Annotated in this window: 51 protein-coding genes (1 of these 51 running past the window's edge); 37 read left to right on the forward strand and 14 right to left on the reverse strand. The window is 69.8% G+C overall.

The window, feature by feature from the left end:
- Positions 1-35: 35 nt before the first annotated feature.
- Together ACWEPG_RS12015 and ACWEPG_RS12020 are read left to right on the forward strand one after the other, a co-directional pair.
- A complete protein-coding gene (locus tag ACWEPG_RS12015) occupies positions 36-1,034 on the forward strand; it encodes an NAD(P)H-dependent glycerol-3-phosphate dehydrogenase (RefSeq protein WP_450112207.1) in 999 nt (332 codons plus the stop codon).
- Between the two features lie 34 nt (positions 1,035-1,068).
- Positions 1,069-2,175, forward strand: a complete 1,107-nt coding sequence (locus ACWEPG_RS12020) for a D-alanine--D-alanine ligase family protein (protein ID WP_450112208.1) — start codon at positions 1,069-1,071, stop codon at positions 2,173-2,175.
- Between the two features lie 108 nt (positions 2,176-2,283).
- Here the strand turns inward: ACWEPG_RS12020 and ACWEPG_RS12025 are convergent, their stop codons facing one another.
- On the reverse strand, positions 2,284-2,919 hold the full coding sequence (locus ACWEPG_RS12025; protein WP_450112253.1) for a DUF3515 domain-containing protein: 636 nt from the start codon (positions 2,917-2,919) through the stop codon (positions 2,284-2,286).
- A 68-nt stretch (positions 2,920-2,987) separates the two neighbouring features.
- On the reverse strand, positions 2,988-3,221 hold the full coding sequence (locus ACWEPG_RS12030) for an Lrp/AsnC ligand binding domain-containing protein (RefSeq protein ID WP_450112209.1): 234 nt from the start codon (positions 3,219-3,221) through the stop codon (positions 2,988-2,990).
- A gap of 182 nt (positions 3,222-3,403) precedes the next feature.
- Between ACWEPG_RS12030 and ACWEPG_RS12035 the strand changes: the two genes are divergently transcribed.
- From ACWEPG_RS12035 to ACWEPG_RS12045, 3 genes are all read left to right on the forward strand, one after another.
- A complete protein-coding gene (locus tag ACWEPG_RS12035; protein ID WP_450112210.1) occupies positions 3,404-4,336 on the forward strand; it encodes a thiamine-phosphate kinase in 933 nt (310 codons plus the stop codon).
- Positions 4,337-4,404: 68 nt separating this feature from the next.
- Positions 4,405-4,926 (forward strand): gamma carbonic anhydrase family protein, encoded by a 522-nt coding sequence (locus ACWEPG_RS12040; protein WP_450112211.1) that lies wholly within the window; start codon positions 4,405-4,407, stop codon positions 4,924-4,926.
- The gene (locus ACWEPG_RS12045; RefSeq protein ID WP_450112212.1) at positions 4,926-5,621 is read left to right on the forward strand and encodes a uracil-DNA glycosylase; all 696 of its coding nucleotides are present in this window, start codon (positions 4,926-4,928) and stop codon (positions 5,619-5,621) included. Before ACWEPG_RS12040 ends, ACWEPG_RS12045 begins: the two co-directional genes overlap by 1 nt.
- Before the next feature lie 80 nt (positions 5,622-5,701).
- Here the strand turns inward: ACWEPG_RS12045 and ACWEPG_RS12050 are convergent, their stop codons facing one another.
- Positions 5,702-6,499 (reverse strand): enoyl-CoA hydratase/isomerase family protein, encoded by a 798-nt coding sequence (locus tag ACWEPG_RS12050; protein ID WP_450112213.1) that lies wholly within the window; start codon positions 6,497-6,499, stop codon positions 5,702-5,704.
- 121 nt (positions 6,500-6,620) lie between these two features.
- A complete protein-coding gene (gene rpmB, locus ACWEPG_RS12055; RefSeq protein WP_378483851.1) occupies positions 6,621-6,812 on the reverse strand; it encodes a 50S ribosomal protein L28 in 192 nt (63 codons plus the stop codon).
- A gap of 214 nt (positions 6,813-7,026) precedes the next feature.
- Between rpmB and ACWEPG_RS12060 the strand changes: the two genes are divergently transcribed.
- The 7 genes from ACWEPG_RS12060 (at position 7,027) to ACWEPG_RS12090 (ending at position 17,136) form a co-directional block, all read left to right on the forward strand.
- Positions 7,027-8,661, forward strand: coding sequence for a DAK2 domain-containing protein (locus tag ACWEPG_RS12060; RefSeq protein WP_452594436.1), 1,635 nt, complete (start codon positions 7,027-7,029; stop codon positions 8,659-8,661).
- A 29-nt stretch (positions 8,662-8,690) separates the two neighbouring features.
- A complete protein-coding gene (recG, locus tag ACWEPG_RS12065) occupies positions 8,691-11,027 on the forward strand; it encodes an ATP-dependent DNA helicase RecG (protein WP_452594437.1) in 2,337 nt (778 codons plus the stop codon).
- A 67-nt stretch (positions 11,028-11,094) separates the two neighbouring features.
- Entirely contained in the window at positions 11,095-11,628 is a 534-nt protein-coding gene (locus ACWEPG_RS12070; RefSeq protein WP_450112216.1) for an Rv2732c family membrane protein, read from the forward strand.
- Between the two features lie 151 nt (positions 11,629-11,779).
- Positions 11,780-15,193, forward strand: a complete 3,414-nt coding sequence (locus tag ACWEPG_RS12075; RefSeq protein WP_450112217.1) for a pyruvate carboxylase — start codon at positions 11,780-11,782, stop codon at positions 15,191-15,193.
- 25 nt (positions 15,194-15,218) lie between these two features.
- Positions 15,219-15,782 (forward strand): 16S rRNA (guanine(966)-N(2))-methyltransferase RsmD, encoded by a 564-nt coding sequence (gene rsmD, locus ACWEPG_RS12080; RefSeq protein ID WP_450112218.1) that lies wholly within the window; start codon positions 15,219-15,221, stop codon positions 15,780-15,782.
- Positions 15,779-16,270, forward strand: coding sequence for a pantetheine-phosphate adenylyltransferase (gene coaD, locus ACWEPG_RS12085; protein WP_450112219.1), 492 nt, complete (start codon positions 15,779-15,781; stop codon positions 16,268-16,270). The genes rsmD and coaD overlap by 4 nt, the downstream gene beginning before the upstream one ends.
- 101 nt (positions 16,271-16,371) lie before the next feature.
- Positions 16,372-17,136, forward strand: coding sequence for a DivIVA domain-containing protein (locus ACWEPG_RS12090; RefSeq protein ID WP_452594438.1), 765 nt, complete (start codon positions 16,372-16,374; stop codon positions 17,134-17,136).
- A gap of 38 nt (positions 17,137-17,174) precedes the next feature.
- Here the strand turns inward: ACWEPG_RS12090 and ACWEPG_RS12095 are convergent, their stop codons facing one another.
- Positions 17,175-19,961, reverse strand: a complete 2,787-nt coding sequence (locus tag ACWEPG_RS12095) for a cation-translocating P-type ATPase (protein WP_450112221.1) — start codon at positions 19,959-19,961, stop codon at positions 17,175-17,177.
- An 8-nt stretch (positions 19,962-19,969) separates the two neighbouring features.
- Positions 19,970-20,863 carry a polyphosphate kinase 2 gene (gene ppk2 / locus ACWEPG_RS12100; RefSeq protein ID WP_450112222.1) on the reverse strand — a complete coding sequence of 298 codons (894 nt, stop codon included), beginning with the start codon at positions 20,861-20,863 and terminating at the stop codon, positions 19,970-19,972.
- 315 nt (positions 20,864-21,178) lie between these two features.
- Between ppk2 and ACWEPG_RS12105 the strand changes: the two genes are divergently transcribed.
- Genes ACWEPG_RS12105 through mutM form a run of 4 tightly spaced genes read left to right on the forward strand, consistent with a single transcriptional unit; the run spans position 21,179 to position 23,589 of the window.
- Positions 21,179-21,757, forward strand: coding sequence for a YceD family protein (locus ACWEPG_RS12105; RefSeq protein WP_450134734.1), 579 nt, complete (start codon positions 21,179-21,181; stop codon positions 21,755-21,757).
- A gap of 2 nt (positions 21,758-21,759) precedes the next feature.
- Positions 21,760-21,942 (forward strand): 50S ribosomal protein L32, encoded by a 183-nt coding sequence (rpmF, locus tag ACWEPG_RS12110; RefSeq protein ID WP_450112223.1) that lies wholly within the window; start codon positions 21,760-21,762, stop codon positions 21,940-21,942.
- Positions 21,943-21,947: 5 nt separating this feature from the next.
- Positions 21,948-22,718, forward strand: a complete 771-nt coding sequence (rnc, locus tag ACWEPG_RS12115) for a ribonuclease III (RefSeq protein WP_450112224.1) — start codon at positions 21,948-21,950, stop codon at positions 22,716-22,718.
- A gap of 4 nt (positions 22,719-22,722) precedes the next feature.
- Entirely contained in the window at positions 22,723-23,589 is an 867-nt protein-coding gene (mutM, locus tag ACWEPG_RS12120; RefSeq protein ID WP_452594439.1) for a bifunctional DNA-formamidopyrimidine glycosylase/DNA-(apurinic or apyrimidinic site) lyase, read from the forward strand.
- On the opposite strand, the gene pdxR is transcribed toward mutM, so the two are convergent.
- On the reverse strand, positions 23,525-24,997 hold the full coding sequence (gene pdxR, locus ACWEPG_RS12125) for a MocR-like pyridoxine biosynthesis transcription factor PdxR (protein WP_452594440.1): 1,473 nt from the start codon (positions 24,995-24,997) through the stop codon (positions 23,525-23,527). The genes mutM and pdxR overlap by 65 nt on opposite strands.
- Before the next feature lie 77 nt (positions 24,998-25,074).
- On the opposite strand from pdxR, the gene ACWEPG_RS12130 reads away from it, so the two are divergent.
- The 14 genes from ACWEPG_RS12130 to ACWEPG_RS12195 all read left to right on the forward strand — a co-directional run bounded on the left by ACWEPG_RS12130 (position 25,075) and on the right by ACWEPG_RS12195 (position 39,552).
- Positions 25,075-25,734: a pyridoxamine 5'-phosphate oxidase family protein gene (locus ACWEPG_RS12130; RefSeq protein WP_450112227.1), complete on the forward strand. Its 660-nt coding sequence runs from the start codon at positions 25,075-25,077 to the stop codon at positions 25,732-25,734.
- Between the two features lie 286 nt (positions 25,735-26,020).
- Entirely contained in the window at positions 26,021-26,119 is a 99-nt protein-coding gene (locus ACWEPG_RS12135; protein ID WP_450112228.1) for a potassium-transporting ATPase subunit F, read from the forward strand.
- 4 nt (positions 26,120-26,123) lie between these two features.
- On the forward strand, positions 26,124-27,824 hold the full coding sequence (gene kdpA, locus ACWEPG_RS12140) for a potassium-transporting ATPase subunit KdpA (protein ID WP_452594441.1): 1,701 nt from the start codon (positions 26,124-26,126) through the stop codon (positions 27,822-27,824).
- Positions 27,821-29,932, forward strand: coding sequence for a potassium-transporting ATPase subunit KdpB (gene kdpB / locus ACWEPG_RS12145; protein ID WP_452594442.1), 2,112 nt, complete (start codon positions 27,821-27,823; stop codon positions 29,930-29,932). The genes kdpA and kdpB overlap by 4 nt, the downstream gene beginning before the upstream one ends.
- A gap of 6 nt (positions 29,933-29,938) precedes the next feature.
- Positions 29,939-30,583 (forward strand): potassium-transporting ATPase subunit C, encoded by a 645-nt coding sequence (locus ACWEPG_RS12150; RefSeq protein ID WP_450112231.1) that lies wholly within the window; start codon positions 29,939-29,941, stop codon positions 30,581-30,583.
- A 7-nt stretch (positions 30,584-30,590) separates the two neighbouring features.
- Positions 30,591-33,143 (forward strand): DUF4118 domain-containing protein, encoded by a 2,553-nt coding sequence (locus ACWEPG_RS12155; protein ID WP_452594443.1) that lies wholly within the window; start codon positions 30,591-30,593, stop codon positions 33,141-33,143.
- Between the two features lie 20 nt (positions 33,144-33,163).
- Positions 33,164-33,844 carry a response regulator gene (locus ACWEPG_RS12160; protein ID WP_450112233.1) on the forward strand — a complete coding sequence of 227 codons (681 nt, stop codon included), beginning with the start codon at positions 33,164-33,166 and terminating at the stop codon, positions 33,842-33,844.
- Between the two features lie 54 nt (positions 33,845-33,898).
- Positions 33,899-34,342, forward strand: coding sequence for an OsmC family protein (locus tag ACWEPG_RS12165; protein ID WP_450112255.1), 444 nt, complete (start codon positions 33,899-33,901; stop codon positions 34,340-34,342).
- A 13-nt stretch (positions 34,343-34,355) separates the two neighbouring features.
- Positions 34,356-35,540, forward strand: a complete 1,185-nt coding sequence (locus ACWEPG_RS12170; protein ID WP_450112234.1) for an SMP-30/gluconolactonase/LRE family protein — start codon at positions 34,356-34,358, stop codon at positions 35,538-35,540.
- 2 nt (positions 35,541-35,542) lie between these two features.
- Positions 35,543-35,833, forward strand: coding sequence for an acylphosphatase (locus ACWEPG_RS12175; protein WP_450112235.1), 291 nt, complete (start codon positions 35,543-35,545; stop codon positions 35,831-35,833).
- A 360-nt stretch (positions 35,834-36,193) separates the two neighbouring features.
- Positions 36,194-36,694: a hypothetical protein gene (locus ACWEPG_RS12180; protein ID WP_452594542.1), complete on the forward strand. Its 501-nt coding sequence runs from the start codon at positions 36,194-36,196 to the stop codon at positions 36,692-36,694.
- Between the two features lies 1 nt (position 36,695).
- On the forward strand, positions 36,696-37,862 hold the full coding sequence (locus tag ACWEPG_RS12185; RefSeq protein WP_450112236.1) for a glutathionylspermidine synthase family protein: 1,167 nt from the start codon (positions 36,696-36,698) through the stop codon (positions 37,860-37,862).
- Between the two features lie 42 nt (positions 37,863-37,904).
- On the forward strand, positions 37,905-38,360 hold the full coding sequence (locus tag ACWEPG_RS12190; RefSeq protein ID WP_450112237.1) for a DUF350 domain-containing protein: 456 nt from the start codon (positions 37,905-37,907) through the stop codon (positions 38,358-38,360).
- Positions 38,361-38,559: 199 nt separating this feature from the next.
- Positions 38,560-39,552 carry an alpha/beta hydrolase gene (locus tag ACWEPG_RS12195; protein ID WP_450112238.1) on the forward strand — a complete coding sequence of 331 codons (993 nt, stop codon included), beginning with the start codon at positions 38,560-38,562 and terminating at the stop codon, positions 39,550-39,552.
- A 63-nt stretch (positions 39,553-39,615) separates the two neighbouring features.
- Here ACWEPG_RS12195 and ACWEPG_RS12200 read toward each other — a convergent pair whose 3' ends face one another.
- Positions 39,616-41,193, reverse strand: a complete 1,578-nt coding sequence (locus tag ACWEPG_RS12200) for an APC family permease (protein WP_450112239.1) — start codon at positions 41,191-41,193, stop codon at positions 39,616-39,618.
- Positions 41,194-41,393: 200 nt separating this feature from the next.
- Here ACWEPG_RS12200 and ACWEPG_RS12205 point away from each other — a divergent pair, with 200 nt between their 5' ends.
- From ACWEPG_RS12205 to smc, 5 genes are all read left to right on the forward strand, one after another.
- A complete protein-coding gene (locus ACWEPG_RS12205; RefSeq protein WP_450112240.1) occupies positions 41,394-42,323 on the forward strand; it encodes an ABC transporter ATP-binding protein in 930 nt (309 codons plus the stop codon).
- Positions 42,320-43,171 carry an ABC transporter permease gene (locus ACWEPG_RS12210; RefSeq protein ID WP_450112241.1) on the forward strand — a complete coding sequence of 284 codons (852 nt, stop codon included), beginning with the start codon at positions 42,320-42,322 and terminating at the stop codon, positions 43,169-43,171. Before ACWEPG_RS12205 ends, ACWEPG_RS12210 begins: the two co-directional genes overlap by 4 nt.
- Positions 43,161-43,403, forward strand: coding sequence for a helix-turn-helix transcriptional regulator (locus ACWEPG_RS12215; RefSeq protein WP_450112242.1), 243 nt, complete (start codon positions 43,161-43,163; stop codon positions 43,401-43,403). Before ACWEPG_RS12210 ends, ACWEPG_RS12215 begins: the two co-directional genes overlap by 11 nt.
- Positions 43,404-43,511: 108 nt before the next feature.
- The gene (locus ACWEPG_RS12220) at positions 43,512-44,291 is read left to right on the forward strand and encodes a VOC family protein (RefSeq protein ID WP_452594444.1); all 780 of its coding nucleotides are present in this window, start codon (positions 43,512-43,514) and stop codon (positions 44,289-44,291) included.
- Between the two features lie 54 nt (positions 44,292-44,345).
- Positions 44,346-47,960 carry a chromosome segregation protein SMC gene (smc, locus tag ACWEPG_RS12225; protein WP_450112244.1) on the forward strand — a complete coding sequence of 1,205 codons (3,615 nt, stop codon included), beginning with the start codon at positions 44,346-44,348 and terminating at the stop codon, positions 47,958-47,960.
- A 102-nt stretch (positions 47,961-48,062) separates the two neighbouring features.
- On the opposite strand, the gene ACWEPG_RS12230 is transcribed toward smc, so the two are convergent.
- Genes ACWEPG_RS12230 through ACWEPG_RS12255 form a run of 6 tightly spaced genes read right to left on the reverse strand, consistent with a single transcriptional unit; the run spans position 48,063 to position 55,934 of the window.
- On the reverse strand, positions 48,063-48,842 hold the full coding sequence (locus ACWEPG_RS12230; RefSeq protein WP_450116912.1) for an SDR family NAD(P)-dependent oxidoreductase: 780 nt from the start codon (positions 48,840-48,842) through the stop codon (positions 48,063-48,065).
- 37 nt (positions 48,843-48,879) lie between these two features.
- Positions 48,880-50,637 carry an N-acyl-D-amino-acid deacylase family protein gene (locus tag ACWEPG_RS12235; RefSeq protein WP_450116911.1) on the reverse strand — a complete coding sequence of 586 codons (1,758 nt, stop codon included), beginning with the start codon at positions 50,635-50,637 and terminating at the stop codon, positions 48,880-48,882.
- 49 nt (positions 50,638-50,686) lie between these two features.
- Complete coding sequence (locus ACWEPG_RS12240) at positions 50,687-52,345, reverse strand: class I adenylate-forming enzyme family protein (RefSeq protein WP_450116910.1); 1,659 nt, start codon at positions 52,343-52,345, stop codon at positions 50,687-50,689.
- A gap of 29 nt (positions 52,346-52,374) precedes the next feature.
- Positions 52,375-53,415: an NAD(P)-dependent alcohol dehydrogenase gene (locus tag ACWEPG_RS12245; protein ID WP_450116909.1), complete on the reverse strand. Its 1,041-nt coding sequence runs from the start codon at positions 53,413-53,415 to the stop codon at positions 52,375-52,377.
- On the reverse strand, positions 53,415-54,554 hold the full coding sequence (locus ACWEPG_RS12250; RefSeq protein ID WP_450116908.1) for a serine hydrolase domain-containing protein: 1,140 nt from the start codon (positions 54,552-54,554) through the stop codon (positions 53,415-53,417). The genes ACWEPG_RS12245 and ACWEPG_RS12250 overlap by 1 nt, the downstream gene beginning before the upstream one ends.
- 12 nt (positions 54,555-54,566) lie before the next feature.
- Positions 54,567-55,934 carry a flavin-containing monooxygenase gene (locus ACWEPG_RS12255; RefSeq protein WP_450116907.1) on the reverse strand — a complete coding sequence of 456 codons (1,368 nt, stop codon included), beginning with the start codon at positions 55,932-55,934 and terminating at the stop codon, positions 54,567-54,569.
- 198 nt (positions 55,935-56,132) lie between these two features.
- Here ACWEPG_RS12255 and ACWEPG_RS12260 point away from each other — a divergent pair, with 198 nt between their 5' ends.
- Positions 56,133-56,780 (forward strand): TetR/AcrR family transcriptional regulator, encoded by a 648-nt coding sequence (locus tag ACWEPG_RS12260; protein WP_450134405.1) that lies wholly within the window; start codon positions 56,133-56,135, stop codon positions 56,778-56,780.
- Positions 56,781-56,844: 64 nt separating this feature from the next.
- A protein-coding gene (gene ftsY, locus ACWEPG_RS12265; RefSeq protein WP_450116905.1) for a signal recognition particle-docking protein FtsY crosses the window boundary here: on the forward strand, positions 56,845-57,671 show its 5' portion. Its footprint extends 682 nt past the window's final position; only the first 827 of its 1,509 coding nucleotides appear in the window; the start codon lies at positions 56,845-56,847; the stop codon falls past the right edge of the window.

Raw genomic sequence — 57,671 nt, forward strand, 5'->3', positions numbered from 1 at the left:
GCCAAACAGTTGGGGCGCGAACGGTCGGAGGGCAGATGGTCAGGGCGGCAGTACTGGGTGCGGGATCGTGGGGGACGGCGTTCGCGAAGGTGCTGGCCGATGCCGGAACCGACGTGACGATGTGGGCGCGCCGGCCCGAGGTGGCCGCGACGATCACGAACGACCATGCCAACCCCTACTACCTGGACGGCATCGAGCTGCCCCCGACGCTGACCGCGACCAGCGACCACGAGACGGCGCTCGCCGGGGCGGACCTCGTCGTGCTCGCCGTCCCGTCCCAGTCGTTGCGCGAGAACCTCGCGGGATGGGCGCCGTCGATCGGGACGGACGCGACGCTGCTGTCGTTGGCGAAGGGCATCGAGTCCGGCACCCTCATGCGGATGAGCGAGGTGATCGTCGAGGTCGCCGCGGTCGCACCGGAGCGGGTCGCGGTGCTGTCCGGACCGAACCTCGCGCGCGAGATCGCGATCGGGCAGCCGTCCGCGACGGTCGTCGCCTGTGTGGATCACGAGCGTGCAGTCGCCGTTCAGAAGGCTTGCGCCACAGGCTATTTCCGTCCGTACACGAACGTCGACGTGGTCGGCTGCGAGATCGGCGGGGCCTGCAAGAACGTCATCGCGCTGGCCTGCGGCATGGCATCAGGACTCGGATTCGGCGAGAACACCAATGCCTCGATCATCACCCGCGGACTCGCCGAGATGATCAGACTCGGCGTCGCACTCGGGGCCAATCCCGCCACGCTCGCCGGCCTGGCCGGGATCGGCGACCTGGTTGCCACCTGCTCGTCGCCACTGTCGCGGAACCGGACCTTCGGTGCACATCTCGGGCACGGGGGAACCCTCGCCAGCGCCCAGGCCGCGACCAAGGGGCAGGTGGCCGAGGGCGTCAAGTCGTGCACCTCCGTGCGGGCGCTGGCCGCACAGCACGGTGTCGAGATGCCGCTGACCGACGCCGTCCACAAGGTCTGTCACGAGGGCCTGTCCGTGCCGGAGGCGGTCGGGATGCTGCTCGGGCGGCGCATCAAACCCGAGTGAGTCCGCGGTGCCCGTACAACGGTAGGGTTTCCGGGTGAACAATCCTCGTACCAGGGTCGCTGTCGTTTTCGGTGGCCGGAGCAGTGAGCACTCGGTTTCGTGCGTTTCCGCCGGTAGCGTGCTGCGCAATCTCGACCCGGAGGTCTACGAGGTGGTGCCGATCGGCATCACCCCGGACGGTGCGTGGGTGCTCGCGTCCACCGACGCCGACGCGCTCACCATCGACGGCCGCGCGCTTCCGACCGTCGACGCGTCCGGAGCCGCACTGACCCTGACCGCCGACCCCACCCGCTCCGGTGCGGTGGTCGCGCTCGCCGCGGACCAGGCCGGTCAGGTCCTCGCGTCCGTCGACGTGGTGTTCCCCGTCCTGCACGGCGCGTACGGCGAGGACGGCACCATCCAGGGACTGCTCGAACTTGCCGGCCTGCCCTACGTCGGTCCCGGCGTGCTGGCCAGCGCCGCGGGCATGGACAAGGAATTCACGAAGAAGCTCCTCGCCGCGGAGGGTCTGCCGATCGGGCACCAGGTCGTGCTGCGGCCGGGGGTCGACACCGTGTCCGCCGAGGACCGTGAGGCGCTGGGCCTGCCGGTGTTCGTCAAGCCCGCCCGCGGCGGATCCTCGATCGGCATCACCCGGGTGACGAGTTGGGACGGCCTCGACGCGGCCATCGCCCACGCCCGCACCCACGACCCGAAGGTCATCGTCGAGGCCGCGATCGTTGGGCGCGAGGTGGAGTGCGGCGTCCTCGAGTTCCCGGACGGCACCGTCCGCGCGAGCGTTGTCGCGGAGATCCGGATGCCGGAGATCACCGAGGACGAGGGCGCCTTCTACGACTTCGACACCAAGTACCTCGACGACATCTGCGAGTTCGACGTGCCGGCCAAACTGGACGACGACGTCAGCGACGAGATCCGGGCGATCGCGGTCCGCGCGTTCGAGGCGCTCGACTGCCAGGGCCTCGCCCGGGTGGACTTCTTCGTCACCGAGAACGGCCCGGTCATCAACGAGATCAACACCATGCCGGGCTTCACCTCGATCTCGATGTTCCCGCGCATGTGGGACGCCGCCGGGATCGACTACCGGACGCTCGTGTCCACCCTGGTGGACACCGCTCTCGCGCGCGGCACCGGCCTGCGCTGACCGCCGGTCACCGGTAGGCCGGTCGCCGGGAAGCCTGCCGTCACGATGCGAAAAGGGCGCCGCCGTCGAACTGTCGACGGCGGCGCCCTTTCCGGTGCGACGAAGGGGTCAGGATCCCGGGGCAGGGGCCGGTTCCGGTGCAGGGGCTGCAACCGGCGCCGGGTCGATCGGCTTGGCCTCAAGTGCGCCGGACACTGCGGCGGACGCGTCCTGCAGCGGTGTCGGGCCCAGGCCGTGCGGGACGGTCAACGCCACGTAGACGCCGCGATCGACCGCGAACCAGGTGCTCGCATCGACGCCCTCGCCGCCGGGGATCTCCAGCCACTGCACGTCGTCGACGACCTGCAGCGCGCTGGCGGCATCGAATTCCGCCGGACGGTCCAGGCCGCAGCGCAGCACGATCTCCTGCGCGTCAGCCGACTGCCACGCGGCGGCGCCCTCGGGTGCGGGATCGACGAGCTCGGCGCGACCGAAGTCGCCCACCTGGTCCGGCAGGTTCTCGAGCAGTGCGGTGCATTCGGCGGACCCGGCGGCAGGCGCGGGGACCGGACCGAGCGCGACCGGATCGAGCGCGGGGTTGCGGTTCGCCACGATCGCGGCGGCGACGATGCCGGCGACCAGCGCGACGGGGAGTGCGACCGCCGCGGCGATCAGGGCGGGGCTGCGGCGGGCGTCGGGAGCGTCCGTGTCGGTGCCGGTCGTGCTGTTGGGGGATTCTTCGCTGTTCTGGGCTTCTTCGTTCACGAGGTCGGTGCTGTCGTTTCGGTAGTCGGGTGCGGCCGTGTCTGAGTCCGGGTTCGGGGTCGGCGATCTCACGCGCTCGCGGCCACCTCACAGGTGAGGGTCCGGGTGATCCCGGCGACCTGCTGGATTCCCTTCACGACCGGCGCGAACCCGGAGCCGTCCTGTCCCTCGATCCGCACGACCACGTCGTACGGGCCGATGACGTCCTCGGCGGTCAGCACCCCCGGCAACTGCCGGATCTGATCGGCGATCACTGTGGCCTTGCCCACCTCGGTCTGGATCAGTATGTATGCCTGCGCCACCGGTGGGCCCCTTCCCGGCACAGCGCCGCCGCGGTCTCGGTAGAGTCGCGGTGGCTCTGGCTCTGTCATGCGCGGCCGGGTCGTTTCCCGGCCGCCTTCCCAGGGTACCGCGACCGATTTCGACGAAAGGCCCTGTCATCGACACACCGGATCCGGCCCGGGACCCGGACATCGGACCCACCGTGGCCGACATCGGGGAGTTCGCCGTCATCGACCGCGCGGTGGCCGGTCGCGCCCAGCCCCGCACCACGCTGCTCGGCCCCGGTGACGACGCCGCGGTGGTGCGCGCCGCCGACGGCCGTGTCGTGGTGTCCTCGGACATGTTGGTGCAGGGCAGGCATTTTCGGCTGGACTGGTCGACACCTGCGGAGGTCGGCCGCAAGGCGGTGGCGCAGAACGGCGCGGACATCGTGTCGATGGGTGCGTGGCCGACCGCGTTCCTCGTCTCGCTCGGATGTCCGCCCGACACCCCGGTCGCGGTGGTCGACGCGCTGACCGAGGGAATCTGGGCGGAGGCGTCCGCGCTCGGTGCGGGTGTCGTCGGAGGCGACACCGTGCAGTCCGATCAGGTGGTGCTCTCGATCACGGTGCTCGGCGACCTTCAGGGCCGTGCCGCGGTGCTGAGGTCAGGGGCGCGGCCCGGGGACCAGGTCGCGGTGGCGGGTCGGCTGGGGTGGTCGGCGGCGGGTCTGGCGCTGCTGTCGTCGGGAGACGAGAGTTTTCCGGAAATCGTTGCAGCGCATCGTGTTCCGACTCCTCCGTACGGGAGTGGGCTGGATGCGGCACGGGCGGGAGCGACCGCGATGACGGACAACTCCGATGGTCTGATCGCCGATCTCGGTCACCTCGGCGTCGCCTCGGGCGTCCAGATCGACCTCGAACCGGTCGCGTTGGACCCGGATGCACCACTGCACGCCGCTGCCGAGGTGCTCGGCGCGGATGCACTGCACTGGGTGCTGACCGGGGGAGAGGACCACTCCCTTCTCGCCGCCTTCCCGAGCCGCGCCGCACTGCCCGACGGCTGGCGCCGGGTCGGAGTCGTCCGCGAGGGTTCGGGGGTCCTCGTCGGCGGCCGTGAGTGGACCGGGCCCGGCGGCTGGCAGAGCTTCGACTGACGGGTGGGCGGTACGCACCGATCCGACACCGTCATCCGGCGTGAACCCCGCATGGTTAGGTGGCACCCATGGCCATTTACGCACTCGGCGATCGCGAGCCCGACATCCATCCCGACGCCTACGTCCATCCCGATGCCGTGGTGATCGGCGCCGTGACCCTCGGGGCGGGGGCGTCGGTGTGGCCACAGGCCGTTCTGCGCGCCGACTACGGGACGATCACGATCGGTGAGCGGACCAACATCCAGGACGGCACGGTCATCCACTGCACCGCACTGGAACCGACCGTTCTCGGGGCCGGGTGTGTGGTCGGTCACAGCGCCCACATCGAGGGTGCGACCATCGGAGACGAGTGCCTGATCGCGTCCGGATCCGTGGTCCTGAACGGGTCGACGATCGGCGCCGGTTCGATCGTCGGGGCGGGGGCGGTGATCCCGTTCAAGTTCGAGGTGCCGCCGCGCCGAATGGCGCTGGGCGTGCCCGCGAAGATCCGGGAGGGCTACGAGGTGCCTGCCGGTCACCTGGAGCTGAACGTGAAGATGTACGCCGCGAACGCGGCGTACTACCGCGACGCACTGCGCAGGCTCGACTGATGGCCGCCCGCCCGCTCACCGAGCTGGTCGACCCCGGTTGGGCCCAGGCGCTGGCGCCGGTCGCCGACCGGATCGCCGCGATGGGGGAATTCCTGCGCACGGAGAACGACGCCGGTCGCGGCTATCTGCCCGCCGGAGAGAACGTGCTGCGCGCGTTCAGCCAGCCGTTCGACGACGTCCGGGTCCTGGTGGTCGGCCAGGACCCGTACCCGACACCGGGTCACGCGGTGGGGCTGAGCTTCTCCGTCGCCCCCGACGTGCGGCCGGTGCCACGGAGTCTGACCAACATCTTCACCGAACTGGGCACCGATCTCGGGCTGCCGACGCCGGCGAACGGCGACCTCACACCGTGGGCGCAGCAGGGGGTGCTGCTGCTCAACAGGGTGCTGACCGTGCAGCCAGGGCAGGCCGCGTCGCACCGGCGCAAGGGCTGGGAGGAGGTCACCGAGCAGGCCATCCACGCGCTCGTGGCCCGAACCGACCCGAGCGGTCGGCGTCGACCGCTGGTTGCGATCCTGTGGGGCCGCGACGCCGGGACGCTGAAGCCGATGCTCGGTGACACCCCTTTCGTGGAGTCCGCCCACCCGTCGCCGCTGTCGGCGTCGCGCGGCTTCTTCGGGTCGCGGCCCTTCAGCCGCGTCAACCGGCTCCTCGAGGAGCAGGGCGAGAAGCCGGTCGACTGGAGCCTCGCCTGACCGACCGTGACCGCATGAACGGAACCGTTCAGTCGATCAGATCGAATGAACGGTTCCGTTCATGCCGCTGGGGGAGAGGGTCAGCGGACGGAGGTGAAGTCCGGCTTGCGCTTACCGACGAAGGCGTCGACGCCCTCGCGGCCTGCGGCGCTGCCCGCGGCCGAGGAGATCGACGCGGCCTCGGCGTCGAGCTGATCCGACAGGGTGGACTCCTCGGACCGCGCGAGCAGGGTCTTGATGCCGGCGTACGAGCTGGTCGGGCCCGCGGCGAGGCCCTGCGCCACCTTCAACGCCTCCGCCTGCACCTCCTCGTCCGCGACGGTCCGGCTGAGCACCCCGAGCCGGACGGCTTCCTCGGCGTCGAGGATCGCGTCGGTGAGGATGATCTCGCGGGCGCGGCGGGCGCCGACGATGCGCGGCAGGCTCCAGGACATGCCGCCGTCCGGGGTGAGCCCGATGCCGGGGTAGGCGGGCCGAAGCTTGGTGGAGACGCCGCCGATGGCGATGTCGGACGCGCAGACCAGGCTCATGCCCGCGCCGGCAGCCCAGCCGTGCACGGCCGCAACGACGGGAACGGTGACGTCGGCGACCAGACGGACGAAGTCGTGCAGTTCGTTCGCGATCTCGAGAAGGTAGGCGGAACGATCCGGCGCGCCCGCGAAGGCTCGGACGTTGCCACCGGCGCAGAAGTTCGCACCCTCACCGACGAGGAGTACCGAGCCGGCGGCGATCTCGCCCGCTGCGAGCGCGCGCAGCGCGGTGGTGCCCTGGTTGACGCCGGTGAAGTCGAGGGAGGTGCCGTTGTCGGCGGTGGCAATGGCGATGCGGAGGACGTCGCCGTCGAGGCGGACGTGGCTGAGGCCGTCGAGTGAAGTCACCGTTAAACCTTATCCGTGCGCACGATTCGCCTGTGGCGCAGCTCCCATCAGGTGACCGGATGCGCAGACGACTGTGCCCCCGACACCGGATGGTGTCGGGGGCACAGTCGGTGCTGAAAAATCAGCCGCGGACGACCTTGCCGGCCTTCAGGCAGGAGGTGCACACGTTGAGCTTCTGACGCGTACCGGATCCGACCTGGGCCCGGACAGTCTGAATGTTCGGGTTCCAGCGACGGTTGGTACGCCGGTGCGAGTGCGAGACCGACTTACCGAAGCCGGGTCCCTTGGCGCAAACGTCGCAGACGGCAGCCATAGTCGCGAACTCCTTGATGTGATGCGGATGGTTTTCAGTCGCGGGCAGGGGACAATGGTGCGGCCCTTGCCAGGCAACCGTGTCAGATTAGCCGGAACAACCTCGTTTGGCCAAACCGGCGTCCTGAGGTGCTGCGAGGTGAGCGGGCTGTCGGGCCCTGCCGCTAATCTTGCGGAACCGACGATACCGAACCGGGGCGGAGGACGGAACCGAGGTGCTCGAGGCCCTGCAGAACGTGGACGGCACGGCGTTGCGCCGCTGGGCGAGGGTCTGTGTCGACGGACTGACCAGCCGCTGCGACGACATCAACCGACTGAACGTGTTCCCCGTTCCCGATTCGGACACCGGCACCAATCTGCTGTTCACCATGCGCGCGGCAGCCGACGAGGCATGTGCGACGGATCCGGATGCCCCGGCCTCCGAGGTCGCGGCGGCGCTCGCACGCGGTGCGGTGACCGGTGCGCGCGGCAATTCCGGGGTAATCCTCTCGCAGGTGCTGCGGGGGATCGCCGAGGTCGCCCGCGCCGGGTACCTCGACGCCGACACCGTCCGTAGCGCACTGAACGAGGCCGCGGTGCTGGCGACCGAGGCGATCAGCATCCCCGTCGAGGGCACCATCGTCACGGTGCTGCGCCACGCGGCCGCCGCCGCGGACGGATGTCCCGCCGGCACGCCGCTGGCCGGGGTCGTCACCGTGGCCGCGGAGGGTGCCGTCGAGGCCCTCGCCCGGACGCCCGCGCAGTTGGCCGAACTCGGCCGGGCCGGAGTCGTGGACGCCGGTGGATTCGGCCTGGTCGTCATCCTCGACGCCCTGGTCGGAGTGGTCACCGGTGTCACACCCGACCGGGCCGGTCTTTCGTTGGTCGCGCCGCAGGTCTCCGTGACGGCGCCCGAGCCGGTGTCAGGCGTGTGCACCGACGAGGCCGGCGACCAGGACTACGAGGTGATGTACCTGCTGGCCGGCAGCGACGAGCGGCGGGTGGGGGAGTTGCGCCGGAGTCTCGACGGCCTCGGCGACTCGGTGATCATCGTCGGGGACGGGGCGGGAGCGTGGTCGGTCCACGTGCACTGCACCGACCCCGGAGCGGCGGTGGAGGCCGGTCTCGAGGCCGGCGCCGTGCACCGCATCCGGATCTCCTGCTTCGCGCTCGACGCGATTCGTGCGCTACCCGGCGCGACCGTCCCGGTGCCCGGGAAGCGGCGCATCCTCGCGGTCGTGTCCGGGGACGGCGCCGCCGACCTGTTCGCCGTCGAGGGCGCCGAGGTCCTGCGCAGCGACGAACCGGTCACCCCGCAGCGGCTGCTTGCCGCGATTCGCGGCCTCGACTGCGCGGAGGTCCTCGTGCTGCCGAACGGGGCGCTGCCGGCGCAGGAACTGGTGACGGTCGGCGTCGCCGCCCGCGACGACCACCGGGCCGTGCACCTGTTGCCGACGTCGTCGGCGGTGCAGGGGCTCGCCGCGCTCGCCGTGCACGACGACGGTCGCGCCGCCGTCGACGACGCGTTCGCGATGTCCGAGGCGGCCGCGTCCACCAGGTGGGGTTCGGTGCGGGTCGCGGAGGAGCGGGCGCTGACGCTGATGGGCACCTGCGATGCGGGGGACGGGCTGGGGCTGATCGGACACGAGGTGGTGGTCATCGCCCCGGATGCGGCCGAGGCCGGGCGAAGGCTTCTCGACCAGGTGCTCGGGGTCGGCGGCGAACTGGTGACGCTGCTGGTCGGGGTGCGGGCGCCGACAGCCCTGGCCGACGCCCTCGCCGACCACGTCACCCGCAACCATCCCGGTGTCGAGGTGCACGTGTACCCCGGCGGACAGGACGGCGACCTGCTGCAGGTCGGCGTCGAGTAGGACTTCCAGGCAGGACGAGAGACGCACCGATGGCAACCCTGAACGACCGCATCGACCACCTGCTCGGGACGAAGGTCGCCGCGCCGCTGGCGCAGGACTTCGAGATCCACACCGTGGAGGATCTGCTGCGGCACTACCCGCACCGGTACGCGACGCAGGGCGCGGACCTCGGCGAGAGCAAGCCCCCCGAGGGTGAGCACATCACGATGGTCGCGACCGTCGTCAAGGCCGACGTCGTGTCGTTCAAGAACCGCAACGGCAAGATGCTCCGCACGGTGCTCGCCGCGGACACCCAGCGGGTCGACGCCACCTTCTTCAATCCGCAGAAGGTGGCGCATGTGATCAAACCGGGTGTGCGGGCGATGTTCTCGGGAACCGCCAAGTACTTCCGGGAGCAGCTCCAGCTGACCCACCCGAGCTATCTGATCCTGCCGACCGGCGACGGCGAGCCGGTCGTCGGCGGTCGGGTTCGTGGATCCGGCGAGCTGGCGGACATGGCCCGCAGCGCCCAGGGCTCCGACTCGGCCGTGGACATGGAGATCTTCGACCGCGCGCTGATCCCCGTGTACCCGTCGACCCGCGACGTGCAGAGCTGGACGATCGCGAAGTGTGTGCGGCAGATCCTCGACCAGCTCGATCCGGTGCCCGACCCGCTGCCCACCGCGACCCGCACCGAGCTCGGCCTGATCGGTCTGGACGAGGCGTTGCGGCTCGTCCACCAGCCCGACACGAAGCAGGACGTCGAGCGGGCGCGCGAGCGACTGCGGTTCGACGAGGCGGCGGCCCTGCAGCTGGTCCTGGCGCAGCGCAGGCACGCCGTGGACGAGCGAGTCGCGCCCGCATGCCCGCCGAAACCCGGCGGGCTCGCGGCGGCATTCGACGCGCAGTTGCCGTTCACCCTCACCGACGGCCAGCTCGCGGTGGCCGAGGAGATCTCCGCCGACCTGTCCCGTCCGCACCCGATGAACCGTCTGCTGCAGGGTGAGGTCGGCTCGGGCAAGACGATCGTCGCACTTCGGGCGATGCTGCAGGTGATCGACGCCGGGTACCAGTGCGCGCTGCTGGCGCCCACCGAGGTGCTCGCCGCCCAGCACGCCCGGTCGCTACGACAGATGCTCGGAAGCCTGGCTCTCGCAGGCGAACTCGGAGCCGCTGACGGTGCCACCCGGGTGACGCTGGTGACCGGGTCCATGTCGGTGCCGGCCAAGCGGGCGGCGCTCAACGAGGTGATGGTCGGGGACGCGGGCATCGTGATCGGTACCCATGCGCTGATTCAGGACAAGGTCGAGTTCTTCAACCTCGGCATGGTGGTCGTCGACGAGCAGCATCGCTTCGGTGTCGAGCAGCGGGACGCCCTGCGCGGTCGGGCCAGGGAGGGACTGAGCCCGCACGTGCTGGTGATGACCGCGACCCCGATCCCGCGGACCATCGCGATGACCGTTCTCGGCGACCTGGAAACGTCCGCGCTGCGGGAGCTTCCGCGCGGCCGCTCGCCGATCGTCAGCAATGTGGTCTCGGCGTCGGAGAAGCCGGCGTGGGTGGACCGGGCGTGGGCGCGGATCTGCGAGGAGGTGGCCGCCGGTCGTCAGGCGTACGTCGTGTGCTCCCGGATCGGGGAGGGCGACGAGGACGCCGAGGACGGTGGCGAGCTCGAACTCGACCCCTTCTCCGACGACCTCTTCGCCGACCGCGCCGCGCCGCAGCCGCGCAAGCCCGCCCGTAAGGCGAAGCCGCCCAAGGGTGGTGAGCCGCCGCAGACCGCGGCCGCGCTCGCCGTGTTCGAGGAGTTGCGCCACGGCGCGCTGGCGTCGGTGCGGGTCGGGTTGCTCCACGGCAGGCTGCCGTCGGACGAGAAGGACTCGGTGATGCGCGATTTCACCGTCGGCGACATCGACGTCCTGGTCTGTACGACCGTCGTCGAGGTCGGTGTTGACGTGCCCAACGCCACCGTCATGGTGATCGTGGACGCGGATCGGTTCGGTGTCAGTCAATTGCACCAGTTGCGTGGCCGGGTGGGCCGCGGCGCCCACCAGGGGCTGTGCATCCTGATCACCGGGTCGCGGCCCGAGTCGCCGGCGTTCCGGCGGCTGAGTGCGGTTGCCGGCACCAACGACGGCTTCGAACTCGCGCAACTGGATCTGGCGCAGCGCCGCGAGGGCGACGTGCTCGGCGTCGCCCAGTCCGGCACCTCCACGAAACTGCGTCTGCTGTCGCTGCTCGATCACGAGGAGGTCATCGAGACGGCCCGCGAGTTCGCTCGGCAGGTCGTCGCAGAGGACCCCGACCTGTCCGCGCACCCGGGTCTGGCCTCGATGGTCACCGCGGGCCTGGATGCCAGGGGCGTCGAGTTTCTGGACAAGTCGTAGGTTGGTCGCGGCGGTGGTCATCGGGCCCCGCCCGCCGAAGCCCGCAACGCAGACCCGAGGAAGAGTCATGACCGACGACCTGTCCGCTCCGTCCGACGACCTGTCCGCGTACGAGGACGACCTGTCGGCAATCGAGCGGCGGGTCACCCGGGAGTTCTCCTTCGGCAGGCTGCGCCCTGTCGTCGTGGGGCTGATCGCGACACTGGTGGTCGCGCTGTTCCTGCCGCACGCCGGCGGGCACTCGGCGGTCGCGGTCATCGGTGGCGCGGGCGGTGCCGGAGTGACGGTGCCGCTGCGGCTGTTCCTCGGGTTCGTGGTCGTGTTCGGCATCGGGGTCGGGGCACTGGCGGTCGTGACCCGGCGATGGGCGTTGTCCTGGCTGGCGATGATCGGCACGTCGATGGGCATCGTGTTCGGCATGCTGGCGTGCTGGTCGCAGCAGTCACTGCCCGCCGAGACGCGACCCTCGGGACTCGGTGCGGGGCTGCTGCTGGCGTGGGCGGCGACGACGCTGCTTGCGATCCAGTGGGCGTCCGTGACGTGGAGTCGCGCGAACGTCATGCAGGCCCGTCCGAAGCGCGGTACGGGCCTCCGGAAGTAGCGGAATCTGCAGCTCACCGTGGGTGCCGTGGTCGTGTGAGGTGGGGCACGGTAGCGTACTGCATCGTTACAGGCGTCCGAACGTCCGGGGGTTTCCCGGATGTTGGAACGTTCAGCCGTGTTGGCCGTGAACGCAAGGGTAGTTTTCAGCGATGTTCTCAAAAGTCTTGGTTGCCAATCGCGGTGAAATCGCGATCCGGGCATTCCGTGCCTCCTACGAGCTGGGTGCGGGCACCGTCGCCGTCTTTCCGTACGAGGACCGCAACTCGGTCCACCGGTTGAAGGCAGACGAGAGTTATCAGATCGGCGAGCAGGGGCACCCGGTGCGGGCGTACCTGTCGATCGGCGAGATCGTCTCGGCGGCGAAGAAGGCCGGTGCGGATGCCATCTATCCGGGCTACGGGTTCCTGTCGGAGAACCCGGACCTGGCGGCGGCGTGCGCGGCGGAGGGCATCACCTTCGTCGGCCCGTCCTCGGAGATTCTGGAGCTGACGGGCAACAAGGCCCGCGCGATCGCCGCGGCGAAGGCCGCGGGATTGCCGGTGCTCGCGTCGTCGGCGCCGTCGGCGGATGTCGACGAGTTGGTCGCGGCATCGGAGTCGATGGAGTTCCCGATCTTCGTCAAGGCGGTCGCCGGTGGCGGTGGCCGCGGCATGCGTCGCGTCGCCGAGCGGGCCCAGTTGCGAGAGGCGATCGAAGCCGCGGCCCGCGAGGCGGAGTCCGCATTCGGTGACCCGACGGTGTTCCTCGAGCAGGCCGTCGTCGACCCGCGGCACATCGAGGTGCAGATCCTCGCCGATCAGCAGGGCAACGTCATCCACCTGTTCGAGCGCGACTGCTCGGTGCAGCGCCGCCACCAGAAGGTGATCGAGCTCGCGCCCGCGCCGAACCTGCCGGAGGAGCTGCGGCAGAAGATCTGTGCGGACGCGGTCGCGTTCGCCAAGCAGATCGGCTACTCGTGCGCCGGCACCGTCGAGTTCCTGCTCGACACCCGGGGCAACCACGTCTTCATCGAGATGAACCCGCGAATCCAGGTCGAGCACACGGTCACCGAGGAGATCACCGACGTCGACCTGGTGCAGGCGCAGCTGCGGATCGCGTCGGGCGAGACCCTGGCCGATCTCGGTCTGTCGCAGGATTCGATCACGATCCGCGGTGCGGCACTGCAGTTGCGGATCACCACCGAGGATCCGGCGAACGGGTTCCGTCCGGACACCGGCCGGATCACCGGCTACCGCACCCCCGGCGGCGCCGGTGTGCGCCTGGACGGCGGCACCATGGTCGGCGCGGAGGTCGGCGCCTACTTCGACTCGATGCTCGTCAAGCTGACCTGCCGCGGGCGCAGCCTCGAAGCAGCCGTCGCCCGCGCCCGCCGCGCGGTCACCGAATTCCGCATCCGTGGTGTCGCGACGAACATCCCCTTCCTGCAGGCCGTTCTCGACGACCCGGATTTCATCGCAGGCAACGTGACCACCTCGTTCATCGAGGAGCGGCCGCAGCTGCTGACCTCCCGCGCCTCGGCGGACCGCGGCACCAAGATCCTGACCTACCTCGCGGACGTCACGGTCAACAAGCCGCACGGCGATCGGCCGTCGACGGTGTACCCGCACGACAAGTTGCCTGCCATCGACCTGAAGGCGGCCCCGCCGTCCGGGTCGAAGCAGCGTCTGATCGAGCTCGGCCCGGAGGGATTCGCCGCGGCGCTGCGCAAGCAGGACGCCCTCGCCGTCACCGACACCACCTTCCGCGACGCGCACCAGTCGCTGCTGGCCACCCGGTTGCGCACCCGCGACCTGCTCACCGTCGCCGGGCACGTGGCCCGCATGACGCCCGAGTTGCTGTCGGTGGAGGCGTGGGGCGGCGCGACCTACGACGTGGCACTGCGGTTCCTGCACGAGGATCCGTGGGAGCGGCTCGCGGCGCTGCGTGAGGCGATGCCGAACATCTGCCTGCAGATGCTGCTGCGCGGCCGGAACACCGTCGGCTACACCCCGTACCCGGAGACGGTGACCCGCGCGTTCGTGCGGGAGGCCACCGCGACCGGTGTCGACATCTTCCGGATCTTCGACGCACTCAACAACGTCGACCAGATGCGGCCGGCGATCGACGCGGTCCGCGAGACCGGCACCGCGGTCGCCGAGGTCGCGTTGTCCTACACCGGCGACCTGTCGAACCCGAACGAGGATCTCTACACCCTCGACTACTACCTCAAGCTGGCCGAGCAGATCGTCGACGCCGGTGCGCACGTGCTGGCGATCAAGGACATGGCGGGCCTGCTGCGTGCCCCGGCGGCCGCGACCCTGGTCACGGCGCTTCGCTCGAACTTCGACCTGCCGGTGCACGTGCACACCCACGACACCCCCGGCGGGCAGCTCGCCACCTACCTCGCCGCCTGGCAGGCGGGTGCGGACGCCGTCGACGGTGCCAGCGCCGCCATGGCGGGCACCACCAGCCAGCCGTCGCTGTCCGCGATCGTCGCCGCGGCCGCGCACTCGCCGCGGGACACCGGCATCGACCTGCAGGCCGTGTGCGACCTCGAGCCGTACTGGGAGGCGCTGCGGAAGGTGTACGCGCCGTTCGAGTCCGGGCTGCCGTCGCCGACCGGACGCGTCTACACCCACGAGATTCCGGGCGGTCAGCTGTCGAACCTGCGCCAGCAGGCCATCGCGCTCGGACTCGGCGACCAGTTCGAGGAGGTCGAGGCGAAGTACGCGGCCGCGGACCGAATGCTCGGCCGCCTGGTCAAGGTCACCCCGTCGTCGAAGGTGGTCGGCGATCTCGCGCTGCACCTCGTCGGGTCGGGCGTCGACACCGACGAATTCGCCGCGAACCCGGCCGGTTACGACATCCCCGATTCCGTCGTCGGGTTCCTGCGCGGCGAGCTCGGCACCCCCGCCGGTGGCTGGCCGGAACCGTTCCGTACCAAGGCCCTCGAGGGCCGCGGCGCCGCGAAGCCGGAGACCCCGCTCAGCGCCGACGACGAGGCCGGTCTCGCCGGCGACCCGCAGGAGCGGCGCGCCACCCTCAACCGGCTGCTGTTCCCCGGTCCGACAAAGGAATTCGGCGAGCACCGCGACAAGTACGGCGACACCTCGAGGCTGTCCGCGAACCAGTTCTTCTACGGTCTGCGCCGGGGCGAGGAACACCGCGTCCAGCTCGCGAAGGGTGTCGAACTGCTCATCGGCCTCGAGGCCGTCTCCGAGCCCGACGAGCGCGGCATGCGGACCGTGATGTGCATCCTCAACGGCCAGTTGCGGCCGGTGTCGGTTCGCGACCGGTCGATTGCCAGCGAGGTTCCCGTCGCGGAGAAGGCGGACCGCGCCAACCCCGGCCACATCGCGGCACCGTTCGCCGGCGTGGTCACCCTGGTGGTCGCCGAGGGTCAGAAGGTCGCGGCCGGGGACACCGTGGCCACCATCGAGGCGATGAAGATGGAGGCCGCGATCACCGCGCCCCGTGGGGGCACGGTCTCCCGCCTGGCGATCACACCCGTTCAGCAGGTCGAGGGCGGCGACCTGCTCGCGGTGATCTCCGTCGTTGCCGCGGAGGAGGACGGCCCGCAGTGACACTGTTCGTCGCCAGGGCCCCGAAGTGACCCGGATCGTCGCCGGCGCCGCGGGTGGGCGCCGGCTCCGGGTGCCCTCCCAGGGCACCCGCCCGACCTCCGAACGGGTGCGGGAAGCGCTGTTCAGCGCGCTCGACGCGCGGATCGACCTCGACGGTGCGCGGGTGCTCGACCTCTACGCCGGTTCGGGAGCGCTTGGGCTCGAAGCGCTTTCCCGGGGCGCGGGCCACGTGCTGCTGGTCGAGTCGAACGCCCGCGCCGCCGCCGTGGTGCGGGAGAACATCGCCGAGGTGGGCCTGCCCGGCGCGGTCGTCACGACCGCGCCGGCGGCCGCCGTCGTCGCGGGCACCCCAGACGGGGAGTACGACATCGTCATGCTCGATCCGCCGTACGCGCTGGGGGAGAACGAACTCGGCGCGGTCCTCGCCGACCTCACCGCGAAGCGGTGGATCGGGGAGGGATCGCTGGTCGTGGTCGAGCGGGCCAGCCGATCGCCGGAGACGGTGTGGCCGGACGGATTCGAGGTCGAGCGGGCCCGCAAGTACGGTGACACCCGCGTCGAGATCGCCTGTTACCGTCTGCAGACATGAGCAAGGCGGTCTGCCCCGGTTCCTTCGATCCCGTCACCAACGGTCACCTCGACGTGATCTCGCGTGTCGCGGTGCAATTCGACGAGGTCGTCGTGACCGTCGTCATCAACCCGAACAAGCAGGGCATGTTCACGATCGAGGAGCGGCTCGAGATGCTGCGGGACGCGACGGCGGATCTGCCGAACGTGACCGTCGACTCCTGGCAGGGCCTGCTCGTCGACTACGCGACCGCGAACGGCGCGACCGCGATCGTCAAGGGACTGCGCGGCGCCAACGACTTCGACTACGAGCTGCAGATGGCGCAGATGAACCACAAGCTCACCGGCGTCGACACGCTCTTCGTCGCCACCAACCCGCGGTTCAGCTACCTGTCCAGTTCGCTGGTCAAGGAGGTCGCCACCTACGGCGGCGACGTCGCGGACATGCTGCCCGCTCACGTGCACGCCCGGCTCATCGAGCGGATCGCCGAGCGCAAGGCCGCAGGCTAGATCCTCGACACATCCGCATGCCCGTGGGCGTGGCGTCGCGCCGCGCTCGCGGGCTGCGGCAAGATTGACGTGAAAGCCGCTGTCGAGGATTGGGGTGTGGCGTGTACCGGGTATTCGAGGCGCTGGACGAGCTCGTCGCGATCGTGGAAGAGGCCCGCGGTGTCCCGATGACCGCCGGTTGTGTCGTCCCGCGAGGTGACGTCCTCGAACTGCTCGACGACGTGCGCGACGCGATCCCGGGTGAACTCGACGACGCACAGGACGTGCTCGATCACCGCGACAAACTCGTCGGTGACGCGCGCACGCACGCCGAGCAGACCGTGTCCTCCGCCAATGCCGAGGCCGACGAGACACTGACGAGCGCGCGGGACAACGCCGACCGGATCCTGGCCGACGCCAAGGACAAGGCCGACCGGATGGTCGCCGAGGCACAGGCCCACGCCGAGCAACTGGTCGCCGACGCCCGCGACGAGGCCGAGCAGACCGTCTCGGATGCGCGGCGCGAGTACCAGGACGTGACCGGCCGCGCGGCGGACGAGGCGGAGCGCATGGTCGAGTCGGGGCGCGCCTCGCAGGAACGCTTCATCGCCGAGGGGCGGGCCGAGCAGGAACGTCTCGTGTCGCAGACCGAGGTCGTGCAGGCCGCGCACACGGAGTCGGCGCGGGTGATCGATGCCGCGCACGCCGAATCGGACCGCCTGCGCAGCGATTGCGATCTCTACGTCGACAACAAGCTCGCCGAGTTCGAGGAGTTCCTCACCGGCACCGTCCGTTCCGTCGGCCGGGGCAGGCAGCAACTGCGCACCGGTTCCGGCACTCCGACCTACGACGAGCCGGAGGACCGGCGCTCCGACCGCAGGCGCTGAGGGATCGCCCGCGCCGACCCACCGCCGCGGGCGCCGCGTCAGTGCACCCGTGCGCGGACGGGCGTGACGGCGTCGGCGGCGGACATCGGGGCGGGCGCGTGTGCCCGACGGCGACGGCGCACGGCCTTCTCGGCCTCGACGACGACCGGGACGATCAGTGACCAGCCCAGGCACGCCAGCCACTGGCGACCGGTCAGGGACGTCGTCATCAAGAGGTCCTGGAGGAAGCCGAGTTCCACCGCGAACACCGTGACCACCACTGGCACGGACAGGATCTTCAGCGCGCCGAGCACCGGCGCGGTGACGCCGGACTCCGGATCGCGTCGCATGACCAGTCCCGCGAAGATCGACGCGAGCGAGAGCACCACGAACGCCATCGTCATCGGAACGTTCGCCTCGGTGGTGCTCATCTCGCCGGGGGCGAGGAGCATGGCCGCGAGGGTGACCGCAAACTGCAGAACGCCGTAGGCAAGCCACTGGATGAACGCGGGCCGGTTGGCGATGGGCAGCGCGGGATCGCGCGGCGGCTTGTTCATCAGGTTCGGCGGCGCCGGGTCGACCATGATGACCGCGACCGGGAACAGGGTGATGAAGAAGTGCTGGAACAGCACCATCAGCGGGGTCAGCGCGACGCCGTCGTTGATGTTGAAGATGCTCGCGACGAGGAACAGCAGCACCAGTGAGAACAGCTTCGACATCTGGTAGCGGATGTACGAGACGATCTTCTCGTAGATGCTGCGGCCCAACCGGATCGCGGTGATCAGCGTCCCGAAGTTGTCGTCGGTGAGCACCATCTTGCCCGCCTGCTTGGTGACCTCGCTTCCCGAGCCCATCGCCACACCGATGTCGGCCTTCTTCAGCGCGGCGGCGTCGTTGACGGCGTCGCCGGTCATCGCCACCACCGCACCCGAGCGCTGCATGATGTCGGCCAGGCGCAGCTTGTCCTGCGGGGTGACCCGGCCGAACACGTGCAGGTTCGGTAACGCCGCCGCCAGTTCCTCGTCGGTCATGCCCTGCAGTTCGGCTCCGCCGATCGCGCCCGGACCGAGTCCGAGTTCCGCGCCGATCGCCGAGGCGGTGATCGCGTGGTCGCCGGTGATCATCCGGACGTCGATGCCGGCCTCGTGGGCGGTGCGCACCGCGTCGACCGCCTCCGGTCGCAGCGGGTCGATGATACCGACCATGCCGATGAAGGTGAGATTCCCGACGTGCCCCATGGGATCGGCGCGGACCGCGTCCTCCTGTCCGTCGAGGTCGCGCGCGGCGAACGCGAGCACGCGCAGGCCCTTCTCCGACATGGCCCGGTTCGCCGCAAGCAGCTCGTCTCGGACCTCGTCGATCGGGACCTGCTGCCGGCCCGGCCGGAACGCGGTCGTGCACCGGTCGATCACGACGTCGGGTCCGCCCTTGACCACCTCCACGAATCGGGTGGCGCCGTCGATCTCGAGGTGGTGGAACGTCGCCATGAACTTGTAGGCGGAATCGAACGGCACCTCGGCGACGCGGGGGTAGGCCTGCCGGGTGAGCGGGGCGTCGACGCCGATCTTCGCGGCGAGCACCACCAGTGCCGCCTCCGTGGGGTCGCCGACGACGTCCCCGGCATCGGAGACGGTGGCGTCGCTGTCGAGGCAGAGCCCGTAGGCGAGCATCGTGAAGTCGGGCGCCTCCTCGCCGGCGGCGTGGGTGATCTTCCCGGACTTGCTGTAGCCCTCGCCCTCGACCGTGTACCAGCGGGTGTGGAAGTACAGCGACCGCACCGTCATCTGGTTCATCGTCAGGGTGCCGGTCTTGTCCGAGTTGATCGCGCTGGTCGCGCCGAGCGTCTCGACGTCGGTCAGGTTCTTCACGACGGCCTTCGCCTCGGCCAGTTGACGTGCCCCGTACGCGAGCATCGCCTGGACGAAGGTGGGCAGACCGGTCGGGATCGCGGAGACGCCCATCGAGATGCCGAGCAGCAGCACCGTCGTGACACTCTGTCCTCGGACCACTCCGATGACGACGATGATCGCCACCGCGATCCACGCGATCAGGCCGAGGACCTTGGTCAGCGAGTCCAGTTCGCGCTGCAACGGTGACTTGCTCGGCGCCACTGCCGAGAGCATCGAGGCGATCCGGCCCATCTCGGTGTGCATCCCGGTGTCGGTGACCACCAGGGTGGCGGTGCCGCGGGTGACCGAGGTGTTCTGGAAAACCATGTTGCTGCGGTCGCCGAGGGGCATGTCGGCGTCGGGCAGTCTCGCGGGATCCTTTCCGATGGGGGCGCTCTCGCCGGTCAGCGCGGCTTCCTGGGTTTCCAGGGTCGCCGACCGGATCAGCCGCCCGTCCGCCGGCACGATGTCACCGGCCTCGAGCTCGACGATGTCGCCCGGCACCAGTGCGGTCGCATCGAGTTCGACGAGCGTCCCGTCGCGGACGACCCGCGCCTGCGGGGTCTGCATCTTCGCCAGCGCGTCCACGCTGGCGCGGGCCTTGAGTTCCTGCTGCGTGCCCAGGACCACGTTCAGGACTACCAGTGCGGCGACGACGATCGCCGTCGGAATCTCGCCGATGACGATGCTGACGACGGCCACCGCGACCAGCATCAGGTTCATCGGGTCCCGCAGCTGCCTCAGCGCGGTCGCCCACAGGGAGGGGGAGGGTTCGGCGGCGATCTCGTTGACGCCGTAGCGCTGGGTGCGTTCCGTCGCGTCGGCCGTCGTCAGTCCCGACCGCAGGTCGGACGACAGCGCCGTGACGACGGCATCGGCCTCCTGCGTGTGCCACGGCGGCGAAGGCGGGGTGACGACGGCGGCCTGGGGAGCGGAGTGGTGCTCGGTGGTGGACATGGGACTCCTCAGTACGGGGTGGGAATCCAGTGCAGCGGCTGGTGGGTGGGCTGATAACCGTGTGGGGACTGCCGCGGCGGCAACTCGACGTCGCGATGCTCCGGCGTTTCGTAGGGCACCTGGTCGAGCAGGTGGCTGATCACGTTGAGCCGGCCCCGCTTCTTGTCGTCCGTGTTGACCAGGAACCACGGCGCCCACCCGGTGTCCGTGAGCCGGAACATGTCGTCGCGGGCCCGCGAGTAGTCGTACCAGCGGGTGTACGACTCGAGGTCGAGGTCGGAGAGCTTCCAGATCTTGCGTGGATCGTCGATGCGACTCTGCAGCCGCAGGGTCTGCTCCTCCTCGCTGATCTCGAGCCAGTACTTGAGCAGGATCACGCCGGATTCGACGATGGTGCGCTCGACCGCTGGTATGGCCTCGAGGAACTGAAGCGACTGGTCCTCGGTGCAGAAGCCCATCACCCGCTCGACCCCCGCGCGGTTGTACCAGCTGCGATCGAAGATGATCACCTCACCGGCCGCGGGCAGGTGCGGCACATATCGCTGGATGTACATCTGCGATTTCTCGCGTTCGGTGGGGGCGGGCAGCGCGATGACACGGAAGACCCGGGGGCTGACCCGTTCGGTGATGGCCTTGATGACCCCACCCTTGCCCGCGGTGTCCCGGCCCTCGAACACGATGCAGATCTTGGCGCCCGAGGTCCTGACCCATTCCTGCATCGCGACGAGCTCGGCCTGGAGCGGCACGAGCAGGCGGCGATACTCCTTGTACTTCATCCGGTCGGGTGGCGGCTCGGCGCCCGGCGCGAGGAGCTCGTCGCCGTTGGAGTCCGGGGTCCCGTCGTGCTTCTTGCCGCCGCCACCGTGGTTGTCACCGTGCTTGCCGCCGTGCTTCTTTCCCACCGAACACCCCTCGACCTCGTCGGCCCGGTGGGGGACCGTCTGCCGGGACCCGCGTCGGGACCGGTCGACTGCGCCCTCGCCGCGCGGCTCGGATGAATCGCTGGTGACATCATGCTCCCGGTCGCGGGACGGCGCAGGTCGAACCGTGCCGCCCCCGTGGGGGCACGGTTTCGTGTGCGCGTGGACATCGCGTACCCTGGGGTGGTTGCCCGTTGCGGGCCTTGTCCGCCTCGACGACCTGTCCATCTCGACGAAAGAGTGCTTCGCGTGTCCTCCCACAGCTCCACCGCGCCCCGTCCGCATGACGGTGGCTTCGTGCTGGACACCCGCAAGCTCGGTCGCCGACCCGGGTCGATGACGACGCTCACCCGGACGCTGCCCGCGCCGGCGAGGATCGGTCTCGACCTGATCGCGGTACCGGAGGGTGCCGACGTCGAACTCGATCTGCGGCTCGAGTCCGTCTCCGAGGGTGTGCTGGTCACCGGTACCGTGCGCGCCGCGACGAAGGGGGAGTGCTCGCGCTGCCTCGAACCGTTCGACGGCGAGCTCGACCTCTACCTGACCGAACTGTTCGCGTACCCGGACAGCGTCACCGAGGAGACCACCGAAGAGGACGAGGTCTATCGGATCGTCGACGACCTGATCGACCTGGAGCCGGTCGTCGTCGATGCCGCCGGGCTCGAACTTCCGCTGCAGCCCTTGTGCAGCGAAGATTGCCAGGGACTGTGTCCCGAATGTGGGATTCGCCTGGCGATTGCAGAATCCGGGCATGGGCATGAGATACTGGATCCTCGCTGGGCTGCCCTCGCGGGGAAGTTGGTTGACGCCGACGGTGTCGATGCCGATGCAGAGTCCAGCACGAGTCGTGTGAACACCGAAGCCGAGGAGAAGTAGAAGTGGCTGTCCCCAAGCGCAGAATGTCGCGATCCAACACCCGGTCGCGGCGCAGCCAGTGGAAGACCACTGCGCCCACCCTCATCACCTGCCCGAACCGCGCCTGCGGCGAGAAGACCCTTCCCCACATCGCGTGCCCGTCCTGCGGCACCTACAAGGGTCGTCAGGTCACCGCTGCGGTCTAGTCGCAGTGACACGCAGTACGAGCCCTACAGCTCCCGCCGGCGGCGAGGAGGGACAGCATGCTTCCCTCCTCGCCGCTCTTGGCGTTGAGTTGGCCGAACCACTCCTGACGCTCGCGCTGACCCACCGGTCGTACGCGTACGAGAACGGTGGCCTGCCGACGAACGAACGGCTCGAGTTCCTGGGCGACTCTGTCCTCGGACTCTCCGTCACCGAGCGTCTGTACACAGCGCACCCGGACAAGTCCGAGGGTGAGCTGGCGAAGATTCGCGCGAGCATCGTGAACATGCACGCCCTGGCGGAGGTCGCGCGCGGTCTCGGCGAGGGCGGTCTCGGTGCCCATCTCCTGCTCGGCAAGGGCGAGGAGATGACCGGCGGCCGGGACAAGGCCAGCATTCTCGCCGACGGTATGGAGTCGCTGCTCGGCGCCGTGCACCTGCAGCACGGCATCGACACCGCCCGCACCGTCGTCCTGACCCTGTTCGCGGACCTGCTCGAGCGGGGACCGAAGCTCGGCGCCGGCCTGGACTGGAAGACCAGCCTCCAGGAACTGACCGCCGAACGCGGTGACGGTGTACCCACCTACGAGATCACCTCCACCGGGCCCGATCACGACAAGGAGTTCACCGCGACGGTCCTCGTCGCCGGTGCGCCTCTCGGTGTCGGTATCGGCCGGTCGAAGAAGGAAGCCGAGCAGAAGGCCGCCAGCACTGCCTGGAAGGCGCTGACGGACGTGCAGTCGGACTCCTCCGGCGGCGACTCCGACGCGAGCGAGTAGCCCCGTGCCGGAGCTGCCCGAGGTCGAGGTGGTGCGTCGTGGGCTCGATGCCCACGTCGTAGGTTCCCGCGTCGACTCCGTAGAGGTGTTGCACCCCAGGGCGGTTCGCCGGCACCTGCCCGGCGGACCCGACCTCGTCGCCCGGCTGACCGGGCTCTCCGTCACCGCCGCGCGTCGTCGCGGCAAGTACCTGTGGCTCGAGGTCGACCCGGGGGACCTCGCCGTCGTCGTGCATCTGGGGATGAGCGGGCAGATGCTCGTGCAGTCGCCGGAGGTCGCGCGCGAGAAGCACCTGCGGATCCTCGCGGAACTCGACAGCGGCCGGCAGCTGCGGTTCGTCGATCAGCGCACGTTCGGGGGCTGGGCGCTGGCGCCGCTCGTGGAGGTCGCGGGCACCGCCGTCCCGGAACCGGTCGCGCACATCGCTCGCGACCCCCTGGACCCGCTTTTCGACCCGGACGCCACGATCGCGGCCATCCGGGGCAAACGCTCCGAGATCAAACGGGTGCTCCTCGACCAGACCGTGCTGTCCGGGGTCGGCAACATCTACGCCGACGAGGCGTTGTGGCGCAGCGGGATTCACGGCAATCGACCCTCGGACCGGCTGACCCGACCCCAGGTGCGGTCCCTGCTCGACTCGGTCACCGAGGTGATGTCCGAGGCCCTCGCGCAGGGCGGCACGTCCTTCGACGCCCTTTACGTCAACGTCAACGGCGAATCCGGTTACTTCGATCGTTCGCTGTCCGCCTACGGTCGCGAGGACGAGCCCTGCCCGCGGTGCGGGGCGCCGATCCGGCGGGAGAAGTTCATGAACCGCTCGTCGTACAGCTGCCCGAAATGTCAGCCGCGCCCGCGGTCCGTGCGCGGATGACATCCGCGATCACCGCCGCGGCATCGTCGGCGCGCGATTCCGGTAGCCGCGCGTAACCGCACAGCAACCCTCGGGGGCCGGTGGTGTCCACCCGGTACGCGGCAAGCGCCCGAACCGCGAGACCTCGCCGCGCGATCGCCTCGGCGACGGCGCCGTCGTCCGCCACGTCGGGCAACCGCAGTGCGACGTGCAGTCCCGCCTCGACGCCGAGTGGGTGCACGTCCGGCAGGTACGCGCGCAGCGCCTCGACGAACGCGTGCCTGCGCGCCGCGTAGGTCCGCGACGACCGGGCGAGATGCCGGGTGAGCGCACCGGATTCGATGAATCCGGCGAAGGCGTCCGCGGTGATCGCGCAGACCGCCTCGCCGCTGACCGCCAGTGCCTCGTGGATCCGGGGCAACAGCCTTGCGGGTGGGACGAGCCACGCCAGGCGCACCGACGGCGTGAGGATCTTCGATGCCGTTCCGACATAGGCGACGTGGTCATGTCCGCCCTCGATCGCGCGCAGGGCGGGCAATGTCGCCACGCCGTACCGGAACTCGCCGTCGTAGTCGTCCTCGATGAGCAGTCGCCCGGCCTCGGCCGCGTCGGACACCAGCGCCGCACGCCGTGTCGCAGGCATCCGGGCACCCAGCGGGTACTGGTGCGCGGGAGTGCAATACACCGCCACATCCGCCGCGCGGATCGTCTCCGGGTCGAGTCCGTCGGCATCAACCGGTACCGGCCGGATGCGGCAGCCCGCCGCCTCGATTGCCAGCCTCGCCTTCGTGTAGCCGGGATCCTCGAACGCGACCTGCCGTCCCGCGAGGCCGGCCGCCGTGACCAGAGTTCGCAGCGCAGCGGCGACGCCGGGTACCACGACGATCTCGTCCGCACTCGCCGCGATGCCTCGGGTACGGCGGAGGTGCCCCGAGAGTGCCTCGCGGAGCCGTCGATACGAGTTCGGCCCGGGTACTCCGTTCGGAACCGGATCGGCTGCAACCGCACGCCACGCCGCCTTCCAGTCGCGGGACGAGACCAGGGTGGTGTCGGGGTAGCCGGGGGACAGGTCGAGCATCGTGTGGGGGAGTCCGGTGCGCGGAGCGGATTCCCGCGCGGCCCCGCCGGTGACGTGCGGGGTGACGCCGGCGCGGGCGGCGGTGTCCGCGCCCACGGCGACGCGGGTTCCTGATCCCGCACGGGTGTCGACGAATCCCGCGGCGGCCAGTTCGTCGTAGGCGTCGACGACGACCGTGCGCGAGACGCCGAGTTCGACGGCGAGCACTCGGCTCGACGGCAGCACGTCCCCTGGCCCGAGCGTGCCGTTGCGCAACGCGGTGACCACGGCACCGGCGATGCGGCGGCGGAGCGGTTCGCCGCTGTCCTCCAGTGTGAGGTGCAGTGTCGAGGGCGTCGCTGTCCGGCTCACTCCCGCAGGATACTGGTCTGCGAATATCCGTAGAACTGGATCTGGAGCGCGGACCGGTATCGGGCGACAGTGGAGGCATGACGACCGACCTCGAACTCTCCCGTATCCGCAGACTGCCCGAACGCGCGAGCGCCGACCGCGCCGACCTCGACGCGGTCCTGGACGCCTCTGCATTCGGCACGCTCGCCACCGTCGTCGACGGACTTCCCTGGGTGGTGCCGATGCTCTACGCCCGGACCGGCGACCGGATCCTGCTGCACGGATCCACCGGCGCCGGGGCACTGCGCCACGTCGCGGCGGGCGCCCCGGCGTCACTGTGCGTGACGCACCTCGACGGAATCGTCCTGGCCGACAACCTGTTCAACTCGTCCGCCAACTACCGGTCCGCCGTGGTGCGCGGCCGACTCGTCCCGGTCGGGACCGACGACGCGGAAGCCGCCCTGATCGCCCTGTCGGATGCGCTGATCCCGGGTCGCAGCGGCGAGGTGCGGCCGTCGACGCGGAAGGAGCTCGCCGCGACACTGACGATCGCGCTGCCGATCGAGAACGGGAAATGGACGGTCAAGGTGCGGTCCGCGCCCCCGAGCGAAGGCGACGCGGATCCGGACACCTGGGCCGGCGTGGTGCCGCTGCGCACGGTCGCGGACGCCCCGATCCGGGCGCCCTGGGTCGGCGACGACGCGACCGTACCGCCGTCCGTCCACAGGCTCGTCCGCGGCCGCGCCGCCCGTGAGTGAACGGCCGTCGGGGTGAAAATCGCGCACGGGCCGGGGAGGACGTAAGGATCGCGTAAACGTCCCCTGGTCGCGGTGTCAGCGACTCGTCAGGGGCGAGGAAATCGGGCAATTCCGGGAGCACTCTGCACTGTGGCCCTTGAACGGGTCGGGCGCGCCGACGGACGGCGGCCCTTTTGCAGTGTGAAGAGGAATGCGTGATGGCTGATCTGGCCTACGTGCTGCTGATCATCGGCACCTTCGCCGTCTGCGCGGCCGTGCTGCGCGGGCTGCAGACGAAGGCGAACCGGTGACGGCCGCGGGCGTGCTGAGCGTGGTGCTGATCGTGCTCGCGGCCGCCCTGGTGCTCTACCTGCTCGTCGCGCTCGTCGACCCCGAAAGGTTCTAGACCTGTGAATCCCGCACTCGCAGCGGGACTGCAGATCGCGTTCGTCGTCGGCGTGCTCGCGATCGCATACGTCCCCGTCGGTGACTACATGGCCAAGGTCTACACCACCGATGCAAACCTGAGATCCCGCGACCTGCGGATCGAGACGGTCCTCTACCGGCTCTGCCGGATCAATGCCCGCTCCGACCAGACCTGGTACGGCTACGCCGGTTCGCTCCTCGGCTTCTCCGCCGCGAGCGTGCTCTTCCTGTACTTCCTGCAGCGCATCCAGGGCGTGCTGCCGCTGAGCGGCGGACTCGAGGGGGTCAGCCCCGCGGTCGCGTTCAACACGGCGGCCTCGTTCGTGGCGAACACCAACTGGCAGTCCTACGCGCCCGAGACCACGATGAGCAACCTCACCCAGCCGCTCGGGCTGGCGGTGCAGAACTTCGTGTCCGCCGGGGTCGGCATGGCCGTCGCGGTCGCCCTGATCCGCGGCTTCGTCCGGGTGTCCCGGGGCGGCGAGATCGGCAACTTCTGGGTCGACCTGACCCGGGGCTGCCTGCGGATCCTGCTGCCGATCTCGTTCGTCATCGCGCTGATCCTGTTGAGTCAGGGCGTGATCCAGTCCTTCCGGACCGGATTCGAGTCCACCGGACTGGACGGGAACGTCGTCACCAACGCCCTCGCGCCGGTGGCCTCGCAGGAGGCGATCAAGGAACTCGGCACCAACGGCGGCGGCATTCTCGCCGCGAACTCCGCGCACCCGTACGAGAACCCGACCCCGGTCACCAACATCGTCGAGATCCTCGCGATCCTGCTGATCCCGGTGTGCCTGACCCGGACCTTCGGCACCATGGTCGGCGACCGGAAGCAGGGACTGACCCTGCTCGCGGTGATGGGCGTGCTGTGGGGCGGCCTGCTCGCGGTGACGCTGGCCGCCGAGTCCGGCACGCGCGGCGTGGCCGCGACCGCGGCCGGCGCGATGATGGAGGGCAAGGAGGTCCGGTTCGGGATCCCCGGCAGCGCGCTGTTCGCGGTCACCACGACCGGAACATCCACCGGCGCGGTCAACTCCGCGCACGACAGCATGTCGCCGCTCGGAGGCGGTGCGGTCCTGCTGAACATGCTGCTCGGCGAGATCGCCCCCGGCGGTGTCGGCACCGGCCTGTACGGCATCCTCGTCCTGGCGATCATCGCCGTGTTCGTCGGCGGACTGCTCGTCGGTCGCACCCCCGAGTACCTCGGCAAGAAGCTCGGCAGGCGGGAGATCACCCTCGCCGCACTGTCGGTGCTGGTGATGCCGGCCCTGGTGCTGATCGGCACCTCGATCACGGTGATCCTCGGCTCGACCATCGGATACCTCGGCAATTCCGGGGATCCCGGCACCCCGCAGGCAATCCACGGCTTCAGCGAGGTGCTCTACGCCTTCGCGTCGGCGTCGAACAACAACGGCAGCGCCTTCGGCGGGCTCACCGTGACCAGCGACTGGTTCCAGTCCTCGCTCGGGGTCTGCATGCTGCTCGGCCGGTTCCTGCCGATCCTCTTCGTCCTGGCTCTGGCCGGATCGCTTGCCGCACAGAAGCGTTCCGAACCCAACGCGGGCACACTGCCTACCTCCGGACCGATGTTCGCCGGACTGCTCACCGGCACCGTCGTTCTGGTGGCTGCACTCACCTTCTTCCCGGCCCTGGCGCTGGGCCCGATCGCGGAGGCTCTGCAATGAGCGTGAAGATCCAGGAACGTCCCCGGACGTTCCCCGGACCCGACGGTGGTCCGGATTCCACGCCGGTCAAGGCCGGCCTGTTCGACCCCCGGCAGATGGTGACCGCGCTGCCGGGCGCGGTCCGCAAGCTCGACCCCCGCCACCTGGCCCGCAATCCCGTCATGTTCGTGGTATTCGTCGGCTCGGTGGTGACGACGGTGATGGCGCTCGCCGACCCGTCCGTGTTCGCGTGGGTGGTCGCCGGCTGGTTGTGGTTCACCGTCCTGTTCGCGAACCTCGCCGAATCCGTCGCCGAGGGCCGCGGAAAGGCGCAGGCCGCCAGCCTGCGAAAGGTCAAACAGGACACCACCGCCCACCGGATCACCGACAGTGGGTCGATCGAGTCGATCCCGGGGACCGATCTGCGGGTGGGGGACCGGGTGGTCGTCGTCGCCGGTGAGGTGATCCCCGGTGACGGCGACGTCGTCGAGGGCATCGCCACCGTCGACGAGTCCGCGATCACCGGTGAGTCCGCGCCCGTGGTCCGCGAGTCCGGCGGCGACCGCTGTGCCGTCACCGGCGGCACCGTGGTGCTGTCCGACCGGATCGTCGTCGAGATCACCGCCGCCCCCGGGCAGTCCTTCGTGGACCGGATGATCGCTCTCGTCGAGGGCGCGGCCCGGCAGAAGACACCCAACGAGATCGCGCTGAACATCCTGCTCGCGTCGCTGACGATCATCTTCCTGCTCGCCGTCGTCGCGATCGGGCCGATGGGTCTGTACGCGGGCCACGAGCAGGACCCGATCAAGCTGATCGCCCTGCTGGTGTGCCTGATCCCGACCACCATCGGCGCGTTGCTCTCGGCGATCGGCATCGCAGGCATGGACCGGCTGGTCCAGCGCAACGTGCTGGCGATGTCCGGCCGGGCGGTCGAGGCCGCAGGCGACATCGACACCCTCCTGATGGACAAGACCGGCACCATCACCTTCGGCAACCGTCGTGCCACCGCCCTGTACCCGGCACCGGGCGTCGACGCCGTCGACCTCGCGGCCGCGGCGCGGCTGTCCAGTCTGGCCGACGGCACCCCGGAGGGGCGCAGCATCGTCGAGTTGTGCGCCACCGAGTTCGGCCTGTCCGCGGACCCGACCGAGGCCGAGAAGGCGGCGGAGTTCGTGCCGTTCACCGCGCAGACCCGGATGAGTGGGCTCGACATGCGGGACGACACGGATGAGGTCCGGCAGATCCGTAAGGGTGCCGGCGACGCCGTCCTCGGGTGGGTGAGCGCGCAGGGCGGAGCCGCCGACGTCGCAGTCACCGACACGGTCGGCGACATCGCCGCAGGCGGTGGCACCCCGCTGGTGGTGGCCGACGCGTCGCCGGACGGGGTGCGGGTGCTCGGCGTGATCAAGCTCGCCGACGTCGTGAAGCCCGGTATCGCACAGCGGTTCGCCGAACTCCGGGCGATGGGCATCAGGACTGTGATGGTCACCGGCGACAACCCGTTGACCGCCAAGGCGATCGCGGCGGAGGCCGGGGTCGACGACTTCATGGCCGAGGCCACCCCGGAGGACAAGCTCGCGCTGATCCGCCGCGAGCAGAGTGGTGGCCGGCTGGTCGCGATGACCGGCGACGGCACCAACGACGCGCCCGCGCTCGCGCAGGCCGATGTCGGGGTCGCGATGAACACCGGAACCTCCGCCGCCAAGGAGGCGGGGAACATGGTGGATCTCGACTCGGACCCCACCAAGCTGATCGAGGTGGTCGAGATCGGCAAGCAGTTGCTGATCACCCGCGGCGCGTTGACCACCTTCTCGCTGGCCAACGACCTGGCGAAGTACTTCGCGATCCTCCCCGCGCTCTTCAGCGTGATCTATCCGCAGCTGGATACGCTGAACATCATGCGTCTGGCCACGCCGGAGTCGGCGATCGTGTCCGCGGTGGTGTTCAACGCGCTGGTCATCATCGCGTTGATCCCGTTGGCGCTCAAGGGTGTCCGCTACCGGCCGGCGACCGCCTCGAAGCTGCTCGGACGGAACCTGTTGGTGTACGGAATCGGCGGTGTCGTCACGCCGTTCATCGGCATCTGGCTGATCGACCTCGTCGTCCGACTGATCCCCGGGATTGGGTGAGTGACCATGCGATTCACGATCGGATTTCTGCGTCAGGTCGGAGCGGGACTTGCCGTCCTGCTCGCATTGACCGTGGTACTCGGCATTGCGTACCCCGCCGCCGTGTGGGGGATCGGGCGCCTGTCGTCCGGATCGGCTGAGGGCTCACCCGTCCGCGACGCCACCGGGTGTGTGGTCGGCAGCCGGTGGATCGGCATCGACCCGCAGGTGTCCGCCGGGGAGCCGGACCGGTTCTTCCATCCCCGGGTGACCGGGTCCGTCTCCGACGACGACCCGTTCGCGCCCGGTGACCCCGCCGTCGCCCTACCCACCAATCAGGGGCCAAGCAGCGAGATCCTGGCCGGTTTCGTCGATGCCCGGCGCACGGCGATCGCCGACCGCGAGGGCGTGTCGCCGGATCGGGTACCGGTCGACGCGCTGACGGGGTCCGGTTCCGGTGTCGACCCGCACATCAGCCCCGCGTACGCGGAGCTGCAGGTGCGCCGCGTCGCCGAGGTCAACGGGTTGAGCGAGGACAGGGTGCGTGCCCTCGTCGACGCGCACACCGACGGCCGCCAGTTCGGCTTCCTCGGCGCGGAGCGGGTGAACGTGCTCGAACTGAACCTCGCGCTCGGGCTCACGGCACCGGATTGTGCGACCGCGGGTGGATGATGGCGGGGTGAGTGGTATCGAACCCGTGCCGCGGTCTGCGACGAGCGGCAGCGACACCGCCCGCAAGCGCGGCGAACTGCGCATCTACCTGGGCGCAGCGCCGGGCGTCGGCAAGACCTACGCGATGCTCGGTGAGGCACACCGGCGACGCGAGCGGGGCACCGATGTGGTCGCGGCCGTGGTGGAGACGCACGGCCGCGCCCGCACCGCCGCGCAGATCGGTGATCTCGAGGTGATCCCACCGAAGATCATCGAGTACCGGGGCACACGGATGGGGGAGCTGGACGTCGATGCGGTCCTGCGTCGGCGGCCCGCCCTCGTCCTCGTGGACGAGCTCGCCCACACCAACACCCCGGGCAGCCGGAACGAGAAGCGCTGGCAGGACGTCGAGGAATTGCTCGCCGCGGGCATCGACGTGCTGTCCACGGTGAACGTGCAACACCTCGAATCGCTGAACGATGTCGTCCAGCAGATCACCGGGGCGGTGCAGCGGGAGACGCTGCCCGACGAGGTGGTGCGTTCGGCCACCCAGGTCGAGTTGGTGGACATCACCCCGGAGGCGTTGCGGCGCAGGCTCTCCCACGGAAACGTCTATGCGGCGGAGAAGGTCGACGCCGCGCTGAGCAACTATTTCCGGCGGGGGAACCTCACCGCGCTGCGGGAACTGGCGTTGCTGTGGGTGGCCGACCAGGTGGACGCGGCGCTGGCGAAGTACCGCGCCGAGAACGCGATCACCGACACCTGGGAGGCGCGGGAGCGGGTGGTCGTCGCGGTCACCGGTGGCCCGGAGTCCGAGACGCTGATCCGGCGGGCGAGCCGGATCGCGTCGAAGGCCAGCGCCGAACTGATGGTCGTGCACGTGGTCCGTGGCGACGGGTTGGCCGGGGTGTCGGCGCCGGAGATGGGGAAGGTGCGCAAGCTCGCGGCGAGCGTCGGCGCCAGCCTGCACAGCGTCGTCGGCGACGACGTCCCGGCGACACTGCTGGATTTCGCCCGCTCGGCGAACGCAACCCAGTTGGTGCTCGGCACCTCACGCCGGTCCCGGTGGGCGCGCATCTTCGACGAGGGCATCGGCGCGACCGTCGTGCAGCAGTCCGGCGGCATCGACGTGCACATGGTCACTCACGGCGAGACGAAGCCGCCCCGCCGGTGGCTACCCACCGGGTCCCGGCCCCGCCGCGCGGTGTCGTGGATCGCGGCGCTGCTGGTGCCGTCGTTCGCCGCGCTGCTGATGTGGGCGATCAATGCCAGATACGACGTCGGCGGCGAGAGCGCGCTGTTCTTCGTCGTGGTGCTGATCGTGGCGCTGCTCGGCGGGGTGGCGCCGGCGGTGCTGTCGGCGCTGATCTCCGGGCTGCTCCTCAACTACTTCTTCACGCCGCCGCTGCGCAGTTTCACGATCGCCGAGCCGGACAACTTCATCACCACCGTGGTGCTGCTTGTCGTCGCGGTCGCGGTCGCGGTGCTCGTCGACGCGGCCGCCAAACGCGCGAGGGAGGCCCGCCGGGCGTCCCAGGAAGCCGAGCTGCTCGCATTGTTCGCGGGATCGGTGCTCCGCGGTGCGGACCTACCCGCGCTCCTGGACAAGGTCCGGGAAACCTACGGACAGCGGGCCGTCAGCGTCATCCATCGGGAGGGCGGGGTGGTCAGCGCGGTCGGGGAGGACCCGCCGCGCACGCTCGACGCCGCGGACACGGTGTGCGAGGCGGGCGATACCGATTACGCGTTGGCGCTGAGCGGATCCGACGTGGCGGCGCGGGACCGGCGGGTACTCACCGCGGTCGCGAATCAGGCCGTCGGGCTGATCCGGCAGGAACAGTTGGCGGCGGAGGCCATGCAGGCGCGGGCACTCGCCGAGGCCGACCGGCTCCGGCGGGCCCTGCTGTCCGCGGTCAGCCACGACCTGCGCACCCCGCTGGCCGCGGTCAAGGCGGCCGTGTCGAGCCTGCGCAGCGACGACGTCGAGTTCTCGCCCGAGGACACCGCGGAACTGCTTGCCACGGTGGAGGAGTCGACCGACCAGCTGACGAACTTGGTCGGCAATCTTCTCGACTCCTCGCGGCTCGCCGCAGGTGTCGTCCGGCCCGCCCTGCGGCCGGTGTACCTCGACGAAGTGGTACACCGGGCGCTCGTCGGTGTCGGTGTCGGCGCCACGGCGGGCTCCGCACGGGCACTGCGGGACCGGGTCCAGGTGGACGTGGGTGGTCACGCCGTCCTCGCCGACAGCGGACTCCTCGAACGCGTGGTGGCGAACCTGGTGGACAACGCACTGCGGTACGCCCCGGAGGGAGTGGTGCGGATCGGCGCCGGGGCGGTGAAGGATCGGGTGCTGATCACCGTCACGGATTCCGGCCCGGGCATCCCTCGCGGGGCCGAAGAGCAGATGTTCGACTCGTTCCAGCGACTCGGCGACCGGGACACCACGACCGGCGTCGGGCTCGGGCTGTCGGTGGTGCGCGGCTTCGTCGACGCGATGGGTGGCACCGTCGGCGCCACCGACACACCGGGCGGGGGACTGACCATGGTGGTGGATCTGGCCGGAATCGGAAAGGCTGACTGAGTGACGGAAAGGCTCGCCGCATGACGCGGATATTGGTGATCGACGACGAACCGCAGATCCTTCGCGCGCTGCGGATCAACCTGAGTGTCCGCGGATACGACGTGACGACCGCGGCCAACGGCGCCGCCGCGTTACGGGCGGCCGCCGAGCGGCATCCCGACGTGATCGTGCTGGACCTCGGCCTCCCCGACATGGACGGCATCGAAGTCCTTGCCGGGCTGCGCGGTTGGTCCACGGTGCCGGTGATCGTGCTGTCCGCGCGTACCGACTCGTCGGACAAGGTCGCCGCACTCGACGCCGGCGCCGACGACTACGTCACCAAGCCGTTCGGCATGGACGAGTTCCTCGCCCGCCTTCGGGCGGCGGTCCGGCGCGGGGCGGCCGCCTCGGACGCCAACGACCCGGTGGTGGTGACCGATTCGTTCACCGTCGACCTCGCCGCGAAGAAGGTGACGAAGGCGGACGCGGAGGTCCATCTGACCCCCACCGAGTGGGGCATGCTGGAAATGCTGGTGCGCAACAAGGGCAAGCTCGTGGGGCAGAAGGAACTGCTCCGGGAGGTGTGGGGACCGGCGTACGCCACCGAGACCCACTACCTCCGGGTGTATCTCGCGCAACTTCGCCGCAAACTCGAGGACGACCCCTCGAGGCCGCGACATCTCATCACCGAGGCCGGGATGGGATACCGCTTCCAGGAGTGACGTTGCGGACGGGTGCACGACCGCCGGTCGCGGCGGCAATGGCAGGATTGGGCCATGACTGATCAGAGCCCCGAGAACAGCCACGCCACGACCGAGCTGTGGGTCGAGCGAACCGGCACCCGCCGCTACACGGGCCGCAGCTCCCGCGGGGCCGAGGTGCTGATCGGGTCGGAGTCCGTCGAAGGCGTGTTCACCCCGGGCGAGCTGCTCAAGATCGCGCTCGCGGCCTGCAGCGGAATGAGTTCGGACCTTCCGCTGTCGCGGCGCCTCGGCGACGACTACGACGCCACCGTGCGGGTCTCCGGCGCGGCCGACCGCGAGAACGAGGTCTACCCCCTCCTGGAGGAGGTGCTCGAGCTAGATCTCAGCGAACTCGACGCGGACGCACAACAGCGGCTGATCACGGTGGTCGAGAAGTCGATCGACAAGGTGTGCACGGTCGGTCGTACCCTCAAAAGCGGCACTGTCGTTCGGCTTTCGATTGAAACCGATTCGTGATCTGATAGGCGCCATGACTCTGTCCCGCGTTGCGATGGTCGGCGCCGTGGTGGCTGCCGGCGTGGTCGCCGGTGCACCACTCGCCGCCGCTCAGCCCAGCTCGGTCGCGCCCACGAGCACCGCGCCCACGAGCACCCTGCCGGTGCCCCCGCTTCCGGCTGCCGAGCTCCCGGTACAGATTCCGACACTGCCGCCGCTGCCGGTCCCGTCGCTGCCCGCCCTTCCTGCGCTGCCCGGCGCGGAGCAGACGACCGGCGCCGCCCCGACCACCACCGCCGCACCCGCGTCGTCCGCGGCCCCCGCCGCGCCGATGTCTGCCGTGGCGACCACCACCACCGCGCCGACGACAACACCGGTCGCGCCGCCCGCGTGCACGACGTGGCGGGTCAGCACCGTCGCGAGCGGATTCGGTGTGCTCGAGAACCTCGCGTTCGACGGAGACGGCGGCCTGCTGCTCTCGGAGAGCCCGGCCCTCGGCGAAGGCGCCATCCGCACCCTGACTCCCAGCGGCGAGAAGGGCACGCTGGTGTCCGGAGTGCCCTCTCCCGGCGGCATCGTCGTGGACGACGACCGCGTGGTGTTCACCACCGGCAACAACGTGATGGCCGGTCTGTACAACGGCACCAACGGCACCGTCGAGTCGGTCCGCCGCGACGGCGGGGACCGCACCACACTGGCCAGCGGGCTGACGATGCCGAACGGTCTCACCCGGCTCGAGAGCGGCGACCTGCTGGTGACCCACGCGCTGGGCCGGGACCCGGGGCTGACCCGCGTCCCCGCCGGGAGCACGGACAAGTCCGAGACCGTGCGCAGCGACATCGGTTCGGCCAACGGCATTTTCACCTCGGGCTCGCGCGTGTACATCGGCAACACCTTCGAGAAGACCACCGAGGTGCGCATCCTCGACGCGGCGGACCTCGACGGCGACATCACGACCGTCTCCCTCCCCGGGAACGGTCAGACGAACGCCGGAGACGACCTGACCGTCGACGCCGACGGCCGGGTGTACATGGCTCTCAACGGCGCAGGCAAAGTCGTGCGCCTCGACCCCGCGACCGGCGACAGCTGCGAGATCGCGTCAGGTCTGCCGCTGACGTCCTCGGTCCGGTTCGGCGCCGGACCCGGGTGGGACGCGGCGTCGCTGTACACGACCGGTTTCGACGGCACGGTGCACCGCCTCACGCCACCGACGAACTGACCGTGGCCGCAGTGGACGCGCAACGGGTTCGGTTGACCGCGTGGGTGCACGGCACCGTGCAGGGCGTCGGCTTCCGGTGGTGGACCCGTTCGCGGGCACTGGAACTCGGCCTGGTCGGGCACGCAACCAACCGACCCGACGGTCGCGTCCTGGTGATTGCCGAAGGACCACGCCCGGAGTGCGAAAGGCTGCTGGACCTGCTCAGATCCGGATCGACCCCCGGCGTCGTCGACCTCGTCGTCGAGAGCTGGTCGGATGCGGCCGGGAACCTGGTCGGATTCGTCGAGCGCTGACCCCGTCCAGAGGGTGGGGGTGCCGCGCGGGGATCTGTACGACGTGACCTAGGGTCGGTGCGAGTGTCGACACACAGGGGGGAGGGGCCGATGGGACCCGAGGAACAGCACCCGGATGCCGGCGCCGCAGGTGAGTCCGGCTCGGGCGGATCGCAGCCCCGGTCGGGTGGTGACGACGTCCGTCCTCCGGCCGGCGGTGACGAGGTCCGTCCTCCGGCCGGCGGTGACGAGGTCCGTCCTCCGGCCGGCGGTGACGAGGTCCGTCCTCCGGCCGGCGGTGACGAGATCCGTCCTCCGGCCGAAGGTGACGAGATCCGTCCTCCGGCCGAAGGTGACGAGATCCGTCCTGCGGCCGGACGTATCCGCCGCCAGGAACCCGGCAAGACCGCTCCTCGACCGCCGACCGTTGCAGAGGCGCGCGCCCGGGACAAGGCGCGCCGCACCCGCGAGGAGGAGGAGCGTCTCGCCGCCGAGCAGGCCGCCAAGGACGAGGCGAAGCGGCGAACCCGGCGCAAGGCCATGATCGGTGGCGTCGCCGTCGTCGGGGTCGTCGGCCTGGTCGCCCTCGGCTACTCGGTGTTGTCCTCGGACGAGGTCGAGGCCACCTGCATCGACCCCGACACCGAGGTCGTGGTCGACGAGTCCTACTGCACCACCGGTACTCCCGGGGCGGGCGGGGTCTTCATCTACGCCGGGTCCACCTATCGCTACTACTACGGCGGCAGCACGGGACCGGTCGGCACCAAGGTGTCGGGCGGGACCGTGGTCACACCGAAGGGGACCACCATCAAGACCAAGTCCGGCACCACCATCCAGCGGGGCGGCTTCGGCAGCAAGAGCAGCGGAAGCGTCGGCACCTGACGTGAGGCGACTGCGAAGCACCCCCCGTCCGCGCTGGAAGGAAACCGTCGCCGCGCAGGGCATGGTGTTCGGCACTCCGGCGCGGATGGCCGACGGCACCGACCGCCCGTACTGGGACGAGTCCGTCCACTACGAGTTCGAGATGGACGAGATCCTCGCCCTCGAAGCGGATGTCGAACTGCTGCACTCGATGTGCCTCAAGGCCGTCGACCACGTCATTCTCACGGAACGCTTTCGCGACTTCGGGCTGCCGGAGTGGACGTGGGAGCCGATCGCACAGTCGTGGCGCCGCGGCGACCCACACGTGTACGGGCGCTTCGACCTGCGCTACGACGCGCGGCGGCCGGCGAAGCTCCTCGAGTACAACGCCGACACCCCGACCACGCTGCTGGAGGCGTCGATCCTGCAGTGGCACTGGCTCACCGACACCCATCCCGGTGACGACCAGTGGAACTCGCTGCACGAGAAACTGGTCGCACGATGGGCCGAGATCCGAAGCCAACTGCCCAGTGCCGAACTGCATCTGGCGTGGTCGAGCGCGGACCTGAGCGGCGAGGACAACGTCACCGTCGCCTACATGCAGGAATGTGCGGCGGAGGCGGGGCTGGACACCGTCGCCCTCGCGATCGAGGAGATCGGCTTCGACCCCGACCTGCACCGGTTCGTCGACCTCGAGGAGGCGCCGATCTCCTCGCTGTTCAAGTTGTACCCGTGGGAGTGGATCCTCGACGACGAGTTCGGCAGGCGCGCAGTCGAACTCCTTCCCGAAACCCTGTGGGTCGAACCGCTGTGGAAGGCGATCCTGAGCAACAAGGCGATCCTCGCGGTGTTGTGGGAGATGTACCCGGGCCACCCGAACCTGCTTCCGGCGTACATCGACGACCCGCACGAGCTCACCGAGTACGTGCGCAAGCCGAAGCTCGGCCGTGAGGGCGCCAACGTTTCCATTGTCGGCGCCGGGATGGACACCGCCACCGGCGGCATCTACGGCGAGGAGGGGTTCGTCTACCAACTGCTCGATCCCCTGCCCGAATTCGACGGCATGCGACCGGCGCTCGGCGCGTGGATCGTCGGAGACGAGGCCGCCGGCCTCGGCATCCGCGAGACCGCCGGACTGGTCACCGACGACGGTGCCGCGTTCGTGCCGCATCGCATCCCGCAGGCCTGACCCACCCCGAATCACCTCACGATCCGACGAAGGAGCATCACGATGACCACTGCGGTGGTAGCCCTCGGTAGCGACTACTGGTCCACCCTCGGCCGGGGCGTCTCGGCGATCGTGCTGTACGCGATCCTCGGGCTCGTCCTGATGGTCCTCGGCTTCTTCGCGATCGACTGGACGACCCCCGGTCACCTGCGGACGCTGGTTCGGGAGGGGCGACCGAATGCCGCCGTGGTCACCGCGTCCGGCATGGTCAGCATGGCGCTGATCGTCGTGCTGGCGATCTACGCCTCGTCCGGCAAGCTGGTTGAGGGCCTGATCTACAGCGCGGTGTTCGGCCTGGTGGGCATAGCCGCACAGGTGATCTCCGTGCGACTCGTCGAACTGGTGACGGCCATCGACATCGGCGAGGTCCTCGTCCGCGACCGGTTCACGCCCGAGGTCCTCGTGGTCGCCGCCGCCCACCTGGCGCTGGGACTGGTCGTCGCGGTCGCGATCCTCTAGCGAATACCGGTAGGTCTCGGTCGAGTACACCGTCCGATCTCGATCGGGGCACGCCTCGGGCGAAACACCAGTCCCACCTGTAACACTGTCCGGTGGGTCGGGTCAACACCGAGCTACACATTCGTCGAACGGTGGTGGGTGGCGTCCGAGCGGGCGCGGCCGTCGTCCGCGGTTCGGCGAGGGGGAAAGGTTTTCGCCGATGTCGAGAGCAGGATGGTCCCGTCGGATCGGACGCGGGTTGCGGACGCTGGCCGCGACGACGGTCGTCGCGGGCGTGATCGCCGGAACGGCGGGCGGCGCGGTCGCCGGTGCCGCCCCGATCACGCACCGAGCGCCGTGGGGTGGCTACGAAGAGGTCTGGGTGCCCTCGGACATGGGCCCGATCAAGGTGCAGATCCAGTGGGCCAGGCGCGGCGGCAACGCGGCGCTGTACCTGCTCGACGGCATGCGGGCGCGCAACGACTACAACGCCTGGGCGCACGACACCAACGCCCTCGCCCAGTACGGGAACGACAACGTCACGCTGGTGATGCCGGTGGGCGGGGAATCCTCCTTCTACAGCGACTGGCTGGCGCCGTCGAACTTCAACGGGCAGCAGACCGCCTACCGGTGGGAGACCTTCCTGACGAAGAACCTCCCGGACTACCTGGCGACGCGCGGTGTCTCGCGCTCCAACAACGGCGTGCTCGGCCTGTCGATGGGCGGCTCCGCGGCCCTGACGCTGGCGGCCTACCACCGCGACCAGTTCAGGTTCGCCGGCTCGCTGTCCGGGTACCTGAACATCTCGGCGCCCGGCATGCGCGAGGCGATCCGCGTCGCGATGCTCGACGCCGGCCGCTTCAACGTCGACTCGATGTGGGGCCCGCCGTGGAGCAGGGCGTGGCTGCGCAACGACCCGTTCGTGTTCGCCCCACAGCTGCGGGGTCTGTCGCTGTACGTGTCGGCCGCCAGCGGCCTGCCCGGCCAGTTCGACCACCCGAGCGCGCCGATCGACTTCTACCACATGGCCAACGCGATGGGACTCGAGGCGCTCGCGCTCGCCAACAGCAGGGCCTTCCAGGTACGGCTGGACACCCTCGGTGTCCCGGCGACCTACAGCTTCCCGGCGAACGGTGTCCACTCCTGGCCTTACTGGGAGTCCGAGCTGTGGAAGGCCCGCCCGCAGATCCTGAACACGCTGAACGCCTGGTGACGTGAGACCCCGGGTTCCCGGACCGATCCGGGAACTCGGGGGGGAAGGGGTTTCGGCTCGTGGTCAGTGCCGGCCCGCGTCGACGAGTTCCTCGGCCGGGAGTCCGCGTGCGACGGTGTCGCCGTCGAAGAATGCGGGTTCGCGGCGCTTGCACCACCACATCAGCGGGAGGCCGATGAGCATCGAGCCGACCCCGAGCAGGAACACCCCGCCGACCTGCCAGTGCGGGGCGAACGGCAGGGTCCACGCCGTCTCGCCGTAGTCGGCGGCGAACGACGTCACCGTCGTCCACCCGGCCGCGAACAGCAGCATCGCCCCACCGGTCAGGGGGAGCAGCACGCGCAGCCATGCCTCCCGGCCGCCCTGGCGCAGGGTGTCGCGGTACAGCCACGCGCAGGCCAGCCCCGTCATCCCGTAGTAGAAGCCGACCGCGATACCGATCGCCGCGACGGAGTCGTAGATCAGGTCGCCCGCCGCGATGAAGTTGAACACCACGTACAGGGCCGCTGACACGCCGCCCATCGCCAGCGTCGACACCGTCGGTGTCCGGAACCGCGGATGCACACTCGCGAAGGACGCGGGCAGCGCCTTGAACACGCCCATCGACAGCGTCGTGCGCGCCGTCGGGAGGATCGTGGTCTGTGTGGACGCGATCGCCGAGGTCAGGATCATGAGCAGCAGCACGTGCACGAGGAACACTCCGACCGGTCCGTCCCCGAACACCGCGGTGCCGAGGGCGGCGAAGAAGTCGTCGAAGTGCTCGGGATTGGCCAATCCGGTGCCGTCCTCGCCGACACCGGCGAACGACTGAGCGGCGATGGTCACCAGCACGTACAGGGCGACCAGCACGACCGTGGAGATCACGGCGGACCGGCCCGGGGTGTGCCTCGCGTCGACGGTTTCCTCGTTGACCGAGACCACCGAGTCCCAGCCCCAGTAGATGAAGACCATCAGCAGGATCGCGTTGACGAAGGTGGAGAAGGAGCCGATTTCGAAGGGGTTGAACCAACTCCACTGGGGTGTCAGGGCCGCCTCGCCCGCGCGGCCAAGCCACACCCGAACCAATGCGACCACCGCGAACACCACGAGCGCCACGAACTCCACCGTGAGCAGCAGTCGCTGGATCCGGGCGGAGAGTTCGATGCCGCGGAAACACAGCCACGTCATCGCGAGCATGAACGCGACGCCGAGCACGAGGACCGCGATGTGCGTCGGATCGTGTCCGATGCCGTCCGCGCCCAACAACAGGAAGGTGTACTGGCCGGCGACCTGGGCCATGCTCGCCATCACCAGCACGTCGGCGACGACGATGGCCCAGCCGCACATCCAGCCCCAGGACGGGCCGAACGCGCGGGTCGCCCACACGAAGGTGGTGCCGCAGTCGGGTTCGACGCGGTTGAGTTGCTGATACCCGAACGCGGCGAACAGGATCGGGACGAACGCCAGCAGTGCGATGACCGGCGCCTGCAGGCCGACCGCGGCCACCACCAGGCCGAGCGTCGCGGCGATGCTGTACGCCGGTCCGGCCGACGCGACCCCGATCACCACACTGGACGTCAGGGTCAGTGCCCCCGACCGCAGCCCCTTGTCCGGGACGCCCGCGTCAACATGCTTTGCGGCCGGCGCCGCCTCATCGATCACTGGCGGCAGCTTAGGGCACGTCTCCCGCTTGCTGTTTCGGCGCCCCTCGCCCCGGATCGCGCCGCCGCGACGGCGGCGCCGACACCGGTGTCCGACCCAGGCTGTGGGGTGACTGCATCCGATGTTCCTCCGGAGCATTGCCGCATCGAAATGTAGTAGATATGCTACATAAAATCGTAGGTTGATTATGGGGAGGGGTCATGGGTTCGAGGGACGGTGTTGTGCTCGACGTCGACGCTGTGCGAATGCGATACGGCGACACCGACGTTCTGCGTGGGGTGAGCTTCCAGGCGCGCCGCGGCGAGGTGCTGGTCATGCTCGGCCCCAACGGGGCGGGCAAGACGACCACCATCGAGATACTGGAGGGCTTCCGCACTCGGTCGGCGGGTGGCGTCACCGTCCTCGGTGTCGATCCGGAACACGGCGACGAGCGCTGGCGCGCCCGGGTGGGTGTCGTCCTGCAGTCCTGGCGCGACCACGCCAAGTGGCGCGTGCGCGATCTGCTCGAGCACATCGGCGTGTTCTATCGCCCATACCTCGGTGAACGATTCCAACAGCCTTGGGACACAACTGAACTCATCGAGCTTGTCGGGCTGTCCGGCCAGGCGGGAGCCAAGATCGGCACGTTGTCCGGTGGTCAACGGCGCCGGCTGGACGTGGCGATCGGGATCGTCGGCCGTCCGGAGTTGTTGTTCATGGACGAACCCACCGCGGGCTTCGATCCCGCGGCTCGTCGTGACTTCCACGACCTCGTCCACCGACTGGCCGATCTCGAGGATACGACCGTGCTGCTCACCACCCACGACCTCGACGAAGCGGAGAAGATCGCGGACCGGATCCTGATCCTGGCCGGCGGGTGCATCGTCGCCGACGGCTCGCCCGACGAGCTGACCCGCGCGATCGCAGGTGAGGCGGAGGTGCGCTGGACCGTCGACGACCAGCGCTTCGTGCACACCACCACCGAGTCGACGAAGTTCGTCCACGAGCTGTTCAAGCAGCACGGCGACTCCATCGGCGAACTGGAGGTGCGCCGCGCCTCGCTGGAGGACACCTACATGGCCCTGGTCCGCCGCCACGAGTCCGGCGACGCCCCGACCGGGGTGCCCACACTCTCGGAGGTCGCACGATGAACCCCACGTCCAATGCGGTCCGGGCGGGCTTCACCCGCGGATGGATCGAGCTTCGTCAACTGTTCACCGCCGCCCCCGACCTGATCGGTCAGTTCCTGACGCCGGCCATCACACTGGTCGTGCTCTACCTGCTGCGCAATCGCGAGTACCCGGGTGGCGAGCTCTCCGTCGCCGAACTGGCACTGCCCGGGTTGATCGGGTCGATCATCGTGTTCAACGGTCTGTTCGCGATCACCAACGTGCTCGTCCTCGACCGGGAGGACGGAACGCTGTTGCGGGCCAAGGCGGTGCCGGGCGGCATGATCGGCTACGTCGTAGGCAAGATCGTCTCCGCCGCGGGATCCGTTGTCGTGCAGGTGGCTGTCGTGCTGGCGGTGGGGATGGCGATCATCGGCGGGTCCTCGCTCGACGGGGCCGCGTCGTGGCTGACGTTTGTCTGGGTTCTGCTGCTCAGCCTGCTCGCCGCGCTGCCGGTCGGGGCGATCCTCGGCGCCGTCCTCGACGGACCGCGCGCGACGTTCCTGCTGACGATGCCGCTCATGGGACTCATTGCGATCTCCGGCATCTTCTATCCGATCACCGCGTTGCCGGGCTGGCTGCAGGGCGTGGCACAGGTGTTCCCGATCTACTGGAGCGGGCTCGGAATGCGCTCGGCGCTGCTGCCTCCCGAGGCGGTCGCCATCGAGATCGGCGAGTCCTGGCGGCACATCGAGACGGCTGCCGTGCTCGGCGTCTGGGCCGTCGCAGGGCTGCTGATCGCGCCGGTAGTGTTGCGGCGCATGGCGCGTCACGAGTCAGGATCGAGTATGGCGGCACGGCGAGAGAAGGCGATGCAGCGTGCCTTCTGAGGTCATCTACAACCGCATCGCGATGCTGCGTGCCGAGCGGGGCATCTCGCGGCGGGAGTTGGCCGAGGCGCTGGGAGTCCACTATCAGACGGTCGGGTACCTCGAACGCGGCGAGTACAGCCCCAGCCTGCACCTCGCTCTGCGGATCGCCGCGTACTTCGAGGTGGCCGTCGAGGTCGTGTTCTCGACCGAGCCCTTTCCCCGACTGGGCTCGGGTGCGGAGACCGCCTGACGTCGGCTGAAATTGCGCCGTGATCGGGGTGGGAGGAGGCTGGGACCGTCCACTGGCTGCCGGTGGTATCCGGCAGTCCAGGCCGCACTGACCGCCCCAGGAGCTGTGATGAGCGTCGTCTCCACGAACCAACCGCTGGGCACCCCCACCTGGATCGACCTGGGCATCCCTGATCTCGATCGGGCGATGTCGTTCTACGGGGCGGTCTTCGGTTGGGAAGCCGCCATCGGCCCCGAGGAGGCGGGGCGCTACACGATGTGCCTGCTGCGGGGCAAGAAGGTCGCCGCGTTGATGCCCAATCCCGATCCGGTGGCAACGGAATTCTGGTGGAGCGTCTATCTGGCCACTGCCGACGTGGACGAAACGGTCGCGCGGGCCACCGACGCGGGTGGCATCGTGCTGGCGGAGCCGATGGACGTGATGGGCGAGGGACGGATGGCGATCGTGCGGGATCCCTCCGGCGCACAGTTCGGACTGTGGCAGGGGTTCGCGCACGTCGGCTGCGAACTGGTCAACGAGCCGAACACGCTGCTCCGCAACGATCTGGTGACGCCCAACCCGGGCCCGGCCCGAACCTTCTACTCCGCGGTGTTCGACTTCACGCTGGACGGGAACGAGGACCTGCCCGGTATGGACTTCACCTTCCTGCGCCGACCCGACGGGCACGAGATCGGGGGCATCCTCGGCGACCCGACCGCGTCCGGATCGGCCTGGGGCACGCTGTTCCAGGTCGTCGACGCCGACAAGGCCGTCGCCGCCGCCCGCGCCGCCGGTGGCACCGCGAAGAATGCCACTGACATGAAATACGGGCGAACCGCGGAGATCACCGATCCGTTCGGTGCGACGTTCACCGTGGGTGCACCGTTGCCGGGAGTGCACGAGGGGTAGGCGCGGGAACGCAATCGCGGAATCGGTCGGTGGGGTGCCGTAATCTAAGCCGCTGTGCACCTCAAGAGTCTGACGCTGAAAGGATTCAAGTCCTTCGCCTCCGCGACGACTCTGCGGTTCGAACCCGGCATCACCTGTGTCGTCGGCCCCAACGGATCCGGGAAGTCGAACATTCTCGACGCCCTGACCTGGGTGATGGGGGAGCAGGGCGCCAAGGCGTTGCGCGGCGGCAAGATGGAGGACGTCATCTTCGCCGGCACAACCGGCCGGGCAGCGCTCGGCCGCGCCGAGGTGACGTTGACGATCGACAACAGCGACGGCGCGCTGCCGATCGAGTACTCCGAGGTGTCGATCACGCGGCGAATGTTCCGCGACGGTGCCGGTGAGTACGAGATCAACGGCACGTCCTGCCGTCTGATGGACGTGCAGGAACTGCTGTCCGACTCCGGCATCGGCCGGGAGATGCACGTGATCGTCGGGCAGGGCAGGCTCGCGGCGATCCTCGAATCCCGGCCCGAGGATCGGCGGGCGTTCATCGAGGAGGCCGCCGGCGTCCTCAAACACCGCAAACGCAAGGAAAAGGCGGTCCGCAAACTCGACTCGATGCAGGCGAACCTGGCTCGCCTGACCGACCTGACCGCCGAACTGCGGCGCCAGCTCAAACCGCTCGGCAGGCAGGCCGAGGTGGCGCGCCGCGCGCAGACCGTGCAGGCCGACCTCCGCGACGCCCGGTTGCGACTGGCCGCCGACGACCTGGTGACCCGCCGCACCGAGCTGGCCTCCCAGTCGGAGAACGAGGCGGTCGTCCGCGCCCAGCAGGAACACGTGCAGGCCGAACTGGAGGCCGGGTCCGCGGAACTCGGCTCCCACGAGCAGGCTCTCGCCCGGCTGACCCCGGGGGCCGAGGCCGCGGGCCAGACCTGGTTCCAGCTTTCGGCGCTCGCCGAACGTGTCGGAGCCACGGTCCGGATCGCCACCGACCGTGCCCGGCACCTCGACGGCGATCCGGTCGCGCATCGGGGCCAGGACCCGGACCAGATGGAGGCCCAGGCCGATCGGGTCGCCGCCGAGGAACTGGAACTGCAGGAGGCGGTCGAGATCGCGCGGGCGACCCTCGACGCCGCGAAGGAACAGCTCGCCGAGTACGAGGAGGCATCGGCCGCCGCCGAGCGGGCCCACCTGGCCGCGGTCCGTGCCGTGGCCGACCGGCGCGAGGGTCTCGCCCGGCTGTCGGGCCAGGTCGACACCCTGCGCACCCGCGCCGACTCGGTCGACGCCGAGGTGGCCCGGCTGACGCTCGCGATCGACGACGCCCGCGCCCGCGGCGACGCGGCCCAGGCCGAATTCGAATCGGTGCAGGAACGAATCGACGAACTCGACGCCGGTGAGCTGGGCCTGGACTCCCACCACGAACGGTCGGTCACCGCGCTCGAGTCGGCGAGCGCGCGTGTCACCGAACTGCAGGACGCCGAACGTGCCGCAGGTCAGGAGGTTGCCTCGCTGCGGGCCCGGATCGACGCCCTGGCGATCGGCCTGCAGCAGAAGGACGGCGCCGCCTGGCTGCTCGAACACCGGTCCGGTGACGGGCTGGCCGGGCCGCTCGCCGGGCTGTTGCGCATCACTCCCGGGTACGAGGTGGCGATCGCGGCCGCCCTCGGACCGGCCGCCGAGGCCGTCGCCGCCGAGTCCACCGGCGCCGCGCACGCCGCAGTGTCGGCGCTGGAACAGGCCGACGGGGGACGGGCGGCACTGGTGGTCGCCGACACCCCGGTCGCCGGGGCGGCGCCGGCCGGGCTGCCCGCTGGGGCGCGCGCCGCGCTCGAACTGGTCGAGCACCCGGAATCGATGCGGGGCGCGCTCACCGCGCTCCTCGGGTCGGTGGTGGTTGTCGACGACCTCGGGTCGGCGGCAGAAGTCGTCGCGGCCGGGCCGCAGTGGCGTGCCGTCACGCGGACCGGCGACCTGGCGGGGGCCGGCTGGGTGATCGGCGGCTCCGACCGCAGGCCCTCGACGCTCGAGGTGCAGTCCGCGATCGACCAGTCCACGGTCGCGCTGGGCGAGGCCGAGCGTCGGTCCGAGGACCTGACCGCCGCACTGGCGGGCGCGCTGGCCGAACAGGCGGATCGCGCGGAGACCGCGGAAGAGGCGCTCGCCGCGCTGCACGAGTCCGACGCCGCGATGTCCGCGATCTACGAACAGCTCGGCAGGCTCGGGCAGGTGGCCCGCGCCGCACACGCCGAGTCCGATCGGCTCACAGCGCAGCGCACGGCCGCCGAGACCGGGCGCGAGGACGCGATCACTGCGCTGCGGGACCTCGAGGAACGGCTCACCCTCGCGCAGCAGGAGCAGTCCGGGGACGGCACCGAGGTGGGCACGGACAGCGGGGAGCGCGAGGCCGCGGCTGCTGCGCTGGCCGAGGTCCGCGCCGTCGAGGTCGAGTCGCGGCTGGCGCTGCGCACCGCGGAGGAGCGTGCGGAATCGGTGCGCGGCAAGGCCGACGGGCTGCGCCGCGCCGCCCGCGCCGAACGCGAATCGCGGGCACGGGCCGAGCGGGCGATGGCGGCGCGCAAGAACGCCGCCGCGGTCGCCGCCGCGGTCGCCGAGTCCGGCGCGAAGGTCGCCGCCCACCTGGACACCGTCGTCGCGGCGGCCCTCGCACACCGCGACGACCTGACCCGTCAACGCACCGATCGCGCACAGCAGGTCGAGACCGTCAAGGAACGGGTCCGGCAGCTCACCGCGCAGCTGACCGCACTCACCGACGCCGTGCACCGCGACGAGGTGGCCCGCGCCCAGGCCGCGACCCGCATCGAACAGCTCGAGGCCGCGATCTCCGAACAGCACGGCATCGGCCTCGACGACCTGGTCGCGGAGTACGGGCCCGATGTGCCGCTGCCGCCGTCGCCGCTCGAGATCGCCGAGTACGAGCAGGCCCGCGAGCGCGGGGAAGCGGTGGTCGCTCCCGCGCCGATGCCGTACGACCGGGCTAGTCAGGAGCGGCGGGCCAAGCGCGCGGAGAAGGACCTCGCCACGCTCGGCAAGGTCAACCCTCTGGCGCTCGAGGAGTTCGCGGCACTGGAGGAGCGCTACAACTTCCTGTCCACGCAGCTCGAGGACGTGAAGAACGCCCGCAAGGATCTGCTCGGGGTGGTCGCCGACGTCGACGCCCGCATCCTGCAGGTGTTCACCGAGGCCTACGCGGACGTCGAACGCGAGTTCGTGCAGGTGTTCGCGAAGCTGTTCCCCGGTGGCGAGGGCCGACTGGTCCTCACCGACCCGGGCGACATGCTCACCACCGGCATCGAGGTCGAGGCCCGCCCGCCCGGCAAGAAGGTCAAGCGGCTGTCGCTGCTCTCCGGCGGCGAGAAGTCGCTCACCGCGGTCGCGATGCTGGTCGCCATCTTCCGGGCCCGGCCGTCCCCGTTCTACGTGATGGACGAGGTTGAGGCGGCGCTCGACGACACCAACCTGCGCCGGCTGATCGGGCTGTTCGAGCAGCTGAGGGAGAAGTCACAGCTGATCGTGATCACACACCAGAAGCCGACCATGGAGATCGCGGACGCCCTGTACGGCGTCAGCATGCGCGGCGACGGCATCACCCAGGTGATCTCGCAACGCCTGCGTGGACAGAACCTCGCGGCAGCAGAGCCCGTCCCGGACCCGGCCTGACGGGTGAGCCACCCCCCGGAACCACCGAATGTGGGATTCGGTCACTTCAAGTGACCGAATCCCACATTCGGTGAAAAGGGGTCTAGCAGGGGGCGGCCCGGGTCACCCGAGCCGGCGGAGGTCGGGATAGTTGGACAGCTCCCAGCCGCCGTCGACGACCAGGCTCGCGCCGGTGACATAGGTCGCGTCGTCGCTGGCCAGGTAGAGGCACGGCCCGGCGATCTCCTCCGGCGTGGCCGCCCGCGCCACCGGGATGCGTTCGAGGAACATCTCGCGCGCGGGCTCGTACGCCATCACCGGGGCGACCAGCGGCGTGTCGACCAGTCCCGGAAGCACTACGTTCACCCGGATTCCGTCGGGGGCCAGCTCGACCGCTGCCGTCTTGCTGAACATTTCCACGCCGGCCTTGCCCGTCGAGTAGGGGCTGCCCGCCGGCATCGGCACGTGGGCGTTGAGAGATGCGACGTTCACGATCGCGCCGCCGCGACCGCCTGCGCGAATGTGCCTGGCCTCGTGCTTGGTGCACAGGAACACGCCCTTCTGCACGAGGTCGACGGTGAAGTCCCAGTCCGCCTCGTCGAGGTCGACGATCGCACCGACTCGGGAGGCGCCTGCGACGTTGAACGCGAGGTCCACCCGGCCGAACCTCGACGCCGCGGCGGCGAGAGCGGATTCGACCTCCACCTCCACGGTCACATCGGCAGGGGTGGGCAGAAACGCGGTGCCGAAATCCTCCGCCATCCGCTCGAGGCGATCGGTCGCGAGGTCGATGCCCGCCACCGTCGCGCCCTCGGCGAGCAGCCGCGACGCGATCGCCTCGCCGATACCGGATGCTGCCCCGGTGACCACGGCGGTCCGCCCCGAAAATCGTCCACTGCTCACAGAATCGCCTCCCGCTCGGTTGTCACATGGTGTCGGATCATCGGGCGGCGCGCTCTCCGGCACGCAGGAACCGTCCGGTCCGTCGGCTGCCGAGGACGGTCGTCGGTTGTCCGTCCCGGACGACGCATTCGCCGCGGACGAACACCGCGGTCACTGCGTCGTTGTTCCGGTTCACCATCCTGGAGAGACCGTCGTACTCGGGGACCGGGCACTCGGCATAGGCGTCGAGCGAGGCGTCGAGATGCGTCGGGTCGATCACCACCACGTCGGCCCGGTCACCTTCGCGCAGGTGCCCGGCGTCGAGTCCGTACCAGTCGGCGAGCTCGCCTGTGAGCCGGTGCACCGCCTGCTCGACGGACATGAACGGTGTCCCCGCTTGCTCGGCGTCGCGGACGCGACGCAGCAGGCGGAGGCCGAAGTTGTAGAAGGCCATGTTGCGCAGGTGCGCGCCGGCATCGGAGAAGCCCAGCTGGATACCGGGATCAGAGGCGAACTTGTTGAGCACCTCCGGCCGGTGGTTCGAGATTGTGGTTCGCCACCGCACCTTGGTCCCGTACTCGACGACCAGGTCCAGGAAGGCGTCGACGGGATGGACCCCACCCCGGTCGACCCCGACCTGACCGAACGTCTTGCCGATCACCGACGGGTCCGGGCACTCGACGATCTCGGCGTCGAAGAAGTCGCGGTGCCACACCCGCGGTCCGTACTTCTTGTCGTAGTCCTTGCGGAACCGGCGGCGGTAGGACTCGTCGGCGAGCAGCGCGCTGCGCGCCTCCAGTTGGTTGGACAGGTCCAGCGCCGCGGCCCCGGACCCGAACTCCTCGAACACCGGCAGGTCGATACCGTCGGAGTACACCTCGAACGGCACGGGAAGGTGCTGCCACCGGAAGTCGCCCCGCAGCCCGTTGACTGCCCGCGCCATCGCCGGGAAGACCTGTGCGATCCCCGGTATCGCCTTCACGTCGGCGGCCGACAGGAGGCTCACCTTCAACGGGCGGCGGAAGAGCCCCACGCTGCTCAGCGCCAACGCGACCATGGACTGCGGGCGGCCCACGTCCGGGCCGGCCTGCAATGCCCGGCCCCGCCGCCGCAGGATCGAGGTGAGCCTACGACGTTCCTTCCGCGTCGAGTACGTGGACGGCAGCGTGCGGGACCGGCAGGTCTCGCCGTCGAGCTTGTCGAACAGCAGTTCCTGCGAGGACATGCCGATGAACCCGGCGTCGAGCGCTTCCTCGAGCTTGGCCGCCATCGCGTCGAGTTCGGCCGGAGTGGGCTTGACGTCCTTACGGGTCGCCCGGTCCAGGCCCATCTGCGCGGCACGGATGTCCGAATGGCCGATGAAGGAGGCCACGTTCGGGCCCAGCGGCAGCGCCTCGATCGCCTCGACGTACTCGTGCGCCGAGGTCCAGTTCTTGGACTCGGTGAGCGTCTCGACCACGAATTTGCGCGGGATGGCCTCGACGCGGCCGAACAGGTCGCCCGCGTCGGAGGGGCCGGCATGGACGGCCGACAGCGAGCACGACCCCAGGAAGATCGAGGTGACGCCGTGCCGCACCGACTCCGTGAGCCCCGGACTAAGGATGACCTCGACGTCGTAGTGGGTGTGGATGTCGACGATGCCCGGGATGACCCATTTCCCGGCGGCGTCGACCACCTGCGGACAGTCCGCCTCGTCGAGCGCGGCATCCGTGACGGCCGCGACCCGGCCGTCACGGATGCCGAGGTTGCGGGTCTCGGGTCGTGCGCCGGTGCCGTCGAACCACAGGCCGTTCTTGATGATGACGTCGTAGGTCATCGCAGACCACTCCATTCTCGTCGTGTGGTGGTTGCCGACCGGGGCTCCATCAGAGGACCACCTCGGTGCGCATCGTCTTGCCGGTTGCATTGCGGGGCAACGCAGTGGTGGTGATCCGCCAGCGGGCCGGAACCTTGAAGTAGGCCAGTCGTTCGGCCGCGAACTCGCGCAACTCGTCTTCGGTCACCGAGGCTCCGTCGCGGACCACGATCACCGCGGCGACCTCCTGGCCGAGGTCGGGGTGCGCCACCCCGATCACCGCGCACTCGAGGACCTCGGGGTGCTCGTCGAGGCACTGCTCGATCTCCACCGGGTAGATGTTCTCGCCTCCGCGCAGGATCAGGTCGGAGCGCCGTCCGGTCAGGCGGACCATGCCGTTCTCGAGGACGCCGAAGTCGCCGGTCCGCAGCCACCGGTCGGGGGTGATCGAGGCCGCGGTCGCGGTGTCGTCCTCCCAGTAGCCCAGCATCACGTAGGGGCTGCGGACACAGATCTCGCCCTCCACGCCGTCGGGAACCGGGTCGCCGAGCGGGTCCCGCACCTGCACGGTGACGCCGATGATCGGCCGCCCCAGTGTGCCCGGGAACGCCTGCAGGTCCATCGGCGTCGCGACGGACACCGCGGTGCTGCACTCGGTGAGCCCGTAGCTGTCCACCAGGGCGCCCCTGGCGAACGGCAGCTTCTCCCGCAGCCGCTGCTGGAACGCGGGGGAGGACGGCGCGGATGCCAGGGCGAACGCGGTCAGCGACGACAGGTCGTACCTGTCGAGCCCGTCGTGCTCGAGCAGCCGGTTCGCCATGGTGGGGACCGCGCCCCAGTTGCTGACCTTCTCGCGCTCGACCAGTCGCAGTACGCGGTCCACGTCGAACGAGCCCTGGTGGATCACGACGGCCCCGCCGGTGGCCAGTCGCGGGACGACCAGATTGTGCAGGCTGGCGATGTGGAACAGCGGCGAGGTCAGCAGGTACCGCAGGTCGCTCGGGCCGTCGCCGATCGGGGCGCCCGCGAACGCGGCGGCGAGCGCGTCGCTGTACCGGTGGTAGTCGATGACTGCAAGCAGGTTCCGGTGCGAGTGCACCGCACCCTTGGGGCGGCCGCTGGTCCCGCTGGTGTACAGGATCACGGCCGGGTCGTCCTCGGCCACCTCGGCGTGCGGGAGCTCGCCGCCGGCGAATTCCTCGATGAGCCGGGGAATGTCGCGCTCCATGGTCAGGACGGTGATCCGGAGGTCGAGTTCGCGGAGCAGTTCGGCGCGCTTGCTGTCGACGATCACCACGGTGGGCCGGGTGTGCGTGACCCCGTACTCGATCTCGCGTGGAGCCCACCAGGCGTTGAAGCCGACGGCGATCGCGCCGAGGGCCTGGGTGCCCCAGAACGACACAACCCACTCGGGTGTGTTGGCGGCGAGGATGCCGATGCGGTCACCCGGGTCGACGCCGTAGCGCTCGCGCAGCGCTCGCGCCAGCGCGTACGCGGCCCGGCCGTGCTCCGCGTAGCTCATGCGGCGATCCTCGGTGACCAGATAGTCGCGGTCACCGTGGGCGAGCGAGGCAGCGAGGACATCCCCGAGTGCGCGGTCCCGGTTCCTCATCACGGGGATCTCGGTGCCGAGAACATCCTCGGTGCCGAGTTCGAACCGTCCGCCCGGGCCCGTCAGCCCGGCCATCACGGATGCGATGTACGCCTGCGGGTCAACGGGTTTCGTCATTGTCGTTCCTTTCGATCACTGGGTTCACGTCAGGGGATGAGGACGGCACGACCACGAATCGTCCCCGCTTCGAGGCGGTCGAACGCGGTCCGGGCATCGGCGAGGTCGAACCTGTCGACCTCCACGGTCAGCCGGCCCGCCTGCGCCAGTGCGATCGAGTCGACGAGGTCGCTCCTGGTGCCGCCGTACGACTTCCGGACCGACGCGCCCCACGGCCAGCCGGGGCCACCGGACGGTTCGGCCGTCACTCCCGGGACCCCGCCGCCGAGGCCGACCATCCGGTAGGCGCCGTTGGGGGCCACCGACTCGACCGACATCCGTGCGGTGGCGTCGATCCCCACGAAGTCGAACACCGCATCCGCGCCGCGTCCCTCGGTGAGCTCGAGGATCTGACGGGCGGTGTCCGGCCCGGACTCGAGAGTGATGTCGGCGCCGCACCGCTTCGCGAGTTCGAGCTGCGTCGCGCCGACATCGACCGCGACGATCCGGGTGGCGCTCACCGCGCCGAGGATCTGCACGGCGACGTGCCCGAGCCCGCCGACGCCGATCACCACCGCGGTCGACCCGGGGCGCAGGTGGTCCCGGGCCCCACGGATCGCGTGGTAGCTGGTCAGCGCGGCGTCCGCCATCGGTGCCGCCTGCAGGAAGTCCAGGTCGCCGATCGGGACGAACGACCGGGCCGGGATCCGGACGTACTCGGCCATGCCGCCGTCCGGGCCGAGCCCGGGGCATGGCGGCATGGCGGTCCGGCCCGCGGCCAGGCAGACGTTCTCGTTGCCGCTGACGCACTCGCGGCAGACGCCGCACGACCAGCACAGGTAGACGATCCCGCGTTCGCCGGTGTGGCGGCCGTCCACCTCGCTGCCGACCGCTTCGATGGTGCCTGCGATCTCGTGCCCGAGGGTGAGCGGCTCCTCCCGCATCTTCACCGGGAAGTGCAGCAGGTGAAGGTCGGAGTGGCAGATCCCGGCCGCGCCGACCCGGATCAGCAGGTCCGACGGGCCGATCTCCGGAACCGGGACCTCCCGGATCTCGACCACGCCGGGATCGGTCAGTTGTAGTGCGCGCATCACGCCACCGCCTCGAAGGTCGCATTCAGGTAGGCGTCGGCACGGTCGGAACCGATGAGCCCCGGCGCCATCTTGTTCATCGCATACGCGAAGGTGATTCCCCGGTCGACGTCGTTGACGACGAACGACCCACCGACCCCGGCCCACCAGCAGACCTTGCCGTCGGGAACTGCGGGCGCCGTCTGTGCGTGCGGCAGTCCGTAACCGATCCCGAACCGCAGCGGCGTCATGATTCCCAGGTCCAGACCGTTGGACTGCTCCCGGAAGATCGCCTCGACGGTGTCCGGCGACAGCCAGGTCCGGCCGTCGAGGACGCCGCCGCCGGAGACGATCGACTGCAGTCGGGCGATCGATCGAGCGTTGCCGTGACCGTTGACGGCCCCGATCTCGGCCTGGCGCCACTGCGGGTCCGAGGTGCGCTCGTAGTCGAGCAGCGGGCAGGTGAGCGTCTTGACCAGGATGCTGTCCTGGTCGAGGGTCGCCATGTCGAACTCGAGCGCGGGCGGCGGCATCAGCGGCGCGATCCGGCCGAAATGCTCGGGGCCGGTACCGATGTGGAAGTCCGCGTCCAGTGGTCCGGCCAGTTCCTCGGCGAAGAACCGGCCCAGGGTGCGTCCGTCGATTCGCCTGACGACCTCGCCGATCAGGTGCCCGTAGTTGAGCGCGTGATAGCCGGACGCGGTGCCCGGCTCCCACCACGGGGCCTGCGCGGCCAGTCGGGCGGCGGCGGACTCGTGGTCGTAGACGTCCTCGAGTTCGATCGGCCGTTCCCAGCCGGACACACCGGAGGTGTGCGAGAGCAGGTGCCGGATCTCGATGTCCGCCTTGCCGTTCGCTCCGAACTCGGGCCAGTAGTGCGCGACCTTCTCGTTCAGGTCGAGAACGCCGCGGTCCACGAGCAGCAGCGCGCTGAGCGCGGTCATCGTCTTGGTGATCGAGAAGACGTTGACGATGGTGTCCCGCTGCCAGGCGGCTGTGCGGTCGATGTCGGTGTGACCGCCCCAGATGTCGACGACGGGTTCGCCGTCGACGGTCACGCAGATGGACGCCCCGAGCTCCTCGCCGGAGGCGAGCTGCAGCTCGAGTGCCTCGCGAACCGGCTCGAAGCCCTCCGCGCAGAGTCCCTGTGTCAGTGTCATCGAATCTCCTTATCAGGCGTTCTGCAGCGCGCGAGCGGGAACGGGCAACACGTTGCCGGCGGCCCGGGCGCGTTTGCCGCCGTCGGCGATTTCCTTCTTCAGGTTTCGCACGTAGGGGTCGAACTCGCACTGGATGGTGTGTCGCGGGGATTCGTAGTAGGGGCCGAGGTAGTACTTTTCGTCGGCGGAGAGGACGGACTGCATCTCGCTGGGCGACGGGGGCAGGTACTTGCCGGCGAGGTAGGCGGCGACGAGCTTGCTCTGCTGCTCGGCGAAGTTCACCAGGGTCGGCATCGGCTGCGCGAGGCCCATGAAGAACAGATTGTCGATGCCGGGCTTCATCATCCGCTTGAACAGCGGGAAGCGGTTCTCGCTGTCGGGCAACAGGTTCGGATCGGTGAAGAACGGGAAGCTGATGTGGTAGCCGGTCGCGCAGACGATCACGTCGACGTCCTCGGTGCTCCCGTCGGCGAAACGCACCTGCTTGCCCTCCAGCGCGGTGATGGCCGGCTTGAACGCGATGTCGCCCGAGCCCGCCTTGCCGAGGAACTCGCCGCTGGCGGACGGGTGCGCCTCGAAGGGCTGGTGGTCGGGCTTAGGCAGGCCGTAGCCCTCCATGGGGCCGAGGTTCTTGTTCAGGAAGCGTCGCTTGAGAGCGAGGCCGACGGGGCGGGGAATCCACGCGGGCATCGTCATCTTGTCGCCGGCCGTGCCCTTGAGGTACTTGGGCAGCACCCAGACGCCACGGCGCGCCGAGACCGTCAGTTTCTTGGCGAGGAACCGCTGGGAGAGTTCGGACGCGATGTCGAGGCCGGAGTTGCCCATCCCGACCACCACGACGTTCTTGCCGCGCATGTCGATCGGGTCGAACGGGTCGTTGTACTCGTGGCTGTGGATCAGCGTGCCGTCGAACTCGCCGGGGTAGTCCGGGGTCCGCGGATCCCAGTGGTGCCCGTTGCACACGATCAGCGCGTCGTAGGTGCGCGTCTCGCCGGTGGACAACGTGACGGTCCACAACCCGTCGTCTCCCCGTTCGGCGTGCTCGACGGAGGTGTTGAACGTGATCGTGTCCCGCAGGTCGAAGTGGGCGACGTAGTCCTTGAAGTACTGGAACAGCAGCGAATGGTGCGGGAAGTCGGGCCACTCGGCGGGGACCGGAAAGTCCTCGAACGCGAGCCGCCATTTGGAGGTGTCGATGTGCAGGCTCTGGTAGCAGGCCGACATTCCGTTGGGATTCTTGTAGTACCAGTTGCCGCCGACCTCGTCGGAGGCCTCGAAGCAGTCGTAGGGGATGCCGAAGTCCTTGAGCCGTTTCGCGGTCGTGATTCCGGACGGTCCTGCGCCGATGATGCAGACGCGAGGTAGCGGGGTGCTCTTCATGACGATGTTTCTCTCTGCGCGGGGTGGGCAGGCGCGGGATCGACGGTCGCGCCACCACCGTCGGAGGATGCTCGGTGAAGCCCAATCGGTGTGACATGCGCCATAGAACAGGTTTACTGACGGTGTGTCAAGTGACTAACGAAACGCACTGTGAATGTCGTTGCGTCGATTGAGTAGGTGCGGGGTAGTGTCAGCGTCATGGCGGACGTGGCGAGCAAGTCGACCGGTGCAGGGAAGGCGAGAAGGGGAACCCTGCGCGACGAGCAGAAGCGGGCAACCCGAGCGAGACTGCTCGACGCCGCGCGGTCGCACTTCGGCGCCCGGGGGTACGCGGCGGTCACCGTCGACGACATCGCCGCGGAGGTGGGTTGCAGCAGGGCGACCTTCTACCTGCACTTCCCGGGCAAGGTGGACGTCCTGCGCGCACTCAGCGAAGAGGGCACGGTGCCGAGCACACTGGCGATCTACCAGGATCTCGACCGCGTCCTCGACACCGGATCGCGCGAGGAGTTCACCGGCTGGATCACCCGGGCCATCGAGTGGTTCCGGGAGTACCGGGAGATGCTTCGGGCATGGGACGAGGCGACGGTGCTCGAACCCGAGTTCGCGGCGATCGCGAGGGACGGAATGCTGGCCCTGCCCAATGCAATGACGAACTACCTGGCGCGATGGCCCGAGTCGAGCCGTGACGAGGCGCGCCTGCGGGTCGAACTCCTGTCGACCCAGTTGGAGCGGTTCTTCACCCGCTGGGCGATGCAGGGGACGATCGACGTCTCGGCCGAGCGGGCCGCCGAGGTGCTCACCGACATCTGGTTCCCGGCCCTCTCGGCGCCCACTGCCGACTGACCGTTCCCGCTCGCCCGCCTCACCGCGGTTCACCACCGCCGTCCCGGCCTGAGAGTATGGGTCGGTGACTACCGGAGCTTGGATCGCCATCGCGGCCGTACTGGCCGTCCTCATCGTTGCACTCGTCGTCGGTACGGTGCTGTACCGCCGGCGGCAGGTCAGCCTGACGCCGAAGTCCGAACAGCCCGAGGCGCTCGGCGAAGCGAAGGACCGCTCCGGCGGGTACAAGTCGGCCGGCGGGTTCAATTTCAGCGAGGGCTCCACGGCAACTGCGCCCCCGAAGCCGCAGCCGGTCCCGGTCGAGCCCAAGATCGTCGAGAAGCCGCTGGTCGAAAAGCCCGCCGAGGCTCCCGTGGCCGAGCCGGAGGTTGCCGAGGAGCCGGTCGCCGAGCCGGAGGTCGCCGAGCCGGAGGTTGCCGAGCCGGAGGTTGCCGAGGTGTCGGTTGCCGAGCCGGAGGTTGCCGAGGAGCCGGTCGCCGAGCCGGAGGTTGCCGAGCCCGAGGTAGTCGAGAAGGTTGCCGAGCCGGAGGTCGCCGAGCCGCCGGTGGAGGCCCCGGCTGCTCCCGAGGTCGTCGCGCCCGAGCCCGAGGTCGCGCCGACGATCACCGCCCCCGCGCCGGAAGCTCCCGCGGCGCCCGCGATCGAGGAGATCGCGCCGACCGAGGGCCGTCTCGGCCGTCTGCGCGGCCGGCTGTCCCGCTCCCAGAATGCTGTCGGCAAGTCGCTGCTCGGCCTGCTCGGCGGCGGTGACCTCGACGAGGACTCCTGGGAGGAGATCGAGGACACGCTGATCATCGCGGACCTGGGCAGTGCGGTCACCGAGGAGGTCGTCGGCAAGCTGCGCGCGGAGATCGCGTCCGGCACGGTCAAGACGGAGGCTCAGGCCCGGGC

It is taken from the genome of Rhodococcus sp. NPDC004095, assembly GCF_053604015.1.

Bases quoted from the DNA above. Each gene is read 5' to 3' on its own strand.
- ACWEPG_RS12015 (WP_450112207.1), top strand. From the start codon at position 36: ATGGTCAGGGCGGCAGTACTGGGTGCGGGATCGTGGGGGACGGCGTTC.
- ACWEPG_RS12040 (WP_450112211.1), top strand. From the start codon at position 4,405: ATGGCCATTTACGCACTCGGCGATCGCGAGCCCGACATCCATCCCGAC.
- ACWEPG_RS12045 (WP_450112212.1), top strand. From the start codon at position 4,926: ATGGCCGCCCGCCCGCTCACCGAGCTGGTCGACCCCGGTTGGGCCCAG.
- rpmB (WP_378483851.1), bottom strand. From the start codon at position 6,812: ATGGCTGCCGTCTGCGACGTTTGCGCCAAGGGACCCGGCTTCGGTAAG.
- recG (WP_452594437.1), top strand. From the start codon at position 8,691: ATGGCAACCCTGAACGACCGCATCGACCACCTGCTCGGGACGAAGGTC.
- ACWEPG_RS12070 (WP_450112216.1), top strand. From the start codon at position 11,095: ATGACCGACGACCTGTCCGCTCCGTCCGACGACCTGTCCGCGTACGAG.
- ACWEPG_RS12075 (WP_450112217.1), top strand. From the start codon at position 11,780: ATGTTCTCAAAAGTCTTGGTTGCCAATCGCGGTGAAATCGCGATCCGG.
- coaD (WP_450112219.1), top strand. From the start codon at position 15,779: ATGAGCAAGGCGGTCTGCCCCGGTTCCTTCGATCCCGTCACCAACGGT.
- ACWEPG_RS12095 (WP_450112221.1), bottom strand. From the start codon at position 19,961: ATGTCCACCACCGAGCACCACTCCGCTCCCCAGGCCGCCGTCGTCACC.
- ACWEPG_RS12130 (WP_450112227.1), top strand. From the start codon at position 25,075: ATGACGACCGACCTCGAACTCTCCCGTATCCGCAGACTGCCCGAACGC.
- kdpB (WP_452594442.1), top strand. From the start codon at position 27,821: ATGAGCGTGAAGATCCAGGAACGTCCCCGGACGTTCCCCGGACCCGAC.
- ACWEPG_RS12150 (WP_450112231.1), top strand. From the start codon at position 29,939: ATGCGATTCACGATCGGATTTCTGCGTCAGGTCGGAGCGGGACTTGCC.
- ACWEPG_RS12160 (WP_450112233.1), top strand. From the start codon at position 33,164: ATGACGCGGATATTGGTGATCGACGACGAACCGCAGATCCTTCGCGCG.
- ACWEPG_RS12165 (WP_450112255.1), top strand. From the start codon at position 33,899: ATGACTGATCAGAGCCCCGAGAACAGCCACGCCACGACCGAGCTGTGG.
- ACWEPG_RS12170 (WP_450112234.1), top strand. From the start codon at position 34,356: ATGACTCTGTCCCGCGTTGCGATGGTCGGCGCCGTGGTGGCTGCCGGC.
- ACWEPG_RS12190 (WP_450112237.1), top strand. From the start codon at position 37,905: ATGACCACTGCGGTGGTAGCCCTCGGTAGCGACTACTGGTCCACCCTC.
- ACWEPG_RS12195 (WP_450112238.1), top strand. From the start codon at position 38,560: ATGTCGAGAGCAGGATGGTCCCGTCGGATCGGACGCGGGTTGCGGACG.
- ACWEPG_RS12205 (WP_450112240.1), top strand. From the start codon at position 41,394: ATGGGTTCGAGGGACGGTGTTGTGCTCGACGTCGACGCTGTGCGAATG.
- ACWEPG_RS12210 (WP_450112241.1), top strand. From the start codon at position 42,320: ATGAACCCCACGTCCAATGCGGTCCGGGCGGGCTTCACCCGCGGATGG.
- ACWEPG_RS12220 (WP_452594444.1), top strand. From the start codon at position 43,512: ATGAGCGTCGTCTCCACGAACCAACCGCTGGGCACCCCCACCTGGATC.
- ACWEPG_RS12235 (WP_450116911.1), bottom strand. From the start codon at position 50,637: ATGACCTACGACGTCATCATCAAGAACGGCCTGTGGTTCGACGGCACC.
- ACWEPG_RS12240 (WP_450116910.1), bottom strand. From the start codon at position 52,345: ATGACGAAACCCGTTGACCCGCAGGCGTACATCGCATCCGTGATGGCC.
- ACWEPG_RS12245 (WP_450116909.1), bottom strand. From the start codon at position 53,415: ATGCGCGCACTACAACTGACCGATCCCGGCGTGGTCGAGATCCGGGAG.
- ACWEPG_RS12250 (WP_450116908.1), bottom strand. From the start codon at position 54,554: ATGACACTGACACAGGGACTCTGCGCGGAGGGCTTCGAGCCGGTTCGC.
- ACWEPG_RS12255 (WP_450116907.1), bottom strand. From the start codon at position 55,934: ATGAAGAGCACCCCGCTACCTCGCGTCTGCATCATCGGCGCAGGACCG.
- ACWEPG_RS12260 (WP_450134405.1), top strand. From the start codon at position 56,133: ATGGCGGACGTGGCGAGCAAGTCGACCGGTGCAGGGAAGGCGAGAAGG.